This window comes from Sphingomonas faeni, from assembly GCF_003053745.1.
GTDB lineage: Bacteria > Pseudomonadota > Alphaproteobacteria > Sphingomonadales > Sphingomonadaceae > Sphingomonas > Sphingomonas faeni.
Window position 1 is genome coordinate 1 of the sequence record NZ_QAYE01000014.1, and the last position, 44,501, is coordinate 44,501.

The 44,501-nt window shown below is 59.1% G+C and carries 43 protein-coding genes, 1 pseudogene and 3 riboswitches; of the genes and pseudogenes, 18 read left to right on the top strand and 26 right to left on the bottom strand.

The window, feature by feature from the left end; translation table 11 throughout:
- Nucleotides 1–399 precede the first annotated feature (399 nt).
- The 4 genes from C8J25_RS18570 to C8J25_RS18585 all read right to left on the bottom strand — a co-directional run bounded on the left by C8J25_RS18570 (nucleotide 400) and on the right by C8J25_RS18585 (nucleotide 3,634).
- Nucleotides 400–966 carry a hypothetical protein gene (locus tag C8J25_RS18570; RefSeq protein WP_107955851.1) on the bottom strand — a complete coding sequence of 189 codons (567 nt, stop codon included), beginning with the start codon at nucleotides 964–966 and terminating at the stop codon, nucleotides 400–402.
- Between the two features lie 153 nt (nucleotides 967–1,119).
- Nucleotides 1,120–1,587, bottom strand: coding sequence for a hypothetical protein (locus C8J25_RS18575; protein WP_107955852.1), 468 nt, complete (start codon nucleotides 1,585–1,587; stop codon nucleotides 1,120–1,122).
- A gap of 188 nt (nucleotides 1,588–1,775) precedes the next feature.
- A complete protein-coding gene (locus C8J25_RS18580; RefSeq protein ID WP_208622642.1) occupies nucleotides 1,776–2,891 on the bottom strand; it encodes a serine hydrolase domain-containing protein in 1,116 nt (371 codons plus the stop codon).
- Nucleotides 2,810–3,634: a helix-turn-helix transcriptional regulator gene (locus C8J25_RS18585; protein ID WP_167397766.1), complete on the bottom strand. Its 825-nt coding sequence runs from the start codon at nucleotides 3,632–3,634 to the stop codon at nucleotides 2,810–2,812. The genes C8J25_RS18580 and C8J25_RS18585 overlap by 82 nt, the downstream gene beginning before the upstream one ends.
- Before the next feature lie 753 nt (nucleotides 3,635–4,387).
- Between C8J25_RS18585 and C8J25_RS18590 the strand changes: the two genes are divergently transcribed.
- Nucleotides 4,388–4,663, top strand: coding sequence for a hypothetical protein (locus tag C8J25_RS18590; protein WP_107955854.1), 276 nt, complete (start codon nucleotides 4,388–4,390; stop codon nucleotides 4,661–4,663).
- 355 nt (nucleotides 4,664–5,018) lie between these two features.
- On the opposite strand, the gene C8J25_RS18595 is transcribed toward C8J25_RS18590, so the two are convergent.
- A complete protein-coding gene (locus C8J25_RS18595; RefSeq protein WP_107955855.1) occupies nucleotides 5,019–5,378 on the bottom strand; it encodes a VOC family protein in 360 nt (119 codons plus the stop codon).
- Between the two features lie 309 nt (nucleotides 5,379–5,687).
- On the opposite strand from C8J25_RS18595, the gene C8J25_RS18600 reads away from it, so the two are divergent.
- Complete coding sequence (locus C8J25_RS18600) at nucleotides 5,688–5,945, top strand: DUF6894 family protein (protein WP_107955856.1); 258 nt, start codon at nucleotides 5,688–5,690, stop codon at nucleotides 5,943–5,945.
- Nucleotides 5,946–6,105: 160 nt separating this feature from the next.
- On the opposite strand, the gene C8J25_RS18605 is transcribed toward C8J25_RS18600, so the two are convergent.
- Nucleotides 6,106–6,870, bottom strand: a complete 765-nt coding sequence (locus C8J25_RS18605) for an acyl-CoA thioesterase (protein ID WP_208622643.1) — start codon at nucleotides 6,868–6,870, stop codon at nucleotides 6,106–6,108.
- 104 nt (nucleotides 6,871–6,974) lie between these two features.
- A riboswitch (cobalamin riboswitch) is annotated at nucleotides 6,975–7,175 on the bottom strand.
- A gap of 159 nt (nucleotides 7,176–7,334) precedes the next feature.
- A riboswitch (cobalamin riboswitch) is annotated at nucleotides 7,335–7,556 on the top strand.
- Between the two features lie 125 nt (nucleotides 7,557–7,681).
- Between C8J25_RS18605 and C8J25_RS18610 the strand changes: the two genes are divergently transcribed.
- Both C8J25_RS18610 and C8J25_RS18615 read left to right on the top strand, forming a co-directional pair.
- Nucleotides 7,682–8,665: a DUF1852 domain-containing protein gene (locus C8J25_RS18610; protein ID WP_107955857.1), complete on the top strand. Its 984-nt coding sequence runs from the start codon at nucleotides 7,682–7,684 to the stop codon at nucleotides 8,663–8,665.
- A gap of 27 nt (nucleotides 8,666–8,692) precedes the next feature.
- Complete coding sequence (locus tag C8J25_RS18615) at nucleotides 8,693–9,721, top strand: methionine synthase (protein ID WP_107955858.1); 1,029 nt, start codon at nucleotides 8,693–8,695, stop codon at nucleotides 9,719–9,721.
- Between the two features lie 62 nt (nucleotides 9,722–9,783).
- On the opposite strand, the gene C8J25_RS18620 is transcribed toward C8J25_RS18615, so the two are convergent.
- The 3 genes from C8J25_RS18620 to C8J25_RS18640 all read right to left on the bottom strand — a co-directional run bounded on the left by C8J25_RS18620 (nucleotide 9,784) and on the right by C8J25_RS18640 (nucleotide 14,080).
- Entirely contained in the window at nucleotides 9,784–11,823 is a 2,040-nt protein-coding gene (locus C8J25_RS18620; protein WP_107955859.1) for a TonB-dependent receptor, read from the bottom strand.
- A 169-nt stretch (nucleotides 11,824–11,992) separates the two neighbouring features.
- Nucleotides 11,993–12,229, bottom strand: a riboswitch (cobalamin riboswitch).
- 733 nt (nucleotides 12,230–12,962) lie between these two features.
- On the bottom strand, nucleotides 12,963–13,154 hold the full coding sequence (locus C8J25_RS18630) for a hypothetical protein (protein WP_107955861.1): 192 nt from the start codon (nucleotides 13,152–13,154) through the stop codon (nucleotides 12,963–12,965).
- 701 nt (nucleotides 13,155–13,855) lie between these two features.
- Entirely contained in the window at nucleotides 13,856–14,080 is a 225-nt protein-coding gene (locus C8J25_RS18640; protein ID WP_107955862.1) for a YozE family protein, read from the bottom strand.
- A gap of 341 nt (nucleotides 14,081–14,421) precedes the next feature.
- Here C8J25_RS18640 and C8J25_RS18650 point away from each other — a divergent pair, with 341 nt between their 5' ends.
- From C8J25_RS18650 to C8J25_RS18660, 3 genes are all read left to right on the top strand, one after another.
- Nucleotides 14,422–14,898 (top strand): LexA family protein, encoded by a 477-nt coding sequence (locus tag C8J25_RS18650; RefSeq protein ID WP_107955864.1) that lies wholly within the window; start codon nucleotides 14,422–14,424, stop codon nucleotides 14,896–14,898.
- On the top strand, nucleotides 14,895–16,793 hold the full coding sequence (locus tag C8J25_RS20975; protein WP_208622644.1) for a Y-family DNA polymerase: 1,899 nt from the start codon (nucleotides 14,895–14,897) through the stop codon (nucleotides 16,791–16,793). Before C8J25_RS18650 ends, C8J25_RS20975 begins: the two co-directional genes overlap by 4 nt.
- A gap of 88 nt (nucleotides 16,794–16,881) precedes the next feature.
- Entirely contained in the window at nucleotides 16,882–17,226 is a 345-nt protein-coding gene (locus tag C8J25_RS18660; RefSeq protein WP_107955865.1) for a hypothetical protein, read from the top strand.
- A 21-nt stretch (nucleotides 17,227–17,247) separates the two neighbouring features.
- Here the strand turns inward: C8J25_RS18660 and C8J25_RS18665 are convergent, their stop codons facing one another.
- The 7 genes from C8J25_RS18665 to C8J25_RS18695 all read right to left on the bottom strand — a co-directional run bounded on the left by C8J25_RS18665 (nucleotide 17,248) and on the right by C8J25_RS18695 (nucleotide 22,997).
- A complete protein-coding gene (locus C8J25_RS18665; RefSeq protein ID WP_341871548.1) occupies nucleotides 17,248–17,532 on the bottom strand; it encodes an SOS response-associated peptidase family protein in 285 nt (94 codons plus the stop codon).
- Nucleotides 17,533–18,026: 494 nt separating this feature from the next.
- Nucleotides 18,027–18,221, bottom strand: a complete 195-nt coding sequence (locus C8J25_RS20435; protein WP_146173401.1) for a hypothetical protein — start codon at nucleotides 18,219–18,221, stop codon at nucleotides 18,027–18,029.
- Nucleotides 18,222–18,336: 115 nt separating this feature from the next.
- Nucleotides 18,337–18,597, bottom strand: coding sequence for a hypothetical protein (locus C8J25_RS18670; protein WP_146173402.1), 261 nt, complete (start codon nucleotides 18,595–18,597; stop codon nucleotides 18,337–18,339).
- A gap of 22 nt (nucleotides 18,598–18,619) precedes the next feature.
- Nucleotides 18,620–18,910 (bottom strand): type II toxin-antitoxin system RelE/ParE family toxin, encoded by a 291-nt coding sequence (locus C8J25_RS18675; RefSeq protein ID WP_107955867.1) that lies wholly within the window; start codon nucleotides 18,908–18,910, stop codon nucleotides 18,620–18,622.
- Entirely contained in the window at nucleotides 18,903–19,148 is a 246-nt protein-coding gene (locus C8J25_RS18680) for a type II toxin-antitoxin system ParD family antitoxin (protein WP_107955890.1), read from the bottom strand. The genes C8J25_RS18675 and C8J25_RS18680 overlap by 8 nt, the downstream gene beginning before the upstream one ends.
- An 87-nt stretch (nucleotides 19,149–19,235) precedes the next feature.
- Nucleotides 19,236–19,799 (bottom strand): MobA/MobL family protein, encoded by a 564-nt coding sequence (locus C8J25_RS18685; protein ID WP_107955868.1) that lies wholly within the window; start codon nucleotides 19,797–19,799, stop codon nucleotides 19,236–19,238.
- A 246-nt stretch (nucleotides 19,800–20,045) separates the two neighbouring features.
- The gene (locus C8J25_RS18695; protein WP_244187218.1) at nucleotides 20,046–22,997 is read right to left on the bottom strand and encodes a Tn3 family transposase; all 2,952 of its coding nucleotides are present in this window, start codon (nucleotides 22,995–22,997) and stop codon (nucleotides 20,046–20,048) included.
- A gap of 128 nt (nucleotides 22,998–23,125) precedes the next feature.
- On the opposite strand from C8J25_RS18695, the gene C8J25_RS18700 reads away from it, so the two are divergent.
- Nucleotides 23,126–23,731, top strand: coding sequence for a recombinase family protein (locus C8J25_RS18700; protein ID WP_107955870.1), 606 nt, complete (start codon nucleotides 23,126–23,128; stop codon nucleotides 23,729–23,731).
- A gap of 50 nt (nucleotides 23,732–23,781) precedes the next feature.
- On the opposite strand, the gene C8J25_RS18705 is transcribed toward C8J25_RS18700, so the two are convergent.
- Together C8J25_RS18705 and C8J25_RS18710 are read right to left on the bottom strand one after the other, a co-directional pair.
- Nucleotides 23,782–24,768, bottom strand: coding sequence for a prolyl hydroxylase family protein (locus tag C8J25_RS18705; protein ID WP_107955871.1), 987 nt, complete (start codon nucleotides 24,766–24,768; stop codon nucleotides 23,782–23,784).
- Between the two features lie 70 nt (nucleotides 24,769–24,838).
- A complete protein-coding gene (locus tag C8J25_RS18710; protein ID WP_107955872.1) occupies nucleotides 24,839–28,144 on the bottom strand; it encodes a TonB-dependent receptor domain-containing protein in 3,306 nt (1,101 codons plus the stop codon).
- Nucleotides 28,145–28,460: 316 nt separating this feature from the next.
- Here C8J25_RS18710 and C8J25_RS18715 point away from each other — a divergent pair, with 316 nt between their 5' ends.
- Nucleotides 28,461–29,267, top strand: coding sequence for a response regulator transcription factor (locus C8J25_RS18715; RefSeq protein ID WP_107955873.1), 807 nt, complete (start codon nucleotides 28,461–28,463; stop codon nucleotides 29,265–29,267).
- Nucleotides 29,268–29,452: 185 nt separating this feature from the next.
- Here the strand turns inward: C8J25_RS18715 and C8J25_RS18720 are convergent, their stop codons facing one another.
- Nucleotides 29,453–29,812: a hypothetical protein gene (locus tag C8J25_RS18720; RefSeq protein WP_107955874.1), complete on the bottom strand. Its 360-nt coding sequence runs from the start codon at nucleotides 29,810–29,812 to the stop codon at nucleotides 29,453–29,455.
- Nucleotides 29,813–29,995: 183 nt separating this feature from the next.
- Here C8J25_RS18720 and C8J25_RS18725 point away from each other — a divergent pair, with 183 nt between their 5' ends.
- The 3 genes from C8J25_RS18725 (at nucleotide 29,996) to C8J25_RS18735 (ending at nucleotide 34,730) form a co-directional block, all read left to right on the top strand.
- A complete protein-coding gene (locus C8J25_RS18725) occupies nucleotides 29,996–30,547 on the top strand; it encodes a hypothetical protein (RefSeq protein WP_107955875.1) in 552 nt (183 codons plus the stop codon).
- 1,440 nt (nucleotides 30,548–31,987) lie between these two features.
- Nucleotides 31,988–33,391 (top strand): hypothetical protein, encoded by a 1,404-nt coding sequence (locus C8J25_RS18730; protein ID WP_107955876.1) that lies wholly within the window; start codon nucleotides 31,988–31,990, stop codon nucleotides 33,389–33,391.
- Between the two features lie 79 nt (nucleotides 33,392–33,470).
- Nucleotides 33,471–34,730 (top strand): S41 family peptidase, encoded by a 1,260-nt coding sequence (locus tag C8J25_RS18735; protein ID WP_107955877.1) that lies wholly within the window; start codon nucleotides 33,471–33,473, stop codon nucleotides 34,728–34,730.
- 156 nt (nucleotides 34,731–34,886) lie between these two features.
- Here the strand turns inward: C8J25_RS18735 and C8J25_RS18740 are convergent, their stop codons facing one another.
- Nucleotides 34,887–35,369 carry a DUF4188 domain-containing protein gene (locus tag C8J25_RS18740; protein ID WP_107955878.1) on the bottom strand — a complete coding sequence of 161 codons (483 nt, stop codon included), beginning with the start codon at nucleotides 35,367–35,369 and terminating at the stop codon, nucleotides 34,887–34,889.
- A gap of 98 nt (nucleotides 35,370–35,467) precedes the next feature.
- Nucleotides 35,468–35,982, bottom strand: a pseudogene (locus C8J25_RS18745) (IS5 family transposase); the annotation flags it as partial.
- Between the two features lie 253 nt (nucleotides 35,983–36,235).
- On the opposite strand from C8J25_RS18745, the gene C8J25_RS18750 reads away from it, so the two are divergent.
- The 3 genes from C8J25_RS18750 to C8J25_RS20440 all read left to right on the top strand — a co-directional run bounded on the left by C8J25_RS18750 (nucleotide 36,236) and on the right by C8J25_RS20440 (nucleotide 37,279).
- Entirely contained in the window at nucleotides 36,236–36,517 is a 282-nt protein-coding gene (locus C8J25_RS18750; protein ID WP_146173403.1) for a hypothetical protein, read from the top strand.
- A gap of 189 nt (nucleotides 36,518–36,706) precedes the next feature.
- A complete protein-coding gene (locus tag C8J25_RS18755; protein WP_107955880.1) occupies nucleotides 36,707–36,961 on the top strand; it encodes a hypothetical protein in 255 nt (84 codons plus the stop codon).
- A 42-nt stretch (nucleotides 36,962–37,003) separates the two neighbouring features.
- Nucleotides 37,004–37,279 (top strand): hypothetical protein, encoded by a 276-nt coding sequence (locus C8J25_RS20440; RefSeq protein ID WP_146173404.1) that lies wholly within the window; start codon nucleotides 37,004–37,006, stop codon nucleotides 37,277–37,279.
- A gap of 58 nt (nucleotides 37,280–37,337) precedes the next feature.
- On the opposite strand, the gene C8J25_RS20445 is transcribed toward C8J25_RS20440, so the two are convergent.
- From C8J25_RS20445 to C8J25_RS20840, 3 genes are all read right to left on the bottom strand, one after another.
- Entirely contained in the window at nucleotides 37,338–37,649 is a 312-nt protein-coding gene (locus C8J25_RS20445; RefSeq protein ID WP_146173405.1) for a hypothetical protein, read from the bottom strand.
- Between the two features lie 121 nt (nucleotides 37,650–37,770).
- Complete coding sequence (locus C8J25_RS20450) at nucleotides 37,771–38,175, bottom strand: hypothetical protein (protein ID WP_167397768.1); 405 nt, start codon at nucleotides 38,173–38,175, stop codon at nucleotides 37,771–37,773.
- Between the two features lie 809 nt (nucleotides 38,176–38,984).
- Nucleotides 38,985–39,152 (bottom strand): hypothetical protein, encoded by a 168-nt coding sequence (locus C8J25_RS20840; RefSeq protein WP_167397769.1) that lies wholly within the window; start codon nucleotides 39,150–39,152, stop codon nucleotides 38,985–38,987.
- 593 nt (nucleotides 39,153–39,745) lie between these two features.
- Between C8J25_RS20840 and C8J25_RS18770 the strand changes: the two genes are divergently transcribed.
- Entirely contained in the window at nucleotides 39,746–40,999 is a 1,254-nt protein-coding gene (locus C8J25_RS18770; protein WP_107955883.1) for a DUF2254 domain-containing protein, read from the top strand.
- On the opposite strand, the gene C8J25_RS18775 is transcribed toward C8J25_RS18770, so the two are convergent.
- A complete protein-coding gene (locus C8J25_RS18775) occupies nucleotides 40,979–42,547 on the bottom strand; it encodes a DUF389 domain-containing protein (RefSeq protein WP_107955884.1) in 1,569 nt (522 codons plus the stop codon). The genes C8J25_RS18770 and C8J25_RS18775 overlap by 21 nt on opposite strands.
- A 684-nt stretch (nucleotides 42,548–43,231) precedes the next feature.
- Nucleotides 43,232–43,564, bottom strand: coding sequence for a hypothetical protein (locus tag C8J25_RS18780; RefSeq protein WP_107955885.1), 333 nt, complete (start codon nucleotides 43,562–43,564; stop codon nucleotides 43,232–43,234).
- 45 nt (nucleotides 43,565–43,609) lie between these two features.
- On the opposite strand from C8J25_RS18780, the gene C8J25_RS20845 reads away from it, so the two are divergent.
- Nucleotides 43,610–44,176 (top strand): hypothetical protein, encoded by a 567-nt coding sequence (locus C8J25_RS20845; protein ID WP_167397770.1) that lies wholly within the window; start codon nucleotides 43,610–43,612, stop codon nucleotides 44,174–44,176.
- Between the two features lie 53 nt (nucleotides 44,177–44,229).
- Complete coding sequence (locus tag C8J25_RS20850) at nucleotides 44,230–44,391, top strand: hypothetical protein (protein WP_167397771.1); 162 nt, start codon at nucleotides 44,230–44,232, stop codon at nucleotides 44,389–44,391.
- Nucleotides 44,392–44,501: the final 110 nt, after the last annotated feature.

Consider the following 44,501-nt stretch of genomic DNA (forward strand, 5'->3'; position numbering starts at 1 on the left):
CGATAGTCTCGTCCGACATTACGGCCCCGTTCAAAGAGCTGCCATCAACCCGTTGAACGCTCCGCCTACAAGGCGGCCCTCAGACCGCGCTTACGATAAGCGCTGTCTTCGCTTTGCATTGCTCGCGCCGCTTGTTCAGCCGTTATCGAACGGTGAAGAAGTCGGCTGCCGGCCGACTCTCCGCTGTCGTATTCAGCTATATAAAGGTCGTCTTCGCAGGTGATCCGCAGACCCCATCCCTCGAATACGATCGTCTGCAACGTCACCCCCTATCAAAAGGTTGATGTGATACGCCCTGATAACGGATCTGCTTGAGCTTTGGAAAAATCCTGATCTACCATCCTAACGGGAATGCATTTGCCGCTGTGATCGCACTACCCTATCGGCGCGCGGCCCGTGCTAAATCGCAGCAGCTTCGATCCGGCTCTGTAGGTCTTTAATCGTCTGCTCCAAGGCATGCTGTATAACTGTATCTCCCAAAGCCCGCGCAGCCTCATATTCCGCCCTCCTAATCTTGAGCACCTCGCTGGCGACGTGCCGCCAATAGGCAGCAGGTATGCCGTAATCGCGGGTTGCCTCTACTTGATCGAGACCGCTGATCCCAATCAGATGAAGGCGAGGCCACTGATCGATTTCGTCGACATATGCATAGTCAAAGTTGATTTTAGCATTTTCGGTCAAGGTCACCGTAACGTGATTCCAAGGTCTCGGCAGGAAGATGTCGAGCGTTCTCATTCTCGCGAGATCGAACTTTATTGACTCCTCAACCTCTTCGGGCCGGCTACCGAAGCCGACATACTGCCCTCGCACGCCGTCGCGACGGGTCCATTGACTGACGCCCGCAGTCTGCATCCACTCATGAAACTGCGCCTCGAACCGCATCTCCACTGCGTCCTCGGGGAAGATCGACCACAGCTTTCGGCTAATGTCGCCAACGATTGCCTCGAACTGCTGCTTGTCTGCCATCGGTGTCCCAATCCGTTTGTTAGTATCAGTTCGTCGGTCTCAGGCGGCAGGTCCAGTCCCGTTCCAAATTTCGCAATTCGCCCCCAGCCAACAGAAATCCCATTTCGCGATCCCAATCGAGAAACCAGACCTGCAGAAATCATTCCCGGGCACTTATGGGGCGGGCAGAGTAGGGAGAGGCTCGTTGGCTAGCCTGACAATCTCCGCGGCTAGATCGTCGGATGATGCTGCCGCCTTAGGCCAATAAATTATGTCGCAGATAGGTACGTTAGGGAAAGTGCGCTCAAGAATACCGAGGCAAAAGCTGCTCCTTGGTTCGTCCGCAGCTTCGATGACGCCGATGCATTCCGCAACTTCCTGAACGGTAAGGTCGGGGATGCCTGGAGGAGGTCCCATCGCTGCCAACACCGCAAAATCACGTTCGCTGGTCCAACTGTTCAGGTTGCTAAACGTGACGCTATCATACCCCTGCGATCCCGCCAGCGCATCGGCTTCGGCGATGAGCGCGTCGCACTCCTCGTCAGCATCTAAACAATCGACGATCCGAAGAATGAGATTCTGCAATGCGTCGATCCGCTCCGGCGGGGGCGTCGGTATCAGCGCCTCAATCCTGCTGGGCATCGAACCTCTCCTAACCTTCGAATAATATCCGACCATGAACACCGCTGTCGAATAATCTCAATTCATCGAGCCTAGCTATTCGTTGCCGACATTCCGTTTCCCATTTCTCGATCGATTCCGAGAAGGCAGCCGGCTTCTCAATCATCGTACGTTTGCGCGTGCGGCATTCGCCTAATCAACTCCGGTGGCTATGGGCGATCCTTTGCAAGGATGGCCTTCAGGATCGCTTCTGAACGGCGCTGGCCGTAGCCATGGCCATACGCGCTGGACGTGATAGCGACGACCATGTGGCGGCTCGGGACCACATATATCTTGTTACCGCCGTTGCCCGACGCGAATGAGACCGGGACCGGCTTGCCATTGATTTGCTGGACCTTCGAATACCAGAAATAGCCATAGCCCTCGGCGTAAGGGTCGCTGGCGGAGATGTTGACCTTCGGAGCGAGCGCGTTTCGTATCCAGCCCGCGCTGACGATCCGGCGTCCTCGATACAGGCCTTCTCCACGCACCATCTCGCCGATTGCCGCGAAGTCGCGGGTCGTGAGGGACAGGTTGCCTTGGCCTTTGGTATAGCCTGCGGCATCCGATGCCCACTTCCAGCGGCGAATACCCATCGGCCGGAATAGCGAAGTCCGCGCAAAATCGGCCATTGATTGTCCGGTCGCCTTCGCGACGACGAGACCGGCGGTATAGGCGGTGAGCGAGTTGTAGCGATATCGCGACCCCGGCGGATCGGCGCGGGGGACCGAACGTAGAAACGCCAGCGGATCTGGGGCCTCATCGAGCTTGTCCTCGTTGCCCGGTGACGCGGGATCTTCATCGAACGCGGCCAACCCGGACCGCATCGTCAGGACGTCCCGGATGGCAACATCGCCGATCGCGCTGCCCTTGGATTCCGTCCAATAGGTCCAAACTGTGTCGTCCACCCCGTGCATCTTGCCCCGGTCGATCGCTATTCCGACCATTAGGGCGGTGACGCTCTTTCCGGCTGAGCGGATGTCGTGAAGGGTATTAGCCGTCTCGCCATTGTAATAGCGCTCCGCAACCACCCGGCCATCGTGAAGTACTACGACTCCGCGCAGATCGGGATGGTCGTCATGCTTGAAGGCCGCAAGAACCTTATCGAGAGCGGGGTCGATATGCGGCGCAGGAGCCGTAGCGCACAGCGCGGCAGCGCCAAGCGCGATGATGACAACTTTGACTGATATCACTGGCCGGATTCCTAAAGGGCTTTGACCGGTCCCTGCGGCATGGCGGCCTCTGGGTCTTGTATCCGCGCAACATACCGTGATTTCTTGCGCCACTGTGCAGGGGTGGTGTCGAGACGGGACCGGAAGGTTCGGGCCAAATGGGGCTGATCGGCAAAGCCTGCCGATTGCGCGACGTCCGCTAGCGAGGCAACACCCTTTCCGAGCATCGCTGCGGCTCGTTCCAATCGATGGCCACGCAGGTATTCGCCGGGCGAACATCCAAGAAAGCGTTTGAACACGCGGGCAAGATGAACCGGGTGGACCCCGACACCTACTGCGACCCTCGCAACGGAGATGTCGGGATCGTCGCTGGTGAATATCATTTCGACGGCACGGGTCAGCCAGCCCGGAGGATGTTTTGCCGCTTGCGCCTCGTCGGATGAGAGCGGCAGCACGATGCCATGAAGTTGCAGCGCGCAGGCTTCCAGCCTGAACGGTGTCGCCGCGTCGATCTGATGCGCGATGTCATGGGCAAGTCGATATGCATAGGGATCGCGCATGCAGAGAGCAGCGGCCTCGGAGTCCGTCCCGCCGGATATGGCGAGAAAGCGCCCCCTGCCGCCGTGAAACCGATCCTGATGTGTCGTGCCGGGTGGGTTGTAGATCAGAACCGGTGTGTCGGACACCAGTGGGGCGCCGGCCGCCGACGACATATAGCCGCCAGCAAGCACCAGAACGAAATGTGCTTCGTCATGGCTATGTCGTCGAACTTCCTCTTCGGGCGCGTTCGCGTTCAGTACGTGGAAGCTAAAGCCCCCGGCTTGTCGGCCCTCTGGGCCACTGCCCCAGAAATCCATTCTTCCCCGCCTGAGAACCATGTGCTGTGTTTGCACCAATCTTGGTTATCGCGCCATCCAACGCGGTTGGCTGATCGCTTCTCATTTCTTAGAGCGCGACGGGTTTCGGGAAGCCTCTCGCGTTCCCAATTCGCGATCCCTCGCGAGAATGTCGGCTCGGGCAAGAACGCCCACAACTGGCTGCTCGGGCTGTCGAAAGGCTTGCCCGATAGCGACCGTTCCGACAGGTTGAGTGGATGAAGGTCCTGCTCTCCTTAGCTTTGTTGACGATCGGTGCAGTACCCGTCGACCATCCTCGCACTTATCTGCTGTCAATCGGACGAATACCGCTCAGGGACACTGAGAGCATCAACGCTTTCGCGATCAAAACGTGGGGCGTTCAATTTCGATCGATCTGCCGCATTCCTAGCGGCTGGCGGATCAAAGCCGGGAGCAGTGCCACCCCGAGTGGCAGCCTCGAAGGCAATGGAAGTCAAGGAGCCACGTGGTTCCATGAGGGTAGTCCCAGAGACCTTCGTGCATTCGTACTCGTTACTCTCTCCGCTCCGGTGCAACGGGCGGACATTGGTCGCGCTAGCAACGGTATTCCTGCTACGTTCAAGGGAGCAGCGACTTTCAGCACGGACAACGGCGATGTTCAGCGCGCTCTTTCCTACCGAAACGTCAAGCTGACACCGGCTAAGCGATGCCCAGACGGCTGACTTCTGTTTCCGCCCACTAGCGGACATTGGATCGGGCGCGCATCATAGGCGAATGAACGCGCTATGGGTCAGCATCATCGTCGCTGCGCCGCTCACCGGCTTCCTGGTCGGCCACCTGGAGCGTGTCTCAATGCGTTGGTGGAGCTTCGTGGGCCTCCTGCTGGCGCCAGCGCTCGTGATGACCATTGTGCTCGCGCTGACACCGCCTGCGCCTCCAAGCTTCTTGGCGTGGTGGGGAGCAGCAATGATAATGATCAGCCCGGCGATCGTGGTGTGGGCTGTGCTCGTCACGATCGGCTTTGCCGCGTCACGCCGGACCGTCCGCTAACCTTCCCATCCCGGACATTCCCGAAACTCGATCGATTCCGAGAACGCCCTCACCGTCTCACTGGCGGTTCCCTTTTGGGAATGGCCAAAATGACCAAACCGCCCAATCGCCGACGCAAAGATGGGTAATTTGCATCCGCGAAAGCGGACATTGGTTCAGCACGACTTTTGCTCCGAACCTATAAAATCGGGTTCTAGCAAAGGTTGGGGTGGGCAAATGACAAGTTCTGTTATTACAAGGCCAACGTTCTAGGCTTTGCCGGTATGTGACATGCCAATAGTAGACGGTTTGGGCTAAACGGGTGGATATGTCCGGTATCCATTATGATGGTGGACGTGTGAGATCAGCTCTTTCGTCAACCGGTGAAATCCTTTGGGGGCTCCGCTATGATGATCCTGTTGCCATCCTGATCAGCAATCTCGGCTATAGCGCCGAAACTACCCCGGCTGATCGGGCCGATATCGAGACCCAGATCGGTAAGTCTGTCCTTTTCCGCGCCCATATTGGGCGTCACGATCGTAACTACGGACCGTCCAGCCTTCTCGAAATCGCAGATTAATTGAATACCCGCCGTGCCAATATTCCGCCACTGCGTCAGGGTAGGCATAGGATGGTCGTCAGCGGGTCGGGCAAGCAGAGTCGTATACCAATCTTCGGCGCGAGCCATGTCAGTTACACATGCCACCGCATACAAGCCTTGGATGTTCATCGCCATGCTCCGATCAGCCTCATTGATAAGCTAGCTCAACGTGGTCGTCCTCCACAATATCGCAGCGCAAGCTCTCCACAATCTTGGGGTGTTGCCAGCCACCTCTCACCGAACAGTTCGCCCAATTTCAGACGTTTTTTGATCGTCTACCTCGGCGGCAGACCAAGCGAAATGCGATTAAACATGAGCTACCAGACGGACCGTCAGGTCAGATGCGCCCAGTGGAACCGAAGCCCTACGGTATTCGCTTACGGTAAATCGTTGGTTGTCGGCGACTGAGAGACTTGGTGCTCCCGCGTAATTTCGGGAGTTCTAATGCCAATTTACTATTTCGAGATTGCCGATGCTAATCCGGCCATTCCCTGTGTCGGAGAGAATTTACCGTCGCTTGCTGCAGCCCGTTGCTTCGCACTAAAATATGCAGGTCTACTTATACGTGATCAGGGCGAGGTGTTCTGGGGCGGAGAAGAGTGGGTCATGACGGTATCGGACGTAAACCACCTAACGATGTTCACGATAATGATTTGCTCCACGGACGCGCCCGCCACCTTGAACCTCAAGATGCTGATCTGAGAAAGCCATAGGCGGCTATCCCTCGCCCCTTCCCGAATGCAGGCGGTCTGCTTTCCTCTCCGTTCCAGACATTCCCGAAATTGGATCGATTCCGAGAACGCCCTCACCGTCTCACTGGCGGTTCCCTTTTGGGAAGGTTTGGGGGGCTGAAGGCCCGGTACTATCCGATACAACCGAACGGCTTCGCTCGACCATTTTCATCAACCGAAACCATCGTGAATAGAGCCGTGGCCGCATGTCGTCGTTCCCCGGATATTAAATCCTCGGCGCTAAGATCAACACTGATGCGCACGGAACTGCGCCCGGTCATCCGTACTTCGGCGGTTAGCTCGACCATCTCGCCCTTCTGGATAGGGGAACGGAAGTCGATCCGGTCAGATGCTGCCATAACCATTACCGCCCGGGCTTGGCGGGTTGAGGCAATGAATGCCGCCTTGCCCATCATGCGAAGTGCATCACCACCATAGAGGGTGCCGTAATGGTTGGTCTGGTTCGGGAAAATCATTTCGACCATTCGCAACGGCTGCACCGCATCATGCGGAACCATCTCACCCATCGGTGGCAGAGGGTCTTCGCTTCCGACTGCGACGAGCGTGAAACGGCCTCGCGTACACAGCCGTCGTTCGCCCGATACCGGTGCCTCCGCGATCAGTTCGACCTCGACGTCGAGCGACTTACGTCCAACCCGCACGACGCGACCTGTCACCTCGACCATATCGCCGATCCGGGCAGGCGCCGCGAAATCGATCTTTTCCGAAGAGGCGGTGACGAAGGCCGCGCGGCCGTGGCGTGAGGCCGCCAGGAAGGCGACCTTGTCCATATGCGCCAGAGCCACACCACCGAACAGCGTGCCGTGGTGATTGGCGTCACCGGGGAAGACCATGTCGATCAGCTGAATAGGGGTGCTGTGGTGTTCCTGTGGCATCCTGGTCCTCAATCATTCGCGAGGGCATCCAGACGCCAGCGACCAACGGGAGAGGTACACCTCTTCCTACAGCACGCAGCGGCCAGACCGGGCACCCCGCCGGTGGTCGTTATGGCGTCGAAGGCAGGTATCCTGGCTCGCGGGTCATCGTCGAAATCCCGGCCTTCCCAGCGCGGAAGCGCCAGTGGCACACGAGGGAATTTCTACTCGCCGCTTACAGTTGCGGGGGCAGCATCGGAATCGAACCGATTTCCCGTCTTAGCCTTCGGCCAATCGGCGAAGGAACCTTGACCTCACTGAGGTCGCAGGAAACGGCCCTTTACGTCAAGGCCAAGTGGCTTCGCGGACTGAGAACGGCATGGTGGGCGTAGCCGTACCACCGTCCGCCATGCTTCCACTCATGCCGCCTCATCAACATATAAAGATATCTTTATATGTTTGTTGACAATGATCGCTCGCTCGTGTCGAACGGCCACGTCGAGGTTCCCCATTCCAGGCATGGCGATGGGGCTAAGACGGGAAGCCGGTGGTGTCCTTCGGGTCAGATTCCGGCGCTGCCCCCGCAACTGTAAGCGGCGAGTGGCGGCTCCATTTCGTGTCACTGGGTTCTCGCAAGGAGCCTGGGAAGGCCGGAGCCACTGCGTTGACCCGTAAGCCAGGATACCTGCCTTCGACGCCATAACGTTCCTCGGACGGGGGTTCCTCCGGTGGATCGCGCTTGATGCGACGGTCCGTGGCTTGCCGCCATCCGGGCCTGTTCACGCCTTGCGCGCTTTCGCCTGACCTTCCGCCCGCATAGCCAGGGTGAGTCATGACGAATAGCGGGTTCATATTCTCGATCAGCAGTATCCCGTTCGACGAGGATTATCGTCCGGCCGACAACACGCGCATCACCACCAATTTTGCCAATCTCGCGCGCGGAGACAGCCGACAGGAGAATCTGCGCAACACGCTGGTGATGATCGACCATCGGTTCAACGCGCTGATGCACTGGGATAATCCCAGGGGTGATCGCTACACGCTTGAGCTGAAGATCGTCTCGGCCGCGCTCACGCTCGGGGATGGTGCCGACGACGAAGCCTTCCCGCTGATCGAGATCCTGCACACGACCGTGACCGACCGGATCAGCGGAGAGCGATCCGACGGCATGATCGGCAACAACTTCTCGTCCTATGTACGTGACTACGATTTCAGCGTCGTCCTGCCTGACCACCTGAAGGCTGGGGGTGGCGGTGCGCCAGAGGGGTTCGGCGATCTGCACGGCAACTTGTTCAAGCACTTCCTTGGCTCGAGCGCCTACCGTGACAATTTCCGCAAGCCCCCGGTTATCTGCCTCAGCGTGTCGAGCAAGGAGGTGTATCACCGGACCGCCAACGTGCATCCGATCCTCGGCGTCGAGTACCGGAACGACAAGTTTTCCTCGACCGATCAGTATTTCGCCAAGATGGGTATGAAGGTGCGCTACTTCATGCCGCCACACAGCGTCGCGCCGTTCGCCTTCTATCACACCGGCGATCTTGTCAGCGACTACACCAACCTTGAACTTGCCAGCACCATCGCAACGATGGAGACGTTCCAGAAAATCTATCGTCCTGAAATCTACAATGCGAACTCGGTCGCGGCGGAGCATTATCAGCCGAGCCTGAAGTATCAGGACTATTCGCTGACTCGCATCGTCTACGATCGCGAGGAACGTGGTTGCCTCGCTGTCGAGCAGGGCAAATTCGCCGAAGAGCATTTCATCAAGCCGCACAGTGCCGCGCTTCGGCGCTGGTCCGCGACCTGCGGCCTCTGATCCCCACGACACCAAGGTATTTGCATCATGACGACATTGTTGCCGACGACGACCGCGGGTAGCCTGCCCAAGCCTTCCTGGCTCGCCCAGCCCGAGACCTTGTGGTCGCCCTGGAAGCTGGAGGGCGACGAGCTGGTCGCTGGCAAGCAGGACGCGCTCCGCCTCGCGGTCGAGGACCAACGGCAGGCGGGTATCGACATCCTCGGTGACGGCGAGCAGACCCGCCAGCACTTCGTCACGACCTTCATCGAGCATCTCGACGGTGTCGATTTCGAGAAGCGCGAGACGGTGCGCATCCGCAACCGCTACGACGCCAGCGTGCCGACGGTCGTCGGCGCCGTATCGCGCCCGAAATCGGTCTTCGTCGACGACGCCCGTTTCCTGCGCGCGCAGACCGATCAGCCGATCAAGTGGACGCTGCCGGGGCCGATGACGATGATCGATACCCTCTACGACGCGCATTACCGGAGCCGCGAGAAGCTGGCATGGGAGTTCGCCCGCATCCTCAACGAGGAAGCCCGCGAGCTGCAGGCGGTCGGCGTCGACATCATCCAGTTCGACGAACCCGCCTTCAACGTGTTTTTCAACGAGGCGAACGACTGGGGCATCGCTGCCCTGGAGCGCGCGGCCGAAGGGATGACGGCTGAGACCGCCGTCCACATCTGCTATGGCTATGGCATCAAGGCTAACACCGACTGGAAGAAGACGCTCGGCTCCGAATGGCGCCAGTACGAGGAAACCTTCCCCAACCTGCAAAGGTCGAAGATCGATATCATCTCGCTCGAATGCCAGAACTCGCGCGTGCCGATGGACCTGATCGAGCTGGTCCGCGGCAAGAAGGTGATGGTCGGCGCGATAGACGTCGCGACCGACACGATCGAGACGCCGGAGCAGGTTGCCGAAACACTGCGCAATGCGCTGCGCTTCGTCGATGCCGACAAGCTCTTGCCCGCCACCAACTGCGGGATGGCGCCGCTGTCGCGCGACGTCGCTCGGGGCAAGCTCCAGGCGCTGAGTGCCGGCGCGGAAATTGTGCGGCGAGAGATACTCGGCTGATCACGGCGGTGTTGGATCGCCAGCGCGGAACGGGTCCCAGGCTGGCGATGCCCTCGGCCAGGTCAGAAATTGACCCTGGTACCCAGACGCAAGGTTCGTGGTTCGACCACACGACTCAACCGGCCATCCGTTGGCCCTGAAGCGTCAAACGAGGGAATATAGGATTCGTAAAAATAGGCGATGTCCTTGTCACGGCTGTCGAGAATGTTGAGCACCTCGCCATACACCTCGAACCGGCCGATTTTGCGGGCCGCCCGGACGTTGACGACGGTGCTTCCTGAATCCCGGACGCTATTGTCTTCGATCAGCGGATAAGGCCCGAGGTGACGGACGCGAACGCTTGCCTCCCACGGATCGAGCACCAGCGCGATCCCGGCGGATGCAGCGTTCTCGAAGGCGTTCGGAATGCGATCACCATTGTCGTACCGCGACCGGCTCGCGGTGTAATTGCCGTCGATCGCAAGCCACGGCCTGGGCCGCCAGAACGCCACCAGTTCATAGCCACGACGTTCGCTCGCACCGGTCGGCTCGACCGCATTGGAGTCGCCGACGAAGCGCAGTTCACTGTCGACGTCGAGCCACCAATAGGTCGCGGTCAGCGTAATGCCGGGCAGCTGCCACCGGGCGCCGACTTCACGGCCGCTGCCGCGGACCAGCACAGGCACCGGCGTTTCAACGTTTACCGCGCCGCGGACGTCGTTGGAGTGGAACCCGCGCCCCCAGTTGCCGTAGAACTCCAGCCGGTCGGTCGGCGAGTACGCGATCGATGCCTTGGGCGACAGGATCGTGTCGTCGCCGCTGCCTGCCCCCGCCAACACCGCCGCCTGATCCCGCGCGCGAACGACGTAGTGATAATAGTCCCCACGAACCCCGCCAATCAGGCGGAGACCCGTAACGGGCGTCCACGTCGCTTCGCCATACAATGCTGCCGACGCTTCCTCGACATGGTAGCGGCCGAGCGACGACAGGAACGATCGCGCGCTGGTGCGATACACACCGACGCTGCCGATATGGTCGTAGCGCTCTTCGGTACCGAGCGAGACGGCAAGGGTCGGCGCGAGCGTCCAACGCTTTTCGCCCCTTGCACCGACGATCCAGCGTTTGTCGAACTGGCGGATCTGCGCGCTGGTCCCGTCCGGGTCGGTGTAGGTCGGGTTCGAATACATCGACCAGTCGTAGAACTGACCATAGACATTGGCGTGCCAGTCCGGCTGGCGGACCGCGACATTGCCGACGAGCCGTGTCGTTTCGCCGCGTGCCGTCGGATCGGGTGAACAGAACACGTCCTTGCAGAGCGTGGTACCGATGATGCGCTCGGGAATCTGTTCGGTCGGGCGCCAGGTCGCGCGGTAGGCGTTGAGCGACGCTTCGATCTGGCCTGCACCGGCTGGAGCAGTATATTTCGCAAAGCCAGATGCATGTCGTAGATGTTCGGGCTCCTCCCATGGTCCGTCATAGACCTTGGTCTGCACGACGAGCGTCAGCTTCCCCGGACCAATTCCATCAATTGTCCCGCCCGCGGCGATCCGACCATAGCTATAAGAGCCGCCCTCGACCGAAAGCCACGGCCGAGCAAAGCTGTCGATCGTGGTCATGTAGGCAGCCCCCGCCAGCGCGAAGTCGCCGCCATCCGCACGGTATGGCCCTTTGCGAAAATCCTCGCGCGCGACGATCTCCGGGATCAGTCCGTTGAGATCGAGATAGCCCTGGCCATGACCGTGGGTGCGCAGGTTCATTTGCACCCCGTCGATATAGGTCGTGAAGTCCGATCCATGATCGAGATTGAAGCCACGCAGGAAGTACTGGTTGGCCTTGCCGCTTCCCGAATGCTGCGCAGCGACCATCCCGGGAATCGCTTCCAGCAATTCAGCGACGCGCAGCAGCGGGCGAACCAGAAGGTCTGCACCGGCGACGGTGCCCTCACTCGCTGCATGCGCAACACCGATCTTTGCTTCGCCGCGGCCGAACACGACGATGTCGTTTGGTGCCTGTGACGGCACAGCCTCGGTGTCTTGCCCCTGAGCCCATGCGGGTGTGGCGCTACATGCCGAAGCGATAGCTACGCATTCGAGCCATTTTGTTCGTAATCTCAGATTCTTCATGTCCGTCCCCCGTGCGCCAAGCGACTTCGGACGGGGGCGTCCGCTGCGAACGGTCGGCACGCGTCGGCAGGCGGACGCAAGCGCCTGCGACACGAACCGATGCGACCCCCGCCGCTCGTTCGTCGCTCAGACGGAAGAACCGTGCCCCGACCATCCCCTGGACCAAAGCAAGAGCGACCAGACGCTGGCAGGTCTCCTGGCTCACGGGTCGTCGCTCGACATACGGCCTTCCCGGATCTCGGCCGTTACGGCGTTGGTCCAGTGGCTGCACCCTCCAGAAGAGGACGCGATGTACGTCTCGCTCGCCGCTTACAGTTGCAGGGACAGCCTCGGCTTCGGGAGAGTATCTCCCACACCGTGTTCCCTATTAAGTCCCTCTCGGGACACCAGCGCGATCACTGCCCAGCAAGATATTCATCCAGCTAGACGAGAAGCGCGTACCCGTGGCACCGTCAATCTGCAAGATTGCTCAGAGCTGCCCTATCGCAGTGCGATCGGCATTGCCGGACAACCACCCCCCACTACGTCCTAAAATGCCAATCAAACGGGATATCGAGACACTGGATAAATTCTCAGTTCACGATCCTTTTTGGGAAAGCCGGCAGCCGCCCAACGTCTGCTATCGCCACCCGCATTCCCGAAAGCAGCCTGTCCGCTTTCTTTCCCATTCCGGACATTGGACTTAACGCGAACGGCACACAAAAGGATGACCATCGCCAACCGACCTTGTCGCAAAAGTATGACGCCTCAGCGGTCAGCCTTGGCAGCAGCGTTGACGACAGCACGCGCGGCAGTTGCTTCAGTTGCGTCCGCCATCGCTTCCCATGTTGAAGCTGAGCGCTCGTGCATATCGTGACGGTTAGCGAGCGTCGTATTTTCCGCCGCGTGGCGTTGTGAGGCTGCGTTTGCACGGTAGGTTTCGGCAGGGGGCATTTCAATTTATCCAGTGCCAACATGCATTCGCGGAACCGCCAAACAGTTTGGTCGCGGCTCGCTATCCTGCCCGGCGCGTGCGAATGCAACCAGCGGCTGCACCATGACGTCATGATCGCTTGCGGCGTGCTTCAGTTACCGTATGCTGCCTGAATCAGCGGTACATGGTAATAGTAATCATGGGGTTCCGGATATTGGAATGGGATTCAACCCTCGACTTGTACATATTTGATGGATGACCACGGCACGAATGTCGTGGCGCTATTGAGGGTTGCGAGGACACCAAGCTCGTCTGCCGTGTGCAGCGTCATCTTCACCGCACCGCCAATGTTGAGCGATAGCGTCACCGCCAGGTTACCTTCTGCGGCCATCGCTGCCTGTTGAAGTCGATCGAGCATTAGTTTCTCCCGGTTGTTCGTCTGAGTTGGGCTTCAATGCCGGAAGGGGCAACCCCATCGCTGCGCACACCGCACACCTTTCCAAGATGTCAGCCCACCTTGCCTTCGGGTCAGTTGCACTCCCCCATGCGATACTGTCGCCAGTACCGATCCCACCGCACGGCCGCGCCAGAAGCAATTGCCGCACACGACAGTGACCGACCGTCCGGCACGTGCACCTGGCAACCATACGGCTGTAACTCTTATCAGTCGCCTCACATCGCAACGTCTTCCGCAGCACAAGACGCTCGACAATCTGCTGGCTGCGTTTGGCAGCCGCATTGTCACAGCGGTAGTTTACCCGCCTCGGGTCTGCCGCGCGGCAAGGCGACGCACTTTCGAAGTCCGGCGCCTGGACGCCGGCAATCCGAACCTTGACGCCGTTCGAGCATCATAAAGGCCCATCGCCGTCGTGTACGCGGGTCACCGTGCATGAGAACGTCGTGGCTGGTGCGAGGGCGATCATCGAACCACTCTCATCAGTGCTTCGTCCGGCTGGCGTCTGCTACAGTGTTCAGGCAGTCGGCTAAAACCTCCCACTGTCGGTACTGCTCCCCGCCGCCTTGGTGGCGTCTTTTCCATACCCGACGCCACGATCTTGCATGCGCCCATCTGGCCATGATCGGCCATCAGCGCGAAGGCCTGCCGCCACGCGTCCTGCATCAAGCCGACAACCAGTCGGACTCGGCGTCGTCGACCGCGGCGAACATGTCGCCCTCAGCTTGCATGGCGCTGAGATGTTTGCGCACGGCCTCCGGATTTCCGTTGCGGGGAAAGCGCCGATCGACGACGGCGCCGGCGGCCAACTGGCCAACGAGATCGCTTCGGTCTTTCTGCGCCATAAGCCACTGGCCAAACGCTGGCTTCGGCTCGTCATGATCGATCATTCTCGCGTCCCTCGAATCGTTGGGCCGCCAATCGCATCAGATTGATGTTCTTGCAATGTTCTTGCGAATCAACGGGGACCGCGCCTGGCTAGGGACAGGCCACGACCGGCAACTCGATACTGACGGAGCAACGAAATGCAGCACGATGTGCGGCTGAGAGCGGCTGCCCGCGCAACATACGACAACGTCTATCCACCTGTTGATGCCGTGCAATTCAGCTTCGACGAGGCCGAACGGTTCGCAACTGTGGAGTACCGGCAGGCCGTGGGCGCTGCCCAGGACGCACGGTCGGTTCTGGCTGCGTACAACGACCAGTCCTCTTCGCCGCGATCCTATAGATCATGCGCTCGACCAACTCAGACCGCCCGGTAGTCGTTGCGCTGAACCGTCGTGACGAGGTGCTGCGGCTTCACGACGTCCCGTTCGAACTGGTGCCGTGCGAGGTGCCTTTCTTCCTTGTCCATACGCAAGCCGGGTTTCCGTCGCGCGCACAGGACGACATGCAGGAACCGATCGACCTGGGCGCGTGGCTCGTCGAGCATCCGGCTGCGAGCTACATCATGCGCGTGGATGGCCGGTCCATGTCCGGTGCCGGGATCAACGACCGTGATCTGATCGTCGTGAACCGAGCCAAAAAGCCGAAGGCCGGTGCGATTGTCGTGGCGCTGGTGCACGGCGACCGGACGTTGAAGCGGTTGCGCTATGGCGACGGCCGCCATTGGCTCGTGCCCGAGGCCGAAGGGTTCGCGGACATTCTAGTCGATGAGCATGTCGAGATCTGGGGCACGGTCGTCGGCGTCGCGCGCAAGATGGCATGAGCACGCCCATCGCCCTGATTGACTGCAACAACAACTACGTCTCGTGCGAGCGCGCGTTCGACGCCAGCTTGGTCGGCGTGCCGGTCATCGTGCTCTCGAACAACGACGGGTGCGCCATTGCGCGATCGGCCGAGGCGAAGGCGCTGGGCATTAAGATGGGTGATCCGATCCACCACCTGCGCGACAAGGTGCGGCGGCATGGCATTCAGGTGCGATCGTCGAACTATGCGCTTTACGGCGATATGCAGCGCCGGGTGATCGCCGCCTGTGAGGCTTTCGCCCGCGACTTCGAGATCTACTCAATCGACGAGACGTTCCTGGATCTTGCTGGCTTTGAGGGGCGTGACCTCGTCGCCCACGCGAACGCCATGCGGGCGCAGGTCCAGCTATGGACGACGATACTCACCTGCGTCGGCATCGCGGAGACAAAGACGCTGGCGAAGCTGGCGAACGCGGCAGCCAAGAAGAACCCGGAGTCCGACGGGGTGGCCGATCTTCGTGACGACGACGTACGGCGCGACGTGATGCATACGTTCGCCGTCGGCGATGTATGGGGCGTAGGCGGTGCCACTGCACGCAAGCTGATCGACCTGGGGATCGACACCGCTGGCGCGCTGCGAGACATGCCGATGAAGCAGGCGCGTGCCGTCGGGACAGTCGTTCTCGAGCGGTTGGTGGCCGAGCTAGGTGGGGTACCGTCCAATGCGGTCGAAGCGGTCGAGCCGCGGCGCAAGGGCATGGCCGTCACCCGGTCGTTCGGGACGCCGATCTGCGACTTCGAGCGGATGATGGGCGCCCTGTCGCAATACGCGTTGCGGGCTGGCGAGAAGCTGCGATCGCACGGTTTGGTCGCGGCCCGGCTGACCGCGTTCTTTCATACCAACACGCATAAGCCTGATCGGCCCCAATACGGCGCATCGCGGATGGTGACGCTGCACCCGATGACGAACGACAGCCTCGAGCTAATCGCGGCGGCCAGACGCGGCGCGGAGAAGGCGTGGCGCGACGGCTACGCCTACACGAAGGCCGGCATCATGCTTGACGATCTGCTTCCCGAGGACGAGCGGCCGCGCACGCTGTTCGAAAAGGATACGGCCAAGCGCGATCGACTGATGGGGGCTCTCGACGCGATCAACGCCAAGTTCGGCACATGGACAGCGGTGACGGCGTCGCAGGGGTTCAAGCGCGAATGGAAGATGCGGTCGGAGATGCGCCGGCGTGGACGACCGACATCGCTCAGGTGCCGACGGTTCGAGCGTAGTTGCATTCCCTTCAAGCGCACGTTTACCACATTGGTGGATCAATGTCGTGAACAGCGATACGCTTCATCGCAGTTGTCCGGGGGCGGGCGCCAACGAGGGTGGGCTATGAAGAAACTCGCATCGCTAATGGGCCGATCGTTTCTCCTCGTCGCGGTAATCTACTTCGTCACCGTCACTACGTCAGCCATCATATTTGAAATTGCCGAAGGTAAGTATGACGCGGTCGACTCATTCTGGTGGGCATTCACCACAGCGACAACCACAGGCTATGGCGACATCTACCCCGTCACGAAGACCGGTCGGGCGGTAGCGCTCTTCCTCATGCACTTCGGTCCCGGTTTCGCCTTCCCCATGATGACGGCGATCATGTCGGCCAAGCTGATCGTAGACAGTGACGCATTCACCCACGGTGAGCAGGAGCAGCTGAAAGAAGACATCGCGGCGATCCGGGGAATGATAACGCCGACCAAAGACGGGAGCTTTGCCGCTGCAGTTCGACTTGAGGCCGACATGCGGCGCTACTTGCACGATGAGGAGCCGACCCGTCGCGCCCGATGCCTTGATGAGTTCCGGCAGCGGCTGGCGCTGACACCCTGGGCGGAAGCTGAACAACATTCAGACGGCGGTAGATGAGACGAATTTTCCGGAGGAAGATGACAGCGTAACGGGATCTGCACGATGAAACCCGGCGTTAAAGTACGAAACTAAAGATTGAGATCGCATGCCCCACGCCAGCAACATCGTTTACTGCGACGGACCTGACAGCCCGCATGCGTTCGACATAGTACCCCTCCAGCCCCGCAACGGCAGCCTCGATGCCATGTGCCTGGTCTGCAAGGGCCGCGGGCAGTGGAATACCGAGATCGATCTCGTCAGTTTCCGGTGCAAGCGAATGGCATGCGACCGGTGCCACGGTGCTGGCTGGGTCGAAACAGGTACCGATCCGATCGGCCTGCCTGACATTGAAGTTTCGCCGGAAGGGTATCCCCGTTGGACGATCCGCTTCGAACCCGGCGACACGAAGCTGGAGGTCGATCCGGCCCAACCTGGTCTGGCCAAAACCTGAGCGGGATCAAGGGGACCGTGTTTAGATCAGCCGAGGCGTCACCGTGCGCGTCGGGAACGCCGGCCCCCGCACCGTCATGCGGTCAGCAGGATACAGCCGTTGCAAGGACAGGACGTCTTCATAGCTACCGGTCAACCACCGATCGTGATTGTCCGGCCGCAAGATCGTGATCATTGCCTTGGGGTGGATCGGCGCCACCAGCTCGTTCGCGTCACACGTGACCATCGCGAAGTAGCGCCGGTCGCCGACCTGTCGCCAGAAACCGGCGATCGCGAACACGGGCTGGTCGGTCACACCGAACCACATTTCCCCCTTTATAGGCTTCTTGCTGTCGCCGAGGTCGGTAGGCTCGCGCGCTCATTCGCAGAACTTCGTCAGCGGGATCAGGCACCGATTTTTCCAAGAATTTTGCGAATTTGATTCGCGCTCGAAAACGACGGCCAGCAAGCCGCCGACTGCACGAGCGAGTCCCCCAGTGGTTTGAAGTTCGGCCAGCCCAGAGGGCGCTAACGGGAGGCCAATAAGTAGTGTCATCACAACCATGCTGATTGGCATGGTGGCAGTTTGCGCTGCACAGACTGGAATGGACGCGGAGGCGAAGTAGGGCGACCAGCAATGCTCTTTCTCCAAGCACGCCGTGATCTCAGCGCCGGGATCGAGAGATACGCTTCTCGCTCCTCGACCGTCACAGGAACACCGCGTGACTAGCGCCAATGATAGTAAAGGTAGCCCTTTTCGGACGGGTCGAAACGTAAAGCGAGAATGGCTCGCTGTTCATCAGATTTTTTTGCGCCCCAAAATCACCTGTTACCCGCCGTGTCCGCGACCGCCGCATTGCCGGTAAAACCGAACTTTTCGAGATCACCGACCGCCGTGGCATACATGACCACCGCGAGGATTTTTTCGTATTTCCGTGTGAAGACCATCGGGTCTGTCTCGCGCGGAGGATCAAACGATACGGAATCGCCTGACACCCGGAGGACGCTGCCCGCCATCAGCCCACAGTGTTGTTCGAGCGCCCGGCATATTTGCGCAGATCAGTATAATGCGAGCGCTTTGGGAAATCATTGAGCACCCCCAATTTTGTGACAGCCGCCTTAGTTTCGGCGATCATGCGCGGACGTATAGTTCAACGGTGTAGGCGCTATAGGCAGACTGAAGCGACTGCTCCGCAAATGTTACAGTCTCTGCCGCCGCAGCCTTATGGATGCAGGAAAACTGGTCAGAAGAGGCGCGTGCGTCGCGGCGGATCACGATCTCGATGCATTGCAGCTCGTCCTGCCACACCACTGATACCGCGCCGCGATCAAGCCCGCAGGCAACTAGCTTCTGTGCGATGACCTGTTCTGGCGGCATAACTTGGTGGTGCATCAATCATATTGGCCTCGCAGGGTTACAGATGGCGAGCCGCATCCATACGCTGATGCAGGATGCGGATGACGGCGATACCGTAGCTGGTCGGACGGAAATATATGACATGCTGCTCGACCCCGCGCCGTCGATAGCTTGGTCGGATGTTGGCGCAGCCCTGCGCCTGCTGCGGCGCTTCGGCCAGATCGGCGCAGGCGGCTTCGATTAGGTCGGTGTAAAGCATCGCCTGAGACAAACCCCAGTGCGCCACGGTGTAGTCGAACACTGTGTCTAGGTCGCGCTGCGCCCTCGGGCTGAGCTGGTATTCAGCCATGCTGCGCGGCTTTGCGCTGCTTGAACGCGGTGAAGTCGAACGGTTCCGGCTCCCCGCTCTGCTCGCCCTCAATTAGCGCCTGGCGGATGCTCTCAATCTCCAGACTCCGCTCCTGCTCGCGCCGGATGAGGTCGCGGATCGCCTCGCTATCATTGGTATAGCTGCCGGCATCAATTTGGGCGGCAATCCAAGCGTTCTGCTGCTCGGTAAGGGTGATGGTCTTGCGTACGGTCGCCATATCGGCCTCCACATCATACTATTGGTGCTGTTTAGTACATTGCATAGCCGATCTCATTGTCCGAAGCCACTATCCGGCCCGTCCCGGTTATGCCCGCGCTGGCGTTGCCGCTGCCGATCGCGCTCGTCCTGGCCATGATCGACGGCTGGCGTCTGCTGATGCAGGAGTGACTGGTCGGGTGCCGGCAGGGCAAACCCGTCGCCGGCACTGGTCTACAACCCCGCCCGCATCGTCAGGCTCGCCATGCCATGCGCTGCCAGCTCGGCCTTGTTCGCGCAGCCGCTGACCCATCTCCTGCAGCCACTCCCGGCCGCGCACGAGATACGTTTCCAGCCCGCGCTTCTCCTCGATCGCCTCGTTCATCTGCCCGCGCGGGGTGACGGCGTGCGGTTCCTCGCCCGCCGCGATCTGCTCGGCGTACGCGCGCCGCTCGATTGCGGCTGAAGCATGGCCCATCTTGACCGCAGGCTCCATTTCAACGCGCTGACGGGCGTAGTTACGATGATCGACCCGCTCGGCCACCTGCGCTAGTTCGAGCGCATCGTTGACCTGCTCGGCCCAGCGCTCCCGGATCGCCTCCACCTCAACTGACGCCGACGATCGCATGTCGAGCGCGCGTCTTCGCTCCCAGCCCATCAGGCCCCTGTGCATTATTCGGATACAGATTCACGGTAGCGCTCGCAGACCCGATGTTCGACAGGAACGCTTATTAGCGGACATTGATCAGTTAGGGGCGGGCTGGCTCTTTTCGCAAGCTGCTAGGGCGTCCCACGCGAGCTGGTCGAGCCACTCATCATCTGACGGTTCAGTCCAAGGTTTTAGCACATCCACTAAGGCCGGATCGGCAACCAATGCAGCGGCCTCAAAAAGGCCCCTTTGCATTATTCGGGCACAGATTCACGGTAGCGGTTTGATGAGCAACGGCATGAGGCCGTTGGCGTCGAGATCGAGGTTATCGGACCAGACATAATCGCCGGTGAGATTGATGCGGTCCCAGCCAAGCGGTGAGAGACGGGACAGCATAGTCGGATCGATGGCGGTCCCCCGATGCCGCATTTCTTCAACGGCGCGACCGAGATAGCGGCAGTTGAACAGGATAATCGCGGCGGTGACGAGGTTGAGCGCGGCTGCGCGGGTCTGCTGGTTTTCCAAGCCACGATCGCGAAAACGGCCGAGCCGGTGGAAAGCAACCGCCCGGGCCAGGCTGTTGCGTGCCTCACCCTTGTTCAACTCGGCGGTGACGGTGCGACGCAGTTCCGGATCGTCAAACCAGCGCAGCGTAAACAGGGTGCGCTCAATCCGCCCGACCTCACGCAGTGCCGCGGCAAGGCTGTTCTGCTGGCGGTAGGCGGACAGCTTCTTCAAGATCAACGATGGCGTGACGGTGCGGTCACGCATTGCGCCGATGACACGTTCGATATCCGGCCAGTGGTTGACGATCAGGTCCCGGTTGAGCCTGTGACCGAACAGTGGTGCGAGCCTGCCATAACGCTTCGGGGGTTCGAAGGCGTAGAGGCGTCGATCGGACAGGCGGGGGATACGCGGCTCGAAGTCGAGCCCGAGCAGGTGCATGGTCGCGAACACGATGTCGGAAACGCCGCCCCCGTCGACGTGCAGCGCGGTCAGATCGGCGTTGCTATCATGCCCGAGAATGCCGTCGAGCGCATGGATGGCTTCCCCGGCCGTACCGGCGATCACAGTCTGGTGAAGTGGCGCGTACCGATCGGTGATGGTGGTGTAGATTTTGACCACGGGATCGCGCCCATAATGCGCATTCACCGTTCCGCCGGCCTCGCCCGGACCGCCTAGGTAAAAGGCCTGACCATCTGCCGAAGCCCGGTGCCCCTGCCCGAACCAGGCGGCGATCGGCTCGGCGTGGATGGCATCGGTCAGACAGGCAAGCGCCGCGCGAAAGGTTTCCTCGCGCATGTGCCATGTCTGCATGCGCAGGAGCGCGCGGCGTGATCCTGCGCCGCATACCTCGGCCATGCGTGACAACCCTAGATTGGTCGCTTCGGCAATCAGGGTGGCGAGGAAGGCGCGCTCGTCAGCAGGCGGCAACCCGGTTGAAACGTGACCGAAATGCCGGGTGAAACCGGTCCAGCGTTCGACCTGCGACAGCACGTCGGTGATACGGGTAGCAGGCAGCATGCCGTAACAGGCGGGCGTCAGGTGCCGCCCTTCATCTCCCCCGCTGTCATCACCCTTCTGCTCTTTGGGGAAGCGTAATCTCTCCCCGGCGAACAGGGCGGCATCACGCCCGTCCAGATTCCGGGCTACGCCGCGCAAGGCGCTGTCGAGTTGCGCAGCGCGCTGATCGAGCCATGCATGTGGATCGCCGAGCGAGAACGGCGGTTGGAGCGTCGCGCCTGGCGATGGCGCAAGCAGCACGTCCAGTGACCGGTGCATCCGCGACGTCGGCACCCATATATCGCCCGATGCCAGCGCATTGGCGAGCGCGCCGTAAGTCGCCATCTCCCAATGCGTCCGGTCGATCTTTCCTGCAACCACGACATGGCGTTGCCAGCGCCGCTCGACATGACCGAGCGGAACGTCGGCGGGAAGCGGTTTGCGCCAGTCGCCATCGAGATCCGACAGGACCGTCATCGCATTACGCAATGTCGCGGTGCCGGCCCGGCCGTGGAAATCGAGCGCTTGCAGGAACTGCGGTCCTGCCCGCTTGAAGGTCCGGTACTCGGCTGCAATCTCACTCAGCACATCATCCCTGTGAGGTGCGGCGGTACGACGGATGATCGCCGCATCGGCATCGAGCATGTCGAGAGACAGGATATCCCTGAGGGCCGCGCCGATATCTTCACCAGCGCGTGCTGCCCGGCTGACCGTTTCCAGCACCGTGGCGATGCGAATCAGCCGGTCGCGTCCCTCGCGTCCCGAGACCGCGACGCGCTGTTCAAGGCGTTTGCGAGCACGAAGGTGAGCGCGTCCCATCAAAGCGCCGAACATGGCGATCGCCGCGTCGGTAAGCGTGGCCTCCAGTTCGCGCAGCGTGGCCAGCAGGATGACCCGCCTGCGGCGAGGGCGCATCTGTTGGAAAGCCTGAGCGGTATAGCGCACACCTTCGCGGGCGAATTGCGTCAGGCGTGGTTCGTACCGGGGATCGATCAGAACGCGGGAAATACCGGTCCACCGGATCAGTGCGACCTTTTCGAGGATTTCGGCGAGTGAGACGGATGCGACGCGGGGCTCCGGTTCGCGCAGCCAGGAAAAGCGGCTTTGTCTGTCGTGCACCTTGTCATCCACCAGCGTGTCGAGACGTTGTCGCATCTCTGTATCGAGTGTGTCGTCGACCGCGGCGACTAAGTCGGTTTCCGCCCGAAGCATCGCCTCGGCCGCCATCCGCTCCACAACGCTGATACCGGGGATGACGATGCGGCGGGTGCGCAGCTCGTCCATTAGTCGGCCGAGCAGAATGCGCCCGTCAACGATGGGCATGGCTTCGGTCGTCAGCCACGCCATCATCGAAGTGCGAACCGGCTGGCTCAGATCGGCAAAACCAAACCGTGCCTTGATGGCGGCAAGTTGATCGTAGCGGGTCGGCGTACGCCGTGCGAAGTCCGCGATGACACCCGCATCAACCCCAACTTGGTCGGCGATATGGTCGAGCATGATTGCAGGCAACAGCTCGCCGGCGCGCAGATGCCGTCCAGGATAGCGCAGACAGCAAAGTTGCAGAGCATAGCTCAGCCGCGTCGCAGGAGTGCGGGCGATACCGATCGCGGACAAGTCTTCGGCGTCGAGACCATGATATCGCACAACCATCGTCTCGGTATCGGGCAGCGCAAGCAGTAGGGCGCGCTGTCGCTCGGTCATTGGAATGCGTGCGGGCATGTTTCATCCTCCAAAAACCACTTGCCTTTTGGTTGCTTAATGAAAGAGGATTGTGAAAGGCGGAAGGCGGCGGAAACCCGTCACTCCTGTTTCTGCCTCCAGATACGGCCGTTTGTGAAAGAGACCGGATGACCCGCGAACCCTACCTGATCGGTTATGCCCGTGTGTCCAAGGGCGACGACCAATCGAATGCTGCACAACGCCGCGCGCTCGATGCAGCTGGCTGTAAGCGGGTGTTTGAGGAGACCGCCAGCGGCGGGCGGTGGGATCGGCCAAAGCTTCTGGAGATGATCGGCCAGTTGCGCGACGGCGACGTGGTGATCGTCTGGAAGCTAGACCGGTTGTCGCGCAGCCTAAAGGACATGCTGCACATCATGGAGCGGATCGAGCTGGCAGGCGCTGGCTTCTGCTCGCTGACCGAAGCGATCGACACTACCACGGCCGCGGGACGCATGATGATGCAGATGGTCGGCAGCTTCGCCGAGTTCGAGCGCGCGATGATCCGCGAGCGCACCAGCGCCGGCCTCGCCCAGGCCCGTGCAGAGGGGAGGATCGGTGGGCGCCGGCGCAAACTAGCTGAGAAGCAACGCCGTGAGATTGCAGAATCCGTTGTCTCTGGGCGTAAGTCAGGTGCCGAAATGGCCCGCCTTTATGGCGTTAGCCAACCTACCGTTTCACGCATCGTGGCCACGTACCGCCAAACCGGTCCGGATCGGCGGGATGCACTATCTTGAATGCGGCTAATATAACGTAATTTTAAATATAAGATTTACAGTATTAGGATTTACACCACTCGCTCTGGTCCTTTCCAGATATCAAACGGCTTCTCACGTATCCAGCGTGTTGCAATCCACTTACTGCCTTTTTGGACTGGCATTCCAGCGTGATTACTATCCGTATTTATACGGCCATCCGGGTATATGTTGGAAAACATTATGGCATCACCGGCTTTTGGTAAGATACTGATCTTAATATTAGGAAAAACTGTCTGTCCACCAGTGAAATCATCATTAAGGTAAATAATAACGGTCTTGCCTCTTTGGTTATTGGAAGACGACAAGATATCGGAGTGTAGTCGGAATTGCTGATTAAACTGATACCGCAAAATTGTCAGAGCCTCACCGGCAAAGACCGAGCTACCGCTCAGCGCGGCGATGCGCAGATTGATCGCTCTTATCGCTAAGTCCTCCCGCAGCGGTCCGATACTTGCAGTATCGGACGTTCTGACCGGGTTCGAAATTTTTCGACCGGTTCGCGGATCAATAACAAGTGCCGGAGTCAAAAGATCTGCCGCGCTATGCATCAAATGCCGACATTCTAGCGGCGTTAGGAACGCCGAAACGCGTGATAATGTGCCGTCACGCGATAATGGTTCGGCAGCCAATGCCTGTGCAGGTGATCCGTCATCCTTCAGGCTCATATCGCGGATCAGTCCCAGGACTTCCCTGGCGTGATAATTGTCCTCTGACGTCGCTTCCAGCAATAGCCTCGCGGCCTTCCAATCCGGCGGGGCGCCGCTTCCGTTCGCTGTGAGCGCAATTTGCATCATCTGCGCTTCATGATGGCCAAGAGACGCAGCTTTGCCGATTGCCATACGCGCGGCGGCAAGATCACGCGGTAGAATGTCTCCAACCACCTGCCAAAACCCAAAGCGAAATAGCGCCTCACGATCTTGGCGAGCGGCAGCAGCGACAAGCGCTGAGATAGCTTCCGGAATACGGTGGGCAGCGATGAGCTGATCAACCACTTGTAGAGACGCGCTATTCGACATCACAACCGCATAACGCAGATCGGGGGCCGGTGGAAACCACCGACCCCCGATATTGAGTTAATAAGACGACTTAGAATTTGGCTACCGCACCAACATATAGATAACGACCACGGACGTCGTAGATACCGGAACCATCGGTAACCCCAGTCAACCCGTAAGGAGGCTGCTTGTTACCGATATTGTCAACTCCGATATACGTATTGAAACGGTCTGACACGTCCGCCTGGAGGCGGATGTCATGATAGCCAACGGCCGGATACTGCTTGATCGGCGCATAGTCCGCGTTCTGTGGCGGCAGACCATTTAGACCATTATAGTCTTCATACGTGTTGAGATATGCAGCGCCGATGTAACGGAATCCGTAGTTTATCCCAACCTTACCGACGCTCGCACCGGCGTTGAACGTAAGACGGTTTTTCGGATCACCCAATTCGCCGAGCAACCTATCCTTAAACGATGGATCGGCTGGGTTGGTAAAGTTGTCGTTCTGGATCGAACGGACATACGCGGCCTGAATAAAACCAGTACCCCAAGAGAACTTGTGATTGTAATTCACGTTCGCCTGAACACCGCGCACCTTCAGCTTGGCAAAGTTCGCCGTGGACTGAAGCAGGGAACCTTGAAGGACCTGGAACGGCTGTTCGCCCGCAGGACCGCCATTCGCACCGGCACGTTGGAAGAGTCCGCAGAAGGGATTGTCCAACGACGTTGCATCATAGCACAGGTTCAAGATGTCTTGCGGTGAACCCGTGGCAGTGATCACGTCCTTGACAGTAATGTCGTAATAGTCAGCGGAGATCGAGAGCCCGGGAGCGAACGACGGTGTGACGACAAAACCGGCCGTGTAGGAATCAGATTTTTCGGCTTTCAGGTTCGGATTGCCACCGCTTACGAACTCGAGCGATGCAGTATAGACGTAGTCGTATCCAGCAGGACGACCTGCCGCATTGCAATTTGCAACCCGATTTGCCGAGCCAGTTGCGAGATTCCGAGCTGAACATGGATCGTCGGGAGCTGGAGTAAAGTTCTGCGACTGCGAGGAATAAAGCTCACCGAGGTTCGGCGCACGCACCGACCGCGAGTAGCTTCCGCGAAACATCAGGTCTTCAACAGGACGGTATTGAATGCCGCCGGAGTACGCATAGACTGTACCCGCCGAGCCCTTGTAATCTGAAACACGTCCGGAACCGTTGATCGTTAGTTCACGAATCAGCGGCAGATCCTTGAGGAGCGGAACACGTAGCTCGCCAAAAGCTTCCTTTACTGCAAACGCTGTAGGCGGATTAAGCGTGGGGATTGCATTGTAGAAAGCGTACCCAGCCTGGGTGAAGTCATCGAGATCGTAATAATTCGTTTCGCGGCGATATTCGCCACCGACAACGAACGCGATTGGACCGCCAGGAAGCGAAAACAGCTGGCTAAGATCCCCTGACACGAAGCCGGTTGCGTCGAACTGAGTGATCTTGCCCTGAGCGCGTGACGCGACTGTCAGATAGTCACGGGCGGCTTGGGACACCGAACCATCGCCGAAGGGATTGATAGGTACGCAAGCAGCGATGTCTGCCGCGAGCTGTGCCGGATTGCCGCCGACATCGCTTCCTGCATAGCGAGGGTCCACCTGTGACCGGCAGACGACTTGGCCGGCTGCGTTTCTCGTCGAATCGACAGACAGCAGATAGCGCTGCGTGTTGATGTTGCCCTGGATGAGATTCTTTTCCTTGAACTCACCGTAGTTGGCCGACAATTCGTAGTGCCAATCGTCGTTGAAATCACCGCGAACGCCGCCAACGATCCGGTAGGTTTCACGACGGATTTGCTCGTCGCGAATACCAAGATCGAGCCAGTTGCGACGGAGGGAGAAGCGATAGGAACCGTCAGCAATTTGTGCCAACGACGCGTTCTGTCGCGCCAGTCCTCCTGCCGTCGTGCCAAACGCAGCCCCGCTGTTGGGGTTCACACCGGAGTTCACCCCCGCCGCTAGCTGCGTAGCCAGTGTCGCGCGGGCTTGGGCACCGAGATAGGGATTGTCGAGCCGAATGCCTTCACGATTAACGTCGCCGGTCGTGAAGTACGAAAAGTCCGATACTCCCGTTACAGTCGTCGCGTCTCCCAAGGTTTGCCCCTGCGAGAAGAATGGACCGCTCTGCGAACCACGTGCGTCGCTGCGTGAGTACTTGGCTTCGATAAACGGAACGAATGCACGCGAAATCTCATAGTGGCCAAGGACGTTAAACGAGTACCGCTTGAGATCCGGGGACAGAACCAAGAGGCGTCCCTGACGACTGTTGTATCCATTCCCGTTTATGAAGCTGCCGTTCGGTCCCAGGCCGACCCGAAGTCCATTCTGCTGGGCCAGCGCACCACCCGGCTGAAACAAATAGGAACAGGTGTAGGACGTACCCACGGCATCGTTGCCGCACGGTGCACCAGCCAAGCCAGGGCGGTACCGGATCCCAACTTGCCCACCGGTCGAGATAGTCGTCGAGCGGATGTCGTTGAAGAATGCGCGATCGAAGACGTTGTCGGCGCCATTCACGGAGCCAGCTGGATCAGTATCGACTGTGACGAAGCCGTTGACCTGTTTGACGTTAGGCCGGCCGCTCGCGTAATAATCCTCTTGATGTGCATATTCGGCGCTGACGGTGATATTACCACGTCCGCCCCCAAAGTTCTTGCCTGCGATAGCCCCGATCAGCTGCGCGCCAGCATCGCCATATTTGCTGATGCCCGACTGGCCGCGAAGGCTTAGGCCGTCGTAGTCGTCCTTCAAGACAAAATTAACGACACCCGCGACGGCATCGGAGCCGTAGGTAGCAGAAGCGCCGCCAGTGAGAATCTGGATGTCTTTGATCAGATCCGACGGGATCGTATTGATGTCGACCGACACGCCACTGTTCAAGATGTCGCCGGCGACGTGGCGACGACCGTTCACGAGAACGAGTGTCCGCTGCGTACCAAGGCCGTAAAGATCAATGAGGTTGAGTCCGCGCACACCCAAGCTCACGGTCGAGTTCTGCTGGCTGAACGTATTACGCAGCTGAGGCAGCTCGTTCAGCGTATCGCCGACTGACACCTTTCCGGTCTGGAAAAGCTGTTCGCCGGATACGGTCGTGATCGGCGACGTCGACTGGATATTTGGTGAGCGGATGCGCGATCCGGTAACGAGGATATCGCCAGTGTTCGTAGCCGTCGCCTCGCCCGTTGCAACGGCAGTGTTCGGGGCGTTCTGCGCGGATGGTTCCGCCGACGCGTCTACGGAAGCGGCATCTGACTGCGCCTGCATCGCCGAAGGCTGCGTTTGAGCCGAGACGGTGCTCGGGGTGATTAGGGCAACGCCGGTAAGTGCCGTGGCGCCGAGGAGGCGATAAAATTTCATGGTAGAACCCCTGACCTGCTTTTCTATTTCTTACTGAATTTAAGCCGTTTTAAAGGGGTATGCGCAAGAGATCGCCGTCATAAAATGACAGGAAGATGAACTTCTAATTTCGAATGTGACAAAAATGATACATCGTGTAGCACCGTTGGTGAACTTCTAGGGCGAGGGCAGCATTCCAGCGCTATCTCGCGTCCATGCTCAAGCGGCCTACCGCTAACCACTAATTTCCTTGCCCTGCTCTGGAAAATGCAAGCTAGGGTTTTTTTATCTTGAACCTGCGTTAAGGCTGCCTTCGGGTTAATTCGAGAACCATCCTATGCCTGACAACGAACACATCTCAGTTATAGACGCGGTCATGATTGGCGAGCAGCCAAGCGCTCAAAAGCCGAGAATAGTATTAGTTGGTTCGCCTGGCGAGAGTGGCGCCATCAAGGAATATCTCTCACAACAGCTTTATGAAATACAACAGGCAAATACAGCTCAAGATCTCAGTGACTTTTTATCAGAGAATGCGTATGATCTAGTCATAGTTGATGCAATTGTACCCGACGATGACATTGTATCACTGATCCAGAAGATTTCTTTGAAGGATAAACTATTTCACCTGTTTGTTCGATCCGAAACTGATGATGAGGTCGATACCGTTCTGGCGTTGGAACTAGGCGCCGATGATTGCGTCGCTCTTTCGTGCAGTCCCCGTGAAATCAAGGCTCGGGTTCGTGCACTGTTGCGTCGTCGCATAACTGATGCGCAAAAACTAATTGAGGTCTCCGCTGAGCGAAGTAGCGCCTCAGGATCGGAACTCTCGTATGAGGGCTGGATATTAAATAGGGATAGATGTCTCCTATTTTCCCCAGTAGGTGATGTTATAGATCTAACAAATGCAGAATATGGAATATTAGTAAAACTATTTATCGAACCAGGATCGGTAAAAGACCGATCGAGTCTACTAAATGTAGATAGTGAGTCTAGCGAGTATGATGTCAGGTCACTTGACGTTTTTGTTAGCAGGCTTCGTAAGAAGATGGCTCATTACGATGGTCAAGACTTAATAGAAACAGTTCGAGGCAGGGGATATCGACTTAGCATAACCCCGAACCGGGTAACATCCGGTGAACCGTAACTGCCGCTGTCTTTTTCATAATTAACAAGCTTTTTACCGCCGGCGCGTGATGGCGAGAAGCGCCCCACATCGAGCTACTGTGAATCTGTGTCCGAATAATGCACAGGGGCCGAGAAGGCATCGGCGTTCTCGGAATCGATTGAATTTTGGGGATGCCTAGGTTCGGGAGGAGAGCTGCATCATCGCTATGGACCCAATCGTATCCATTCTTTCTTTTCGAGCTCGGGGTCAAAGGCGAGCAGTACTCGACCGGGGGGCAGCTTGAACGAGCTTTGGTAGGCTTCGAAGAAGGCGTGGTAAAGCGTGGCGTAGGTTTCGAAGCCAAGTCCCGTTTGGGCAGTCGTTTCTGACGTTCCGATCGTCCAGGTATACTCCGGGCCATTTACTGGAGAGCGTTGAGGGCCTGAGGCGTAGAACGAGGCTTCTCGTGTGCCATTAACACTGAGGATGAAGCGCATACCAACCCGCTGCCCTTCATAGCGCATCTGGTATTTGCCGCCTTCCGCGATCCAGCCCTCCTCGGATTTTTGAAAATTGAATACCATAGCGCGGACTTTCGCACTCCGAACGCTCGTCCGCAATTAGGCGTTCGGCCAATTCCGTTTTTTCGATCGGGATCGAGTTTCGAGAATGAGCGGATTAAATAGGAAAGCGGAACCGCCGCTTGGGAGCGCCTAAGGCGGAAAGTAGACGTTGCCGTCTATCGTCGTACGCCGGATACAGGTGCAATGATCGCACTGGCCCTCCTGCTGCAAGCAGCTCCCGTTCCCCCGGTTCCTTCTCCTCCCCGAGACAGCTATTTGGCTGCGATTGCGCTTTGGCGGGACAATGCGCCGTCCGACGCGGAGATACGGTCGGCTATCGATAGTGCCGTTGGAGCGGTCGCCTCCGGAGCCCTTGCGGATGTAGGCATCCAAGTCGACTACCGGAAACAGAGCTCGGTTGGTCGATGGCTCAAATGGTACGATCAGATGAAGCCTGTGATCGCTCGACATGTGCCCGCTGACCTCCGTCAAACCAACGCAATCGTGGCGGATTGTGTCGTTGAAGATCTAGCTTGGACTCTATCACCTGAGGAAATCACCAGTGTCAGAAACTTATTTTCGACGACAGCCAGTAAAAAGTTCTGGTCTGTTGCCGGTGTCTTTCGCGAAAAGATGAAGGACTGCTACCTCAATGCGTTGAATCTAAAAGCCCTTGACGCCGACTTTCTCACCATTGGCCTGCGTCCGCCCAAACCGCCTAAGCAGACATTACCGCATGGATTTGTCATGAACTAACTAAGTGACCAAAGTCCATTTTGAAACGTGCACAGGTTAACGACCTACTTAAAGTCTATTAACTGGCCCCGCCGGAATTGAGAAAAGAGGTAGCCAGAGATATAGATCGCCAAATATCATTTTTGTTGGCTGGGGGTTCACTAAATGCTAGTACGATATATTTATTATTGACGGTGAATTTGTATCCACAAGCATAGAATTTACTATTAGTACAGAGCAGTTTATAATCGCCGAAAGCTCTGGCTTTCCCATTACCATAACCAGTTGGTATAACTGACATAAAGTCTGCTTCGGTATGAGTCTGAAGCCTTGAATCTAAAACTAGGTCAAACGTATTAAATTTAATACGTAGAAACCGTCGACCACTCGGCTTGTAAGACACTACGCGACTGGCGTCCGTTCTAATCTTAAAACCATCAACTTCCGCAACTACGACTTTGGATGGCTGTTTCACCGAGCATGCGCCAATTAACGTTGCGGATAGGATCACAGTCACATTAATTTTGGACATCGGTTTGGCTTCGTCAAAGAGGCACCCTTACTCAGCCATGATGCTCTGCTGAACGAGCGTCGGCAATCAAGAAACACAAATCCATTTTGAGCGACCAATTATGGGCAATCACGCATTCTCGAAAAGGATGCTATTTCAAGAATCGTGACACGGGCCGCGGTGCAAAAGAGATTGAATTTGAGGAAGGGAGCTAAGTCGCTCAGATTTAAGCATCTGAGAGCTTTGCGTGCCCTCCCCAATCTCTCTCATAGCATCTGCCGCGTCAGGACCTTTACTAGGACGGCGTAAATCGACCGGCGCGGCTCACTCGGACCCCCTCTTTGGCCCATGCAGCCTGTGATTTGCATATATCTCTGGATGGGCCGGGTTGAGGCATGGCGGCGGGTAGGTCAGCAAAGAACTTGATACAGTAAACATGACGACGCTCGTCATATCGTGCCCTGTAGTCGTCGGTTATTGTCCTGGTGCGCGGTGGCACAGCTGCGGCTCCGATTGAAAGGGATGCAATCAGCAGTCCAGCCGCAAAAACCCTGCTCGTGTTGGTCGGTATCATATCCTGCTCCCGTAGACGCCCGCGCCTGTCCGCGAGGGTCGTGCTTCGGGTTAGCAAGATGTGTGCCACCCCAGTAACACACGCCGGCCCTACGAGGGGGAGGAATAGATGCCAACGACGCTCACCATTATGTGGCGAAAGGCGCCAACTCCTGGGCTCATACCTTGTGTAGTCTCTATCGATCGGAGTTCGGGACCAGCGCCCCCCAATGGGACCTACTCGCGAACGATCAAGTTTCGGGAAGTTTAATCCTTTTCCGAAACCCATGGATATCCAGCCTCTGAGTAAAGGGACATAGCTCTGCATTTCGTATCGGCAGTGTTCAGCGAACATAAAGCTTTTTGGCTCTTCAACGGTCAAAAGGGGGCGCACAGATATGTTGCTTACGATGGTGATTGCCGCGCAGGTCGCGGCATCGAACCCAAAGGCGTCCGAACCACCGTCCGCCGAAGTATCGCACAAAGGCAACACCTGGCAGGTCGACTATACCCTTCCTCACGATGCTACCGCCTGGGTCTTCCCCGTCTCTGCGCCAAAACAGATCGATCATTGGCCTTGGCGGCAAGGGGCCTGGCAGGTAGTGACGCCCGGCGTTCGGATTGAACGCCATGGCGCCTATGACATGCTGGTCGCCAGCAACGGTCGCTCGATACCCCGCAAGGTCCGGATCAACTTTAACCCTACCAGCGCGACGTTGGAGCGGGAATATGACCCCGCCATCGCCTTCAGCAATGGTGCGACAGCGCTTTATTCCGACCAGTTCGACGTTGCACCGATCGATGATCCAGCGACCGTGGACGCCAGGGAGGCGGGCTTGACGGTCCAGGATTTCGGCGGGCGCTCCGTGCCAGTGCGCTTTCACGACGATGCCGGTCCGGTATTCGTGCAAGGCAGGCGGCAAAACGATCCGACTTTGGCTGGAGCGGCTACCTACGTCGTGTTTGGGTCGGGTGAAGTACAGACGATCAAAGGCGTTGCGATGCTTGCCGATCCTGCCCTGCCGCGCTGGTTGACGACCGACGTATCGCAGTTCGCGCCACGGGTGGCATCGACCTATGCCTCGAGGCTCGGCGCCCGATCTGATCCGCGCTTGCCGCTGCTCATCATGGGCTGGCGAGGCGCAACGTCCGGAAAGGTCATCAACGACGGTGGCGTGCGTCCCGGTGAGATCGTGTTGAACTTCGAAGGCGAGGGTTTGCTCGAGCGCAACGAGCGCGCCGCACGCAGAACTCGATGGTTCATCGCGCACGAGATGGCGCATTTCTGGCTGGGGTCGGAAGGGGTCGGCTATGTCGCGCCGTCGGATGCGTGGATCACCGAGGGCGGGGCGGAGATGATGGCCTTCACGCTCCTCGCTGCCGCGAACCACGAATACGCACTGGGCGAACTTCAGCACGCGGTGGACGATTGCGTAAAGCTGGGCACGAAGCCAATCGCCCAAGCTGCCGATCGTCACGAGAGCCGTGCCTTTTACGCCTGCGGGACGGTGTTCGCGCTGGCGTCGTCCGGCGTCGCGCGACGCCGCGGCGGCAGCGACTTTTTCGATTTCATCAAGCCGCTGCTCGCCCGGCATCAATCCGACCGACATCTGGGAAGCGCCGAATGGCTTGGTCATTTCGCAACGCTTGCTGGCAAACCTGGCGCTGCCAATGTGATGCGGTCGATGATCGAGCATGGGTCGAGCCAGCCGGTGAAGGATATCGAAACCATCTTGAAATTGGCGGACGTTCCGATGAACGTCGTCGGGAACGCCATCGTCCTTGATTCGACCGCGATCTGATCCGGCCTCGGGAAGAAGGCTGACCGGACCGTGCATCGTCGCCGGACGGCGATGGGCATCCCTCATCGAGAATTGCCGCATGAAAACCGTCAGACCGTTCCGCTCGCGAGCTCGCGTCATCGCCCTGTCACTCTTACTGGGACTGTTTGCGGGTCCTGTCCGGGCGGACGACGCACAGTCGCCCCCCTTCGACGCCACGGCGGCCTGGGCATCGTTCGAGAAGCTTTTGCATGAGCAGTACGGCTATTTCGATCGCGCCGGGATCGATGGCGATGCCATCCTTTCGGCCTTTGCCGCGCGCGCCAAGGCTGCGCGCTCAGACAAAGAATTCGTCGATACGCTCCAGCTTGTGTCCTACAATTTTGCAGACCCGCACTTCGTCGTGGGACCGTTCGACGCGGAGGATTGGACGACCATCCCTACGTCGTCCGACCTGTTCGGTACCTACGACGGAAGGACCTTCCGCATCGGGGAGACGAGGTTTGGCGGTGACGCGTTGGTCAAAGGTATTCGGCCAGGCATGACGGTGCTAAAGATTGACGGAAAGGCACCTCGCGCCGCGGTCGAGGGCGTGACGGGACGTCCGTTCGCGACACTCAGCCCAGAGCAGATTGGCTTTGCGTTAAACGTAGCCCTCGCCGGGCGCCACCGGCACCCCCGCAAGCTGGAACTGGCGACCGGGCGTCAGCGACTCGCTGTCGAGTTGGCTGCATCGTCGGAACAGTCGAAGCGCATCCAGGCGGGGCCGCTCGTCAGCGTCGAGCGCCAGGGGACACTCGGCATCATCCGCATCAACAATTCGCTCGGCAATCAAGAGACGATCGGTCAATTCGCTCAGGCTGTGGCTAAGCTCGCCGACACCACCACGCTGCTGATCGACCTTCGTGATACGCCCAGCGGCGGGAACACCAGCGTTGCGCGTGGGATCATGGGTCATTTCGTCGACCATGACCGACCGTACCAGATGCACGTCATTCAGTATGAGTCTCGCGTGCTAGGGCCGACGCGCAAGTTCGTGGAGTACGTCGCTCCCTATGGCGCCCGCTATGCCGGCAAGGTCTATGTCGCGGGTGGGCGTTGGACCGGAAGCATGGGCGAGGGGCTGATGATCGGGTTCGACGCGATCGGCGCCACGACGGTAGGCAGTGAGCTTGCGCATCTCTTGGGCGGCCTGAGCAACGAGACGATCGACGGTTCGGCCGCCAGGATCGACATTGGTACGGAGGAGTTGTTCACTGTCACCGGACTACCGCGCGCTGATTACAGGCCCAATATCTATGTCGCGAGTGCCGAGCGGAACGCGAAAATCGATCCTGTCCTTACCGCGATCGGTCGATAACCGCCGTTCACCATCGCCCTTTCCCTATAAACAGCGGCGAGCGAGACGGCGCGGGCGTTCCCGATTTTGATCGATAATCGAGACGGGGACGTTTTCGGAATCGATCGAGTTCCGGGAACAGCAAGTAGCTCTTATAATCCAGCGCGGGTAACACGATCAGGACCGTGTGCCAGCTAGCCGCTTTCGGGCGCTGGCCCGCGCCCCCTTTGGGGGGTGAAGGGTGCCAGCTACGCCTAAGCCATAGCGCGGCATGTTCACAAACACGGACTCCGAGTGACCGGCGGGAACGACGTAGGTTTCGTGCCAGATGCCTACGTCGCCGCTGGTGCCGATCCTTTCGTTGAAGCGCCGCCACGCGCCCAAATGCGTGCCGCCAGCTTGGTGCGCATAAATGTGAAGATGCTCGGCGGTCTGCCAGTGCTGGAGGACGCCAATGTTGCGGAAGCCAAATACTGGCCGGACGGAAAGGAGGCCAATCGCGGGATCGGCTGCCTGCTCACGAAGCATCGGCGGCATTTCCGCCAGAACCGGGAGCCAGCGCCATACCTTCCACCAACGGTTGATCCGCATTCCAATAGCGAACACGACGATCTCGCCAGGAACCTCTGCACACATCCGCTCGGTCAGAACCTCGTCCATGATCCGTTTCCCCTTTTGGTCGATGATCGGATCCGCTGCCGTGCGCGTACCGCTTGAATTGCGACGGCGTTTCCACCTTGATCTTATCGGGTGCCTTAGCCGCGGTCGCCGAGCAGCCACTGTGCCTTGGGCAGATCGTCCAGCAACGCGGCCGCACCGATGTAGTCACTGACCTGTCCAGCGGTCATGAAGAAGCTGAGCGGACGGCCGTTTGCGTCGGTCACGGCGTGGAGCTTCGTGTTCATACCGCCTTTGGTGCGACCGATCAGGCGCCCGAGATCCCCTTTTTAACCCGCAGGCTCGATGCCGTGCGGTGCGCCTTCAGATACGTCGCGTCGATCATGACGGTCTTTGGGTCGGCATCAGCGGCAGCCAAGCCCTCCATCATGCGGAGGAACACACCCATCTCACCCCACCGTTTCCAGCGATTGTAGAGCGTCTTGTGGGGGCCGTAGTCGCTGGGCGCATCACGCCAGCGCAGCCCATTGCGGTTCACGAAAACGATGCCGCTCAATACCCGCCGGTCGTCAACTCGCGGCTTGCCATGGCTCTTAGGGAAATATGGCCGCAGGCGCGCCATCTGCTCCTCCGTCAGCCAGTACAGGTCGCTCATCCTCAGTCTCCTCACGGAGCCTGAATCAGATCGCGCCTGTTACATCAATGGGTCCTGACCCTAGGGGATATTGTACATTCCTGCCTCTCCGTCCTTCAGAGCGTATCGTAGCGCAGGATATGCGATCAAGGCTTTCCGGACTTCGAACGACGTTAGCCGTCCAACAGGATGGGCCAAGGGGTATTGCCGGAGTACATCGTAAGATACGAAGTCTATAAGCCTCGTATTTCCGCGGGGCAGGGTGCTTGCGACGTTGGCGTACCTGCTACGCGGGGTCTGGGCGAAGGGTGGAATGATGATTGTTTGCCTGTATTTTGAAGATACCCAGGTCGCAAAGTACGACGTCGAGGCGGTTCCGCCTGTCGGCGCCCTTATCGAGTTCCGTATGAGAAAAGCGCGCGGGAAATTCCAAGAGGGGTGGCTGGTCCGGGGGAAAGTTTCGTCAGACAATCCGCCGGAATATGATTTCGAGACGCTCGCGCCAAAACTACTCGTCAACGTCACGGTCTGTGACGTCCAGGCGTGTTTGGAATAGGAGACGGCGGAGGGTATATCTGCCGTGTCGCTATGAGCTACATCAGGCGACTGATGACGGCCTCTATAGCGTCGCAAGGGGTCCCTTTTGCAACGACAGGAACGCCCAAACCCGGACCTAGCTGGGCTGGTTTGCTGATCCCGATAGCGGACATTGCCGGGGCGTCGGCGTTGGGCCAGATTGCTACACATGACCGACGCTCGCACCTTCCTGATCGACTGTCTCGAGCGCGTTATCGATGGGAGCGACGTCACGAACAGCGAGCTTGATGCGGCTATTGCCAATCCCGCCGTGTTGCGCGGTGCTGAGCGGAAAGCGTGGCATGGCTTAAGCTATTGGGCCGACGACGATGACATTCGTGAGAAAGACCCGAATTACGCTCCTTCGCGTAGGCAGCAGCTAGTCGGTTTGCTAGCCGACTTGAGGCGCGATGATAGACACTAGCGCCCACTTGTGGACATTCAGTTCTGTCCACAGAGTAGCTGGATGATCGCTCTTTTCGTATTACTGCTGGCCGCCGAACCTGCTTACCAACCCCATCGCGCCGTGCCGTTCGCAACGGGGCCACTCGCGCAAGTCTCTGCGATGAGGGCAGCGATCGTCGCATGCCAAGCGCCCGCAAAGGTTAGTAAATCGAAGGGGGCTGCAATTGTCCTACTGGCGCCTGATCGGTCCGAAGATGCCTTCAATTGCCTTTCCGCATGGATCGCTAAACATCCGAAAAGTGGCTTCTTCAAACTCGGATTCATTGGTCGTGAGTAGTAGCGATAGTGCGCGACCGGCATGTCCGTTTTCCTTCCCAACCCGGTCGTTCGGCGAATCAGTCTACCCGAACTCGGACGAACCCTTGGTTCACGAAAAGGTGCTTGACCTCTTCCTGGTCCAGCTTTGTTCGAGGCTCGCCGGAAATTGTGACGTTGATGGTCGGAAACAACCGAAGCCAGCGCTTCCGCCCCTCAACCTCACGTATCAAATTGCCCAGAAACAAAGCGGCAGCCTCTGGATCAGCGATCATACGGTGTTGAGATGAGAACGGTCGGGGAGCTGCGCGGGCGACGGTCTGACCTGTGGCAATGTTGGTAAGCCGAACGTGATCTGGTGAGATCGTTGCATTGTAATGGACGGTGAACATCGAGCCTCCGCGCAAGCTACGATACTTGGTATGGTGTCCGCTTTTTACCGACCTCCCCCAAAAGCCGCCAGTCCGCTTTCCTCTCCATTCCGGCCATTCCGCTAACGCCCAAAAGCGGACATTATTGCTTCGAGGCCTGAAGCGCTCGATCTAGTTCTAACGCCAGCAGGCGAGCATCAGGATCGTTGAGGTCGAAACGTAGAGCGTCCCTCTGCCGGCGCATTTCGTCCCGGCGCGACGACTTGGGCTTCGCCGCGATGGCCGCGTACATCCGGACCGCCTTCACCCAAAGGGCGGTCGCAGTCGGCACATCCTCAAGTGCCCGAGAGAACGGAGGTGCAGACGGCACAAAGCTCATTCCGTCCTTCTTTAAGAAGGCCACCACAATCATATTTCTGCGAAAAACAGTTCTATTACAAGACCCGGAAAATGCGTCTGGGTTTGCATCGACTAGGTTACGTGGGTCACTTGCGGTTGCGCGAAGCCCCGCACCGGGCAGTTCTAACGCCGCTACATTGAAGATCACGCGCTGCCCCGAGTAGCGACCCTTCAAAGTCGCAAAAGGAACGAGACGAGCACGCCGTCCTTTCATGCGCGCAAAAGGCTCGAAGGGTGAGGGACCGCCGTCAACGACTCGTGCGAGCACAACCGCGTCTGCCTGCTCCACCAGCTGTAACGTCGTGGGAACCCGATATGAAGGGCGCACACTGCATGCTTCCGCACCGGAGCAAATCGTTGTCAACGTCAGGAGCAGAGCCCACACCAGTGTTGCCGCTCGCATCGTGTTCCTCCGAGCCTAACGTCGGTCGGTAGGATGGTCCAAGGCGGCTGGCATGGCAACGTCTGCTATCCTGCCCAACTCGGACATTATCAAAATTCGATTCCTTGTGAGAAAGCCGGACCGTACCAGAACGCCCAACTTAAGCCGCTACGGGCCTTCTTGGCGCTTGCTCGAAAGCGGTCGCTGGTTCAGTTTCCTCGTATGACGGGTAAATCTAGACGGCTAACGACGTTCGGTGCTTTCGCCGTCGCGATAGCAATGGCGGTGAACGGCTGCACTGCTTCCCGAAGCGCATTCACTCCGTCCGACTTCGAAACGGCTAAAGCGGCATGTGGCGCAGCGGATGCTTACATTTCAAAAACCAACCCGAAGGCCATTGGTTTTCGAGGGTACGCAGCTTCCCATGCAGAACAAGCTAAATGCTTCGTGGGGCGCCTAAAAGAGACGGACGCCAGGGTGATCGGCTTTATAAGCGAACCGCCTAGCTAAATAGCAGTGTCGCCCAAAGTCGGACGTAACACGTCGGTATGAGCGTGCCGGTAAGCTGCCGTTCCTTAATGCCGGAAGCGTTGCCGCAACTTCGTCGCGAGCGAGACGACCAGCGCAGCAGGAATGCCGCCAACGACGCAACCGGCCGCAGCCCAAAGCGCGAGCATTACGAGCATAATCGCGAACAGGCCGAGTTCTTGCCATGCCGCGATCTTCCATGGCTCCATGAACATCACGCCAAAGCCGTAGGATAGGAGAAATGGCGGTCGAAAGTCGGGGTCATTCTTTGACAGGACTGCCGCGCCAACGATCTAGCAGGCAGTGATTATCGCAGCGAGCGGAAGCACAATGAGGCCGGAAAAGTCCATCGGGTAGAGCTAGCGGGAGCTTTGACTATGATCCAGCCGCAAACCCGCCCGTCCGCTATCCTTCCCAACCCGGACATTCCCGAAATTCGATCCCCGTCGAGATAGCGCCCTCGTCGCAATCGCAGGTCCTTTTCGGAAAGATCGACGCGGCTATGATAGCACCGCCCAGCTACGCTACCCGCATCCGGTGTTCGCCGTTCGTCGCGTGCTAGCGCAACGCTACTTCACTGTGCTCGTGTGCATTGGCAAGGCTGTTGCTCAAACTGGTGGTGCCGACCGGGTAACCGCCAGCCCATGACCTGCACGCAGTCGTCTCGTGCAATGTGTCGCCACCTCAATATCATCCCATCGGTGCCGCAAAACGACTGCATTCGCGCATAATGCCCTAGTTGAGACGGAAAATTTGGCTTGTCAGACTCTCGCCGAGTTTGAAGGATAATAATGGGGAGGGAAAAACCATGAAACGATGGGCATGGATCTTCCACCGCATCATCCGGCAGATCTGGTTTCGTGCAGCTATGATCAGCCTGCTCAGTGTGGCACTGGCGATCCTTGCCGGCATCATTACGCCGTATCTACCCTACACGTTCGACGTGGATATCGGCCAGCGTTCGGTCGGCACGATTCTTCAGATCATGGCGTCCAGCATGTTAGCGGTGACGACGTTTTCGTTGACGGCGATGGTCAGTGCCTATTCGTCGGCAACGCAGCTCGCGACACCGCGTGCAACGCAGCTCATGGTCAGCGACCCGACCTCGCAGAACGCGCTGTCGACGTTCCTCGGTGCGTTCGTCTTCTCGATGGTCGGGATCGTCGGGCTCAACACGAGCGCCTACGGCCATGACGGTCGCATTATCCTGTTCGCCGCTACCGTCGCCATCATCATGCTGGTGGTTGGCACGCTGTTGCGCTGGATTGGCCATATCACCGCGTTCGGACGCATGGCCGACGTCATCGATCGCGTTGAGGAGGCAGCCACCCGGGCTATGGCGGACTTTGCCGCCGCGCCGTATCTGGGCGGACGTGCGGCGATCACCGTACCGCCACATGCCGTGGCGATCACCGGCTCGCATACCGGGTATGTCACCCATGTCGACGTCGATGCGCTGGCTTCGATCGCCACAACGAATGGTTTGAGCATTCACGTCGAAGTTTTGCCGGGGACGATGGTGCATCCCGCACGTGATCTTGTTCATGTCGAGGGGCAGATCGACGATACGGCCCGCGCGGCGCTGATCAAGGCGTTTACAATCGAACGGCACCGCAGCTTCGATCAGGACCCTCGCCTTGGCCTGATCGCGTTGTCCGAAATCGCCAGTCGCGCGCTGGCACCGGCGACCAATGATCCAGGGACCGGGATCGAGGTGCTCAATGCGCTTTTGAGAGTGTTCCTAACCCTCCGCGCCCAACTTTCGAACGAGCACGATGACGATGATGGACGACACCGGGTGTATCTTGGCCGGCCCTCGATCGACGACATGCTGACCGATGCCTTCGGACCCATCCTTCGCGAAGGCGGCAAGGAGGTTGAGGTTTCTCTTCGCCTGACCAACACGTTGTCGGCGATGCAAGCCAACCTGCCGGCGATGAGCGAGCCGATTGAAAGCTGGGCTGCGCGCCATGCAAAGCGCGTGAGGAAAACGATGGAAGATCCCGAAGACCTTACCGTGTTCGAGCGGACCTATGCGCGATTATGGCCTACGCTCGGCTGATACGGGCGCAGGCTGCTCGGTATCGATCGTCCATATCAGGCGCAGACGACCGCCCGCACGGCCGGGGTCCGCCCTGCCCCCTCGATCGACGATACCCTGCGCTATCGCCGTGCGCTGCCGCAGGGTCCCCCCCAGAACATCGAAGGTTCGCGCCAACCGAGCCGACACCCAGCCTGCCTCGCGGAGCGCTTGATCGTCGATGACGCCGGAGATGATCGCGACGTCTGGCAACGCGACATCGTTGGGCGGACTGAGAACGACATGCCAGTCTGCGACCGCAGCGCCCGCGCGACGCTCCAGATCGCGATAGCCAGCGATGCCGAGACCGGGGAGTGGCGCCGCGGTGGCGCGGATCGTCCGCCCGGCTGCATCCGACTGCACTGACGAGGCGGGAACGCCTGCGATCAACGCAACGTCTGCGATGGCGCGATCACGCTCGCGCGCGGCGCGCAACGCATCGCCATTGCCCGCTCGTGCGATCTGCGCGGCCTCGACTGCGCCTGTTTCGGGTGAAATGCGAACCTGATCGATATGGACATCGACCGGCCGCGACAGTCGCTGGCGTAGGTCCGCCGCCAGTTTGCGATCTGCCCCTGGCTCGATCCGTGGCGTCAGCATGACCGCGCGAACGCGGACCGGGGTCGCGCCATGATCAATCTCGACCTGGCTCAGCCGCGCACCGGGTGGAAAATCCTGGCCGAGCGCATCGCGCACCTGCCGCTGTGCGACCGCCTCGAAGGCGATCCGGCGCAAGCCAGCGCCAAGGGGGATGGACAGCACGCCGATCGCGACCGCAAACAGGACGAGTTGCCAGCCGGTATGGTGCGGCGAAAGATGGCTGCCGAAGCCGTAACAGCGTGCGACTAGGGCGGCCGTCAGAGCGATGGTGATCGCGTTGGTGAGGAACAGCAGCAAGGCGCCCGAGAAGACCACCCAGTTCCATGTCGCGATGCCGAACCCGACCACGACCAGCGGTGGCATCAAGGCGATGGCGATTGCAACGCCAACGACCGTACCCCCGCGCCCACGGATCAGGGCATAGCCGCCTGCGATTGCCGACAGCAGCGCAACGAGCAGGTCGAATAACGTCGGCTGCGTCCGCCCGGCAATTTCGCTCGTGATCGTCTGGACCGGCGACAGCAGGATCAGCACGACGGAGAGTGCCACTGCGATCCCGGCGCCCAAGGTTAGCGCCGTCGCAGCACGGCGTATCTCATGGAAGTCGAGCATGGCGATGCCGAAGCCCAAGCCGATGATCGGCATCATCAGCGGCGATAGCAGCATGGCGCCGATGAGCACCGCGACGGAGGGCATCAGTAGCCCAAGCAGCGAGATCGCGGCCGAGATCACAATTAGGAAAGCGTAGCGCCCCGACCAACACGCTTCCTCGGCGATCTGTCGCAGGACGCCGTCATGGTCGACGCCTTCGGTCGCTTTGGCCAGCCACGCCCGTGGACGCGGGACGAATTTTGTAGTGTTTAGATAGATCGGGTCGTCTCCGTCATGGTGCAGATCTTCGATAAACCATGGGATAGCGACTTGTGGCATACCCGCTAGCTTGGCGCATCGAGAACACCCTCCCCGCTGGCGTAACGTGGCATTCCCGGAGCTTCCGGCGTGCCTAGCGTTCGGCCTCCGGGGGCAGCTCGTTACGGTGTGCCGGGTCTAGCTGCCCGACGGCGACGCCCCAATTTGACGCCGCACGGTTCGCTGTCGTGCTGTTCACGCTCCAAATCTTACCACCATACTCTCCCGTTGCCTTCCGCCACCCAGGTTCGGCCTCTTCAACGTAAACTGCTCTGTGTTGCCCCTGAACCGACACTTAGCGCTTCACCAAGCTGCTCCTTTTCCCATCATCACTCCTACTTGCCGGTAATACACTATCCAGCCGGCCCGTGATTGGGGGTACCACCGCTCATGCCAGGCGTCAGCGAGCCAAACCGGCGCAGTACATCATCAAAAGCTCGGTTGGCGTCATAGAGGCGACCGAGCGACGCTCAACTGAAGCTATTGCCGGGACGCTCCAGCGATGACATCAACCGCGGCCGCGACACGACGCCAGTCCTGTGGATTGGTGGTATCACGAAGAATGTCGAAGAGCCGTTCTATGAAGTGCTCGGGCTCATCATCGCCAAACGCTGCCGCGATAGTGGACGCCTTTTCCCACACCTCCCGATCTGACATACTCGATCGGCTACACATCCATGGATACCTGGTTGGCACTTGGTCGGTTCATTCTTCGAGCTTCCGGCGCCGCAGTTCATCACGTAGCGCCTCAGCCGCAAGATCGCCCACCTCGCCTTTGGTCTGCCGGTACGCGGCCAAAAGCTCCTCGTCCGTTGCGCCGACCAGAAGGCCCTCAGTCTGAGCCCTGAACGTGTCGACCTCCTCTGCCGCCACGCTCGCCGCTTCGTGGGAAGAGGCCTCATTGTTTGCAATGTCAGGCGCTGGCGCTAGCACCGCGTCCTGCTTGAAAACGTCGAACGCCTCTGCTGCCTCGTTGCGTTGGACGATCAGCGAACCAAGCTGGCCAAGAAGATCGAACTTCGATGCGGTGTTTTCCATGGCCGAGCCTAAACCGGGTTCTTCACCGCGTGCAATATGGCGTCATTGGGTTTCTACCAATCAGAGATTGACCCGACCTACAACCGCGCCAACCGCGATCACCGAAACAATGATCGCCCACCCCTCCCAAGTTCGAGGAGACCAGCCGATACCTACGACTTTTGGCTGAAACCATTCGCGTGGATGATTCATGACGGCTGCGATGATGGCGAGGGAGATCGAACCTGCCTTTCGCTTCACGGTCTCAAGCAATACATGCCGAGAACGGAGGACGCCAGCATGCCTGCAGACATCATGAAGGTAGACGATCAGGCTAAGATCGATCTTTACCAGGAAATCATGCCAATCGTCATGCAGTACCTTGCTGCGAACTCCACCGATGATTTGTTGATCGCCGATGACATCATCGACTTTTTCGCGCTGTCGATCGCGTCGGTTATCCAGAACGATACGAACCTGACCACCCCGCTGCTACAACGCAAAGGCGTCGAGGCGGCAGGCAAGCACATCGCGCACTGGGTCCGCCTGTTGAAGCTTGATCACGAACAGCGCGGCGCGTCGCTGCTGGCGATGACGATGGGCGCGGTCGCGTCAGACGAAACGAAGCAGTAAGCTTTGCGGAACGCGAGAAGCTCTTGCCTGTTCGTCAATTGAGGAGAGCGACAATGACCGACCCGATCAAGCCGACCGCGACAACGAAACAGCCAAACCTGTCCACCAAGCACCAGAATGAAGGCGATGCCCGCCGCCCAAGTGATACCCTCAATAAGGACACACCGAGCACCGGGGGCCAGAATGCCCCAAAACGGCAGTCAGCTCTCACTTAAGGGGTGAAAGGCTTCTAGGGCTCAGACTCATTCACAGCCAGAAGGCGACAGCGGTTGCGAGAGCTACGGCTGAGAGGAAGTTGGCGGCGAGCTTGTCGTAACGGGTAGCG

Bases quoted from the DNA above. Each gene is read 5' to 3' on its own strand.
- C8J25_RS20445 (WP_146173405.1), bottom strand. From the start codon at position 37,649: ATGTTCACCGTCCATTACAATGCAACGATCTCACCAGATCACGTTCGG.
- C8J25_RS18660 (WP_107955865.1), top strand. From the start codon at position 16,882: ATGCCCCACGCCAGCAACATCGTTTACTGCGACGGACCTGACAGCCCG.
- C8J25_RS18740 (WP_107955878.1), bottom strand. From the start codon at position 35,369: ATGGACGAGGTTCTGACCGAGCGGATGTGTGCAGAGGTTCCTGGCGAG.
- C8J25_RS18775 (WP_107955884.1), bottom strand. From the start codon at position 42,547: ATGCCACAAGTCGCTATCCCATGGTTTATCGAAGATCTGCACCATGAC.
- C8J25_RS18770 (WP_107955883.1), top strand. From the start codon at position 39,746: ATGAAACGATGGGCATGGATCTTCCACCGCATCATCCGGCAGATCTGG.
- C8J25_RS18675 (WP_107955867.1), bottom strand. From the start codon at position 18,910: ATGGCTGAATACCAGCTCAGCCCGAGGGCGCAGCGCGACCTAGACACA.
- C8J25_RS18585 (WP_167397766.1), bottom strand. From the start codon at position 3,634: ATGGATTTCTGGGGCAGTGGCCCAGAGGGCCGACAAGCCGGGGGCTTT.
- C8J25_RS18780 (WP_107955885.1), bottom strand. From the start codon at position 43,564: ATGGAAAACACCGCATCGAAGTTCGATCTTCTTGGCCAGCTTGGTTCG.
- C8J25_RS18700 (WP_107955870.1), top strand. From the start codon at position 23,126: ATGACCCGCGAACCCTACCTGATCGGTTATGCCCGTGTGTCCAAGGGC.
- C8J25_RS20850 (WP_167397771.1), top strand. From the start codon at position 44,230: ATGACCGACCCGATCAAGCCGACCGCGACAACGAAACAGCCAAACCTG.
- C8J25_RS18670 (WP_146173402.1), bottom strand. From the start codon at position 18,597: ATGCACCACCAAGTTATGCCGCCAGAACAGGTCATCGCACAGAAGCTA.
- C8J25_RS18695 (WP_244187218.1), bottom strand. From the start codon at position 22,997: ATGCCCGCACGCATTCCAATGACCGAGCGACAGCGCGCCCTACTGCTT.
- C8J25_RS18685 (WP_107955868.1), bottom strand. From the start codon at position 19,799: ATGCACAGGGGCCTGATGGGCTGGGAGCGAAGACGCGCGCTCGACATG.
- C8J25_RS18605 (WP_208622643.1), bottom strand. From the start codon at position 6,870: ATGCCACAGGAACACCACAGCACCCCTATTCAGCTGATCGACATGGTC.
- C8J25_RS18680 (WP_107955890.1), bottom strand. From the start codon at position 19,148: ATGGCGACCGTACGCAAGACCATCACCCTTACCGAGCAGCAGAACGCT.
- C8J25_RS18720 (WP_107955874.1), bottom strand. From the start codon at position 29,812: ATGGTATTCAATTTTCAAAAATCCGAGGAGGGCTGGATCGCGGAAGGC.
- C8J25_RS18725 (WP_107955875.1), top strand. From the start codon at position 29,996: ATGATCGCACTGGCCCTCCTGCTGCAAGCAGCTCCCGTTCCCCCGGTT.
- C8J25_RS20840 (WP_167397769.1), bottom strand. From the start codon at position 39,152: ATGTTCATGGAGCCATGGAAGATCGCGGCATGGCAAGAACTCGGCCTG.
- C8J25_RS18730 (WP_107955876.1), top strand. From the start codon at position 31,988: ATGTTGCTTACGATGGTGATTGCCGCGCAGGTCGCGGCATCGAACCCA.
- C8J25_RS18575 (WP_107955852.1), bottom strand. From the start codon at position 1,587: ATGCCCAGCAGGATTGAGGCGCTGATACCGACGCCCCCGCCGGAGCGG.
- C8J25_RS18620 (WP_107955859.1), bottom strand. From the start codon at position 11,823: ATGAAGAATCTGAGATTACGAACAAAATGGCTCGAATGCGTAGCTATC.
- C8J25_RS18755 (WP_107955880.1), top strand. From the start codon at position 36,707: ATGACCGACGCTCGCACCTTCCTGATCGACTGTCTCGAGCGCGTTATC.
- C8J25_RS18590 (WP_107955854.1), top strand. From the start codon at position 4,388: ATGAACGCGCTATGGGTCAGCATCATCGTCGCTGCGCCGCTCACCGGC.
- C8J25_RS18710 (WP_107955872.1), bottom strand. From the start codon at position 28,144: ATGAAATTTTATCGCCTCCTCGGCGCCACGGCACTTACCGGCGTTGCC.
- C8J25_RS18640 (WP_107955862.1), bottom strand. From the start codon at position 14,080: ATGATCGATCATGACGAGCCGAAGCCAGCGTTTGGCCAGTGGCTTATG.
- C8J25_RS18570 (WP_107955851.1), bottom strand. From the start codon at position 966: ATGGCAGACAAGCAGCAGTTCGAGGCAATCGTTGGCGACATTAGCCGA.
- C8J25_RS18715 (WP_107955873.1), top strand. From the start codon at position 28,461: ATGCCTGACAACGAACACATCTCAGTTATAGACGCGGTCATGATTGGC.
- C8J25_RS18610 (WP_107955857.1), top strand. From the start codon at position 7,682: ATGACGAATAGCGGGTTCATATTCTCGATCAGCAGTATCCCGTTCGAC.
- C8J25_RS18650 (WP_107955864.1), top strand. From the start codon at position 14,422: ATGCGCTCGACCAACTCAGACCGCCCGGTAGTCGTTGCGCTGAACCGT.
- C8J25_RS18615 (WP_107955858.1), top strand. From the start codon at position 8,693: ATGACGACATTGTTGCCGACGACGACCGCGGGTAGCCTGCCCAAGCCT.
- C8J25_RS18705 (WP_107955871.1), bottom strand. From the start codon at position 24,768: ATGTCGAATAGCGCGTCTCTACAAGTGGTTGATCAGCTCATCGCTGCC.
- C8J25_RS20435 (WP_146173401.1), bottom strand. From the start codon at position 18,221: ATGGCGGGCAGCGTCCTCCGGGTGTCAGGCGATTCCGTATCGTTTGAT.
- C8J25_RS18735 (WP_107955877.1), top strand. From the start codon at position 33,471: ATGAAAACCGTCAGACCGTTCCGCTCGCGAGCTCGCGTCATCGCCCTG.
- C8J25_RS18630 (WP_107955861.1), bottom strand. From the start codon at position 13,154: ATGCTCGATCGACTTCAACAGGCAGCGATGGCCGCAGAAGGTAACCTG.
- C8J25_RS18665 (WP_341871548.1), bottom strand. From the start codon at position 17,532: ATGTGGTTCGGTGTGACCGACCAGCCCGTGTTCGCGATCGCCGGTTTC.
- C8J25_RS18600 (WP_107955856.1), top strand. From the start codon at position 5,688: ATGCCAATTTACTATTTCGAGATTGCCGATGCTAATCCGGCCATTCCC.
- C8J25_RS20440 (WP_146173404.1), top strand. From the start codon at position 37,004: ATGATCGCTCTTTTCGTATTACTGCTGGCCGCCGAACCTGCTTACCAA.
- C8J25_RS20975 (WP_208622644.1), top strand. From the start codon at position 14,895: ATGAGCACGCCCATCGCCCTGATTGACTGCAACAACAACTACGTCTCG.
- C8J25_RS18595 (WP_107955855.1), bottom strand. From the start codon at position 5,378: ATGGCGATGAACATCCAAGGCTTGTATGCGGTGGCATGTGTAACTGAC.